The sequence below is a fragment of the Longitalea arenae genome, assembly GCF_016924755.1.
Classification (GTDB): Bacteria; Bacteroidota; Bacteroidia; order Chitinophagales; family Chitinophagaceae; genus Niastella; species Niastella arenae.
In genome coordinates, this window is record NZ_JAFFJX010000001.1 from 922747 (window position 1) to 980417 (window position 57671).

A 57671-nucleotide genomic window follows, 5' to 3' on the forward strand; every position below is an offset into this window, starting at 1 on the left:
AAATCTTTACACAAGCTTTTCCGTACCATGCTTTGTATAGATGGTTAAAGATGAAAATCGTCATGCAAACGCTGTCGGTCGTATTGCTGCTGATGATTGCATTTGATCAAACGGCTTCTGCCCAGCGCACGTTTGCGCACCCTGGTATCAGCCATAAGAAATCTGACCTGGAGCGTATGAAATATATGGTGCAGGCAGGCCGCGATCCCTGGAAAACATCTTTCCAGAACTTGTCACAAAACCCGTACGCCAGTTACAACTATGTAGTACAGGGTAACCCCGGTGTTACCCGGCTCGTAGAACCAGCTGCTGAAGCCGGTTACAATTACGAAAAATTCAAGTACGATGCATTGGCTGCCTATTACAACGCCATCATGTGGTATATTACCGGTGATGAAAGGCATGCATTGAAAAGCGTACAAATTTTCAACGCATGGTCAAACCTCACCCACATTTCATCTGCTGGTACCAAGGCTTTGGACGCCGGCCGGGTGATCTGGAAAATGCTGGAAGGCGCCGAGATCATTAAAAGCACCTACAACGGCTGGTCGCAGGGCGACATCAACAAATTCAAGGCGATGCTGGTGTATCCCGGTTATTCTACCACTGTAGAACCAACAGCCGCGATCAATGCAGAAGATGCCACCTTTTACTGGTATATGTATAACGGCGATCCCGGTCGCCATGGCAACCAGGGTATTTTTGCCATGCGCGGCATTATGGCCATGGGTATTTTTTTGGATAACGAGATCATGTATGACCGCGCACTCCGCTACATGATGGGGTTGCCGCATCGTCCCGATGATCTGCCTTATCCTTCAGGGCCGCGCTCAACCTCAGCGAACCCCTCGGCTACTTACGACTACTACGATGAGTATACATTAAGTTCAACCGTTGGCACTACGCCCGATTATGGCTATAATGAACCTATCGCCAATTATATTTGGGAGAACGGTCAGTGCCAGGAGGCATCCAGGGATCAGTCACATACCATCAGTGGCGTGTCTATCATAAACACCATGTGTGAAATAGCCTGGAACCAGGGCGATGATATGTACAGTTTCCTCGATTACCGTCCGTTACTGGGTATAGAATTTGGCATGCGTTACAATGCATCGCTGAACTATTCTTTCCCCGATCAGCCAACACCGTGGGAACCCACTGTAGAAAATGGCCAGTTCATTCAACGGCGCGATCGCACCGGCCGCTGGTTCTCCAAGAAAATAAATCCATACTCAGAAAAGGAGTTTACCAAACTGCTGCGCGGAACCAACTTCAAATTCAGTGAATATCCTTTCCATGAAATGGCGCTCGCGCACTACCGTGACCGCGTTGGGCTGAACCCCGACCGATATAAATGGTTGCAACGGGTGTTCGACATTTCAACCCGGGAAACTGGTTTGGAAGGACAGGGATTCCAGGTTGATTTTCCCGGCTGGGGTGGTTTAACCTTCCGCAGGCCTGCTAATTGTCCTGGCGACCCGGTTGAGTTCGTAAACGGCAAACCCGTGTACAAAATGAATGTGGTGCCCGGTAAGATCGAAGCGGAAAATTTTGACCACTTTGTACTTGCTGGACAAGGCAAAACATACAATGATAAAACCGCTGCCAATACAGGCGGTCAGTACAGAACTGCAGAAGCAGTGGATATTGAGACCTGTTCAGAAGGTGGTTATGATGTAACCAGCCTCGAGAATGGCGAATGGATCAACTACACCGTGGCTGTGCCTGCCGCAGGTACCTATAAATTAAAAATGCGGTATGCAGCCGTTGCTGCGAATGGCGCGCTTAAAGTGGAGTTTGATGGAATTGACAGAACCGGCCAGTTCAATGTGCCTTTCGGAACGGTTTATTCCAACGGCGCACAGGATTGGCGCGAGATCACAGTAGGCTCTGCCTTCACCCTGCAGGCCGGTGTACAAAGCATGCGCGTTCTTATCACAGGGGCCAGCAATGCTTTTTCTATCAATAGCTTCTCCCTGAGTTTTGTAGGAAGCCTGGAAAATCAAACGATCAGTTTCGGTACCCTGCCTACCAAAAAATTAGGCGATGCCGATTTTGATGCAGGTGCTGCAGCCAGCTCAGGATTACCTGTTACTTATACCAGTTCCAATCCGAATGTGGCTACGATCGTTGATAATAAAATTCGCATCGTAGGTTCAGGGGTGGTTACCATTACCGCTTCCCAGGAAGGTAACGATGCGTATGCAGCAGCCGCCAACGTTTCACAAACACTTACCATTACAGGCATTGCGGCCGGTGATTATGTATCATCGGGTAACATGAACTGGAATGGCGGCACCTGGAGAATTGCCGATGGAAATGGGGGCTACAGCAGCACTACCACCACAGCGCCCACGAGCAATACGAATGTTCATATCCTCGAAGGGCACACGGTCACCCTGGCCGGTGCGGCCGGCAATGCAAAAAATTGCACAGTATACAATGGAGGCACCCTGTTACAGCAGGTTGCCCTTACTGTTTCAAGCCTGTATGTAATTGATGGTACCCATACCATGTCAAATACGCTTACGGTGAATGAATTTTCAATCACCGGTACCGGGGTGCTGGCAGCTACAACAGCACCAGCAGGAAGCGTGTTCAGTCTTGTTACCAATAAAGCTACCACGCTTTCTATCAATGGCCGCCTTGGTGCGCCCGCAGGTTCTGCGGTTACTGCTATCGGTTCGGGCATCCGCGTGTTTGTGGCCGGTACAGGAACAACTACCTTCACCGGAAATGGCGTTATGAACATTGCCCGTTTCTCACCCAATGGCAACCAGAGCTCCAATCAGAATATTGTGATCGATATCGATATGGAAGTGCGTAACTACGCAGGTACTACGGTAAGCAGCCTTACCTTACAGAATGGTAATAATGGCTCGGGCGCCAAAACACTTACTATCAATGCCGGTAAAACGGTGAAGATAAATGGTGATGGGGAGCGCGGTTCATTCCATGGCTGGTACAGTTCTGGTTATGGGCTGGCTGGTTATACAAATACCGGTGGTGTCATGACCTATAATATCAATGGTACGCTCGATTGTTCTGCAGCCCAGTTCAACCTGGCAACCAATCAGAACAGTTCTAACAACGAGGTGATCGTAAACGTAAACGGAAAATTAAAGCTGGGCGCTACCGTCCGCCTGTTCCGTTTTATGCCAACCCAAAAGATCAGCGTTCATGTAGGCGACACCGGTATTATCGATGGTTCATCCGATGCCCTGAACCTGAACACAGCCAGCGCCGGACAAAGTATCAACACCAGTGATTTCAGCGGTACTGCCGCTGTGGCAACCGGTCTGGGTGGTGTAACCTTTAACGGTAATAACCCGGTACCAGGCACCTATGCGTTTGCAGGGAACGGTGGTGCTGGTTATGCAACGGCTCCGGCTGTCGTTTTCACCGGCGGTACATTGTCGAATAATCTGGCGCCCACTTATGCCGTGGCAAACCTTACCAACGGTGTGGTTACCAGCATTACCATCATTTCAACCGGTTCTTATAGTGCAAAACCAACCGGCATTAAATTCGTAGGCGGTGGTGCACCCACACAATGGTTTGCCTTCAAAGGCGAGAACCAAAGCGGCAGGCTGATCCAAAAGGTGAATGCCAATGTGGCTACGCCGTTATGGATCGGAACCGCGAGCAGCTACAACCCCGTAACCCTGAAACCGGCAACTACTGCGGTATTCACTGCGAATGTAAAAGAAGGTGAACTGGAAGTTGGGCAGCAATATGCAAACAATGCCATCAACAGAAGCTGGAGCATTCAACCGGCCAGCGCCACTGCCACCGATCTTACGTTCGGTTACAATACGGCCGATGCCAATGCACAATGTGATGCCGCCGCTGCCATGCGTTTGGCTTCAGCAGGCACTGTGCTCGATACCCTGAGCATTCCACAGGCTGCCGCAGATAACAACTGGCAGGTAAGCTATATTGGTGTTAATAATTTCCCTGTGTTTAATTTGTTGAACGCCGGAACCCAAACCATCCATTTCGATGCCATGGAACCGGTAATGATAGATGCCGCTGACTTTGAAGCAGGCGCTACCAGCAGTTCACAGTTACCCGTACAATATACCAGTTCCGATACCACCATTGCTAAAATTGTAGATGGTAAAATACAGGTTGTATCAGCCGGTATCGTTACTATCAGTGCCACTGCAGCTGGTGATGTGTATTACCTGAATGCCGATACCGTTTCTCAACAACTGACCATCAACAAAGCGTTCTATACCGATGCAGACGCTGATGGTGCCGGCGCCGGCGCTGCCGTATTATTTGCACAGAACGAGACACCTGCAGGTTATTCAACCAGCAACAGCGACTGTAACGACAATGATGCAGCTGTTCAGCATCCTTTATTGTATTACATTGATGCCGACCACGATGGTTTTGGTGCTGCTGCTACAGCCATGCTGTGTACTTCCACCGCTCCTGTTGGTTATGCAACGAACAATACAGACTGCGATGACGCTAAACTGATGTATGCCGATACCGATGGCGATGGCCTGGGTAGTACTACCCTCGTTGCCTGCGGTGTAGCAAACAGTTCAGATTGCGATGATACCAACCCGGTACAGTTAACAGCCACTATTCCCGATGTATATGCGGTGAGCGGAACAGGTGTTGAAAAGAATACCATTTATATTGGGTATGGACCTACATCACTGACCCTCACAGCTAAACCTGTTGGCGGTTCTGCGCCATATACCTATACATGGAGCAATAACCAAACAGGTGCATCCACTACTGTTTCCAATGCCGGTACCTATACTGTACAGATCACTGATGCCAAAGGGTGCCAGACAACTGCGTCTATCAGCATCAAAAAAGTAAATGTACAATGTGGTAACCGCGACGATAAAGTGGTGATCTGTCACAACGGCAAAAGCGACTGTATTTCAGCTTCAGCAGTAGCCGTGCATTTAAAACATGGTGACAAGCTGGGCTATTGCAATGACGGTGATGCCATCGAAGATGTGGTTGCTTATCCCAACCCCGTACTGGGCGACCGTTTCTATGTAAAAACCCCTGATTACCTGATCGGCAAAGACATCCAGGTTACGCTTACCGACCTGTTCGGCAGAGTAGTATATCAGAACACGTTATCTAATAATAACGGTACTATTCAGGTTCAGCTCGACAGGAAAGTAAAACCCGGAATTTATGTGCTGAAAATAAATGGCATTTATATTACCAAACTGATCGTGTTGTAATAAAATGTTGTGCTAACATTAAAAGTGCCATTCGCTCCCGGCGGATGGCACTTTTTTTTTTATTTAAGCGCGCATCGGTAATAATAAAGCCAGCAGCCTCGACGTTGTGCGGCAGATGAATCAGTATTATCTCCATCATAATCTTTTTACAGCGTTACCTATTATTAGTTTTTGTATTACTTTTACGCGCCTAAGTAGAAGTCCTTATTGGAAGCAGTAGTAATACATACGGATGAACTATTACTCTCGCAGGTAGCCGATGGAGACAAAGATGCATTCACCTTGCTCTATCGCCGTTACTGGCAGTCACTATTTACAACTGCTGCAAAAGCGCTTCGTTCAAAAACAGATGCTGCCGACCTGGTTCAGGATATTTTCTTATCGATCTGGAATCGCCGTCACGACCTCAGGATAACCGGCTCCCTGGCCGCTTACCTGCAAACCAGTGTTAAATACAGTGTCATCAAGTATATTGAAAAGAATATTACCCGGCGTGATTACCTGGTACTGATAACTGAGATGCTTGTCCATTATCAACCTCCCGATGCAGAATCACAATTACAAATAAAAGAGCTGCAATCCCTCATTCAGTCGGCCGTTGAACAAATGCCGCAAAAAATGCGGGAGGTATACCAGCTCAGCCGTAAGCATCATCTCAGCCATAAAGAAATTGCCGAGCGCCTCGGCATTTCGGATGAAACCGTTAAAAAGCATATTCAGCATGCTTTACAAATTATTAAAACAGCAATAAGCCATAATGCTACTACCCTGGCAGTGCTGCTGATACAATGGTTGAGGTAAGGGGCGCGGCCTGAAGATCGTTGAATTATATTTCACATTTTATATATGTGAGTGAACGAATTGTTTGTTTGTTACCTGATGTAGGTAAGGGTATACCTGTATCCGGAAACCGAAAAAAGATCCCGGGAAAAAAAATTTAGATTTTTATACCCCCTCGGAGATCTTCACCGGACAGTATATACGTTGCCTGAATTTTTTAATGCTCGCTTATGAATGAACAACTGGCAACAGATCTTTTGAGAAGATACAGCAGCGGAGAAAGTTCCGAAGCTGAAAAGCAGCTTATTGATGCCTGGTATCAGGAGTTGATCAGCACCGGAGATCTGTCATGGTCGGAAGAAGAGAAGGAATATGTGCAGAAGAATATGGAAGCAAACCTGCTCCAAAGCATCGAAGCTGGGGAAGCAATGTCGCATGCGCCTGTACGGCGATTGCGTGGCAGAACCTGGTGGACGGCAGCCGCCGTACTGATCATTGTATCGGGAACCGGCTATTATTTAATAAATAAGCAACGGGCTGCATCAAAAATTGCAAAGACAGATGTACTGGTAAATGATGTGGCGCCGGGAACCAATAAAGCGGTGCTTACCCTGGCAGATGGCACAAGCATTGATCTTGATGATGCTGCAAACGGGATGATAGCAAAACAGGATAATGCAGAAGTGCTGAAGCCAGAAGAAGGGCAACTGGTGTATACGCCAAATGATAGCAGGAACGGCGAAGGACCATTGTCCTGGAACACACTGGCCACACCGCGTAGCGGACAATACCAACTGGCTTTGCCCGATGGTACCAAAGTGTGGCTGAATGCCGAATCTTCCATTCATTATCCCATTACTTTCCGGGGAAATGAAAGGAAAGTGCAAATTACCGGCGAGGTCTATTTTGAAGTAGCGCATAATAAGAAAATGCCCTTTATTGTAGACATCCTCCCCACTAAAGGGGGGGCTGCAGGAGGCCGGGTAGAAGTGTTAGGAACGCATTTTAATGTAAATGCATACAATGACGAAAGCGCCATTAAAACAACTTTGCTGGAAGGAAAAGTGAAGGTGATGAATGGAAGGCCGGTCAGGAAAGAGTCGGCAGAAAATGACCAGGCCGCCATATTACAACCGGGAGAACAGGCAGTGATACCAGCAGGATCAGAAAAAACGAAACCATCCCGAAACAACCGGATCCAGGTTCGTAAAACAGATGTTGACGATGTGGTTGCTTGGAAAAACGGATTATTTCACTTTGAGAATGCCGATGTAAGTACGGTTATGCGCCAGTTGGCCAGATGGTATGATGTAGAGGTAGTGTACCAGGGCGCCTCAGTGAAAAACGATCCGCTCTTTGTTGAAATTTCAAGGAACACCAGGTTATCAGACGTGTTAAAGATCCTGGAGGAGTCAGGCAGTGCGAAATTCAACATCCAGGGAAAAAAGGTCATTGTAAAATAACCCCATTTATATGCATATCCTATTTGAGGCCATCCCTGTTAGCCAGAACAGGGACTGTACATCTAAACCAAAAAGGCTCTATTATTACCATGGAGCAGGTACCCGTTCACTGGGTACATCATTCAAACGACTTTACTCATGCCAGGCTGCAACCATTTCAATTCTTTTGCAGCCACAGAACGATCCATATAGAAAATATTGAACGCTGAAGGCAGCATGCTGAATGCTGAATGCTAAAAGCGCAAGGCAGCTTTGATCTAAACTCTGCGTTTATAAAACTGATGATTGTTAGCAACAGATCAGTGGGGGCATACCATGTGTGCACGTAAAAGCGCAACGCATACTTATGACGCTGGCCTTATGCCTTATGCAATGAGCCTTAAGCGTAAACAGCCTGAATAAAAAAAACCGCCCCGAAGGCGATCGGTGCGGTTCTGTTGAATTCAGGTTAAGGCAATAGAAGATGCTGATATCCTTATTGTTTAACCCCAACACCCTGACCGCAAGGTCAGGGGTAAATCCAAATTTATGTATTTAATTCATTGCCTCCACCGCTATTTGCGGAAAATTAAGGTGGGGCGAAAAGAACTGATCCTGATGAATTACCTAACCATTTTTCTATTAGCCACCTGTTTGCATCTCACGGCAGGCGTGTATGCCCAAAAGGTTACCATGTCGGGTGAGAACATTTCATTAAAGCAGGTTTTTAAAGAGATCAAAAAGCAAACGGGTTACACCTTTGTTTACCGGGAAGTATTATTACAAAAGGCCGGCAAGGTGAATATAAACGTAAAGAACGCATCGGTTCAGCAGGTGCTGGATCATTGCTTCAGAAACCAGCCGCTGTCATACACCATTATCAATAACAACATAGTGGTGGTAAAAGAAACAGTGGTTGTTCGCCCGCCGGCCCCCACAGTAACCGTTGAGAAACCGGTGCGGCTGAATTTTCCGCCCATTAAGATCACGGGGCGGGTATTATCAGAAACCGGTCAGCCGCTGGCCAATGCCAACGTAGGCGAAAAAGGAAAAGGCAATGCAGTAATGACCAAAGCCGATGGAAGTTTTACCATGCTGGTAGAAGGTCCCGGTTCCATCCTGGTAGTATCCTATGTAGGTTGCGATGATAAACTGGTACCTGTTGGTAACCAGACCGAGCTTGTAATAAAATTAACGACTACACAGGCCCCCATGGAAGAGCAGGTAGTAGTAGGTTATGGTACTTCAAAGAAAGCAACGGTTACCGGTGCGCTGGAACCCGTGAACAACCGGATCTTTGACAGCAGAGCGGTAACCAATCCGGCGCTGGCCCTGCAGGGTAGCACGCCAGGCCTGGTGATCACCAGAACATCTTCCCGCCCGGGCAATGAAGAGTTGAATATGCAGATCCGTGGCGTTACTTCTGTGAACGGCGGTTCTCCCCTGATCGTTATCGATGGAATACCTGTTGCCGACAACAATATGTTCTATACCATGAACCCCGATGATATTGAATCGGTGAACCTGTTGAAAGATGGTATGGCCGCTATCTTCGGTAGCCGTGCTGCAAATGGTGTTATCCTGGTAACAACCAAACGGGGTAAGGGCAAGATCAGGATCGACTATAATTACAATGCCCGCATCAATACTTTAGGTATTAAAACCCCTACTGCAAACATGCAGGAGTATGCAACCATGTGGATAGAAGCCCTGCGTGCAGAGCCAAAGCCCGATTACTGGGGATGGCAGTCGATGGATAACCTGAAGAAAATGCAGGAAGGGTACGAAGGCATTTATTCAACTTCTATGTGGGGCGATATTTTCATTGGTAATGCCAACCGGTACGATGAGCTGTTTGCTACGCGCCTGTCGCAGCAGCATAGCCTGAGCATTTCCGGCTCAAGCGACAAAACCGCCTATCGCTTGTCGGCTGCTTATGCCGATAACCGGGCACCCCTGGCAACGGCTTACGATGGCCGTAAACAATACAACCTGCGCCTGAACTACGATTATAAACTGGCGGAAAAAGTAAAGCTGCAAACAGGTGTTACTTATCAGAAAGATATCACCTCTGCTCCATCGAGCAGTATGCGTTTCGAGCTGATCGCATGGGACCCTGCTTTATTCCCCGCCAAAAATCCATTCGGCCAGTGGTATGCAAACTTTGGTTCAGCAGGTGACAGGAACTCTACCGCAGCTACCATGGATGGCGGAAGGGATATCCGTGGCAACGACCTTGTACGCGCCGATATCAAAGGTACCGCCGAGCTGTTGAAAGGACTTGAGCTGGAAGGTACCGCTTCTTTCCAGGTGAACCAGTATCGCATGGATAACTACCGCCTTACCGTTCCCCTCTACCAATGGGATGGAACACTCGCGGAGAAAAAGATCAATCCTGAATCAGACATCAGGGCACAATCAGACAATACCTTATATCAGAACTATACAGGATTATTGCGTTACACCCGGTCATTTGGTGGTCATCGCATCGTAGCTATGGCCGGCATAAATGCAGAGAAGAACGATTATAAGAGTTTGTATGCATACCGTACCAACATCATGAATAATGGTGTGTACGACCTGAATGTTGCCCCCACCGATTATGTAGAAGGCAGAGGCGGCCGCAATCAATGGGGATTGTATTCCTATATCAGCCGGATAAACTATTCTTTCAGGGGTAAATACCTGGTGGAGTTGCTGGGACGCCGCGATGGTTCTTCGCGTTTTGCACCTGGTAATAAATGGTCAAATTTTTATGATGTGTCAGCAGGCTGGGTGGTGACCAATGAGAACTTCATCAAAGACCTCGACATCCCCGAACTGAACTACCTGAAGATCCGTGGTGGCTATGGTGTAATGGGTAACAACGTTAACATTGGCGACTACGATTATATTTCCGACATTCTCATGGGTACTACCATCTTCGGCAGCCTGGCGCAAAATCAAACAGCCGCCCGCTTAAGCCGCAATGGTCTTACCAGCAACGACCGTACCTGGGAGCGCGTGAATATGGCCAACGTTGGTATCGACCTTATTATGTATGGCAACAAGCTGACCGGCCGCTTCGATGTATACAAGAAAAGGAATGATGGCATGTTGATCAATATCGTTTATCCTTCCATCCTGGGTGGACAAGCACCTCAGACCAATAATGGTGTGCTCGACGTAAAAGGTTGGGAAGCCATGCTGGGCTGGCGCGACAAGATCGGCGATTTCAGCTATAATGTTTCTGTAAACGTATCTGACAGCCGCAATAAACTGGTAGCCCTGGATGGTGCAGTCGCTGCAAATCCGGGGTTGGTAACGGCCGTTGAAGGCCGCCCGCTCAATTCCTGGTTCATGTATTCTACCAGGGGCTTTTTAACCGATCAGAAAATGGTTGATCTCTATTACAACAGGTATACAGCCGTTGCACAGGGTGAAATTCCGGCAACAGCTGATGAAGAAAGACTTCGCCCCGGTGATACCAGGAAACGCGATCTGAACGGCGACCAGATCATCGACCAGAAAGACGTGGAATATAAAGGCGATGCGGCCCCACACTATACCTTCGGCATTACGCTCGGAGCTAACTGGAGAAATATTGATTTTTCTGCCTTTCTGCAAGGCGTGGGTGAACAATATGTGCAGCGCAGCGGCGCACTCGCTTATCCGTTCTGGGATGGATATACGAACCTGAACGTGTCATTCCTTGGCAACACCTGGACGCCCGAAAATACCGGCGCGAAATACCCCAGGCTGACGACCAATAAAGTACGGTCAAGATGGAATTACCTGAACAACGATTTCATGTTGCAGAACAACCGCTATGTGCGTTTGAAGTCTTTGATCATAGGTTATACCCTGCCACAATCAATAATTGCAAGAGTGAAACTGGAAAGAGTACGGGTTTATTTTTCAGGTAACGACCTGTTTGAATTGACATCTATTAAAGACGGATTCGATCCGGAGCAGGGCAGGGATTCCCAATTGAATGGTTATCCGTTCATGAGAACCTGGTCCTTTGGCGTTAACCTTGGTTTATAATCCTAATATCTGATGCGCGTAAAAATTCTACAAATGAAAAACTTTATAGTTCCTGCAGTTATCGGCGGTATGATCTTAGGCGCCGCTGCCTGCACGAAAAACTTTCTCGATCTGAAGCCCCTCGACAGGTTGAATGAAGCAAGCTATTTTACCACTCCCGATCAGTTTAAATTTGCTACCAACGATTTTTATGAAAAAATGATCAGCTGGGAGCCGATCGATGGTAGCAGTATCTATGATTTCATGGATTTTGGTTCCGACATCTCGGGCTATGTAGGCCAGGATGGCCAGGGTAAATATGGCCGTGGCGCCATCAATGTACCGCTCGATGATAAATACTGGAACAATCCTTATGCATATATCAGAAGTATTAATATCGTTCTTAAAAAAGCGGAATCCTATCCCGGTAAAAAGGACGAAATAAAACAGTATGTAGCCGCTGCCAAATTCTTCCGGGCATGGCAATATTTCTTCCTGTTAAAACGCTTCGGCGGTGTGCCGGTCATTACAACAGTACCCGATGTGGGTGGCGCTGAATTGATGGCGCCCCGCAACAGCCGCTATGAAGTGGTTGACCAGATCCTGGCCGACCTAACAGATGCCATTGCTGGTCTTCCTACCGAGCAGGCAATTCCTGCCAGTGAAAAAGGCCATGTAAGCAAATGGGCAGCCGAAGCATTTAAAGCACGGGTATTATTATACGAAGCTACCTGGCGCAAATACACCGGCACCAGCACAGATTTTGAAGGTTCTGCCGGTCCGGCCACTGACCAGGTGAACAGCTTTTTAACCGAAGCGGTTAGCCTGGCAAAAGATGTAATGCTGAATGGCGGTTATAAGTTATGGAACTATAACGCTAATAATTCCATGGCCAATCGCAGCAACTATTACCTCTTCAATATCGATGGTACAGGCGGAAACCCCGCCGGCCTGGATAAAACCACCAACACAGAGTTTATCCTTAAAAGCATGTACGACCTTAACCTGCGCCCGGGAAGTATTAACCTGTCGCATACCGTGCAAACACGTATGCTGCCCAACCGCAAGATGATGGATATGTACCTGTGCACAGACGGATTACCGGTGAGCAAATCAGCCAGGTTTATGGGCTATCACAATGTGGCCGACGAATACGCGAACCGCGACTACCGCATGCTGAGTTATGCATTGGGAAGCGGAAGCGTTCCCGGCGAAGGCGATATTAAACTGGACGGTAGGCTCGGCTATACCAATTACAAATTTTCAGCTTACCGATATCCTACTTACCGGGCCATGAACCAGGAATCACAGGATTACCCACAGATCCGCCTGGCCGAAGTATACCTGATCTATGCAGAAGCATTGATGGAAAAGAACGGCGCCATCAGCGATGCAGAACTGAACAGCTCCATCAATCTCTTAAGAGCAAGGGCAGGCATTGCGCCACTGACCAATGCACTGGTGAATGACAATGGACTGAACATGCTGGATGAGATCAGAAGAGAAAGAACCGTTGAATTATATGGAGAATGCTTCCGTTATGATGATCTGAAACGCTGGGGCATTGCAGAGCGCCAGTTGAACCAGGATGTTTGTGGAATGATCGTGGGCGGTGCTTCTTATGAAACAGATTTCAAGGTGAGTTCGAAGGTCAACCCCGGGGTCGATAGCACCACAAGCCTGTATATTCAAAAGAATTACGAAAACGGTGGCGTGGCTGAAACCAGTGTGCCTACAAAATTTGGCGATCTGAAAGCAATATTACTGGATGCAGGCTCTAATCGCAACTTTAAAAGAATGCATTATTTGTATCCGATACCATTGCGGCAGATCCAGTTAAATCCAAACCTCGTTCAAAATAATGAATATTAAAGCAGTTGACAATAGGCAGTTGACATACAGAGAGGAGCAAAAAACAATTTGTTGCTCCTATCCAATCGGGAGATAGCAAATTGATGTCGATTGCCTATTGCCAACCGGCTGTTTTGAAAAACTGTTTTAATTCCTTACAATATGAAATCGTTTATAAGAAATTGGAAGTTCGTGCCTGCGGTTTTAGCGGCAGCAGCTATCTATGCAGGCTGTACGAAAGGACCAGAGATCAAATCCTATACATATCCTGCCCCGGAACCAACAGGCATGTTCCCGGAAAGAGGTTACGCAAATTTTGCGGAAGTGACGATCGACGGCTCCAGTTTTGGGGATTATAAAAATGCGGTAAAGGTTTTTTTCAATGGTATTCCGGCAGATACGGTAAGATCCTGTGCAGACGGCAGAATTGTGGTAAAAGTGCCTGCTAACGCTATTAGTGGTAAAGTAAGTTTACAGGTATGGAATCACACCGTTGACTCTGTAGGTGCATTCACGGTAGTTCCATATCCCGTCGTAAAAACAGCCAGCAGGGATATTGGCTTACCCGGTGAAATAGTTGAAATAACAGGAACTGGTTTTGGAACAGACCTGGCAAAAGTAAAAGTTGATTTTAACGGTACCACCGGTACGATCACTGAGATCAGCGATACCTTGTTGAAGGTGGCTCTACCCGTAGGATTTTCATCAGGCAATATTAAGGTGGCCGTTAATGACTATCCGGTTGCCGGACCCGTAGTAAGAGCCGTTGCTACAGTGCCTGATCCCATTTACTGGCTTTCATTCGAAGGCGACCTGAAGGACAATATGGGCGGCGCCTCCGCAACATATACCTATTCCGCAACAGACGGTACCGCCAAACCCATAGCCTGGGCCGCTGGTAAAAAGGGACAAGCCGTAAAACTGGCTGGTAGCGGTAACAGAAAAGCGACCAATAGCCAGTTCATCGCATGTCCGCCACAGATCAGTAAGTATCCAGAGCTTACGGTAACCGCCTGGGTAAACTGGGGTTCCAAAGATCATCCTGACTCCAGCTGGTTCCAGGAGCCTATTTTTGATTTTGGCCAGGCGCGGGGTCTTCGTACCGCTTTAATGACCAGGATGCAGGCAAACCAGGGCCCGAATATGGTTGGCCGCCTGATCTTTGAAAAGATTCCTGAGTTCACTGCCTTCAAAGCTTTCGATGCAAAGGCCGACAAAGAACTCAAGAAGAATGACTGGAGCCACGTGGCCATGACAATATCTACTGCAGATCATGTATTGAAAGTTTATATAAACGGCACACTAACAGGTAGCATCGTATTGGATAACGCGGCCAGTCCAACGCTGTTCAATCATAATAAAGTCTATATCGGCGCACCCACCAATGGGGTGTTGAACGAACCGGCATTCGGCGGACTGATTGATGAGTTTGAGATCTTCAACCAGGCATTGAATGCAGACCAGGTATTCGCCAATTATTATAAGAACAGATAGTACCAACAATCATCAATTTTGAAAAAGTTCCAACATACTATGAAACGACTTCCTGTTATCTCTGTACTTGCGCTGCTGTTGAGTGTATCGATGGTAGATTGCTCTAAAAAAGGCGGCGAAGAATACGACGAATTATACGACACCACGAACATTGTGGGTTCTGTAAAATACATTGATACATTACCGCCCGGCACTCCGCTGGTGCATCCGGGTGGATTAAATGTGACCGAAGACTTTGCGCGCATCGATGCAGCCATAAAAGCAAAAAATGAAACAATACTGGCCGGCCTGGCAAAACTGGAGGCCAATTCGCATGCAGATTCAAATTATAATCCCAACCCGGTTGCCAAACTGATCCGTGGTGGAAAGAGCCGCGAAGAACCGGAGCCGGATAACTATTCACGCGCTTTTAATGATGTAGCGGCCGCCTATCAATTGGCGCTCCGCTGGAAGATCAGCGGAAGGGATGGTTATGCGAGGAAATCGATCCAGATCCTCAATGCATGGGCAGCTACCTGCAAGCAATTAAGCGGTGACCCGAACGTGTTCCTTGCAGCCGGTTTCTATGGTTATCAATTCGCCCTGGCGGGTGAACTGATGCGCGATTATCAAAACTGGGATCCCAAAGATTTTAAAGCCTACCAGGATTGGATGCTGACCGTGTTCTATCCCAGGAACCACGATTTCCTCGTGAACCACAACGGTTCCTGCATCGACCACTACTGGGCCAACTGGGACCTGGGCAACATTGCTTCTGTGATGGCCATCGGTATTCTCACCGACAGGCGCGAATTGTACAATGAAGCAGTGAATTATTTACAGCGCGGCGCCGGGAATGGCAATATCAGAAAGGCGATCTATTATGTGCACAAGGAACAGGGGCTGGCGCAGTTGCAGGAAAGCGGCCGTGACCAGGGGCATGCAACACTGGTCATTGCGATGTTGGCTACCATTTGTGAAATAGCCTGGCACCAGGGCGATGATTTCTATGGCTTCAATGACAATATGTTCCTGAAAGCATCGGAATATAATGCCAAATACAATATAGCTATGGAAGATGTTCCGTGGAAGCCATATGACTACAAGGATTGTGATACAACAATCGTGCATAGCCAGATCAGCGAGGCGGAAAGAGGCGAGGTGCGCCCGATATATACCATGATCTACAACCACTATGTAAAACGCAAGGGATTAACAGCGCCTTACACCCTTATTGGTGTCAACAGAACTTATCCTGAAGGCGGTGGTGGTGATTACGGTCCAAACAGCGGTGGTTTCGACCAGCTTGGTTTTGGCACCTTGTTATATACAAGACCCTGATTCGTATTTAATATCTCATCAAGATAGAAGATCCAACATCCTAGTATTCCTACATTTTTTTCTGCGCCCATTGGAAGTCAGGAGACATGGGAACAGAAACTTAAAAGGCCCCGGTAGATCGCCGGGGTTTTTTATTATAGTCGTTTTAGCATTTAGCGCGAATTAGAAAGGTATTAGAATTGATTTAATATTGTTGATAATACATTAATAAAGTGCTGGAAAACAAATTATTTGCAGCAGGCTGCAACCGTTTCAATAAATATTTAATCCTTTAAGAGGGAAATATTCTTTCTGCCTTAGTAATTTTGCGGGGCAGTTAATCTGGAAAAATCCTGATCTGTGAATAACAAGTATTTATTTCAATGTATTGTTTATATACTGTTAGGGACCATCGCAGTGGCTGGCACCGGCAGGCAGAAGCAGTCGCAACCATGCGATCCTGTTGCTAATGCCATTAGCGTGTCGGTAGAAGCACAGGCTATTGGTCAGCAAGATCAGGCTGATTATATCAGCAATCATCCTGCTAAAAAACAGTCAAAGATCAGGACCAGGTTCCGGGCAGCCTCTTACCTAAGGATCAGTCCGGTTGAAACCACCGCACCGGTTGAAGTGTATTGTCCATTAAAGGAAACAACCCTTTCAAACCGGCGTACAGCGCATTTGCCTCCCTTTTATTATCTCTTTCTCTTCAGGCTTACACCCTTCTGAATTTTATACAGATATATGCCGCCTGCCTGCTTATGACATAAGTATGGCAAACGTGTGCTTATTGATCCCTCATTAAATTGTTTGGGCCCGGGCCCTTCCATTCATATACTTAAACTATTGTATGAGCATGAAAGCTTTTGCAGCAATTAATTTTTTGTGCATGATCTGGTTAGCAGGTTGTGGTGTTAAAGGAAATACGGAAAAAGAAGTAGAAGATATTGAATTACCTGTTTTTACATTGAAGAGCAAGGATACTACCCTGCACCGGTCCTATGTGGCCAGCATCAATGCTTATCAACACGTTGAACTGCGCGCCAAGGTATCAGGGTTCCTCGAGAATATCCTGGTTGATGAAGGCCAGCTGGTAAAAAAAGGGCAGGTAATGTTCACCCTGAATGATGCGGAATTTAAAGTGCAGCTGTCTGAAGCAAAAGCTTCATTGTCCAGCGCACAGGCCGAAGTAAAAAGTGCAGAAGTAGAGCTGCGCCGGGTTCAGTCGCTGGTTGACAAAAAGATCGTTACGGCGAGCGACCTGGAACTGGCCAATGCCAAGCTGGCCGCTGCAAAAGCGAAAGTAGATGAAGCCCTGGCCAAAGAAGAAAAAGCCAGGATCAGTCTTTCCTATACAACCGTACGGGCGCCCTTCGATGGCATCATCGACCGCATTTTGCAAAAGCGCGGAAGCCTTATCTCTGAAGGTACCCTGTTGACCAGCGTGTCAGACATTCATGCCATGCACGTGTACTTCAAGGTGTCTGAAAAAGAATACCTCAGTTATGTAAAAACGAAACAGGAAGGTGGCCGCCCGCAATCTGCAGCTGAATTGCAGCTGGCAGACGGTTCTGTTTATAAATATCCCGGGAAAATTGAGACGATGGAAGGGGAGTTTGATACAGAAACAGGCTCTATCGCATTCCGGGCGGTGTTCCCCAATCCCACCAAGATGCTGAAACATGGGGCCAGCGGTAATATCCTGCTTACCACCAATGTTAAAAATGCATTGATGATACCCCAACGCTCAGTGCTGGAGATCCAGGATCGCAACTATGTATTTGTATTAGGGAATGATCTGAAAGTGCGGATGAAAGGTTTTGAACCTGAATCGAGGATCGATGATTTTGTGCTCGTTAAGTCGGGACTCGACGAGGGCGACCGCATCATCTATGAAGGTGTACAGAACATCAGGGAAGGAAGTACGATCAAACCGCGGATGATAGCTGCCGACAGCCTTGCTGTGAATTGATCGTTGCCAAAACGATCAACCGTACTTACACCACATTCTAAAAAGTAGAAAAACCAGCAAGCATGTTTGAGCTATTTATCAGGCGGCCTATATTGTCGCTTGTAATTTCCATTGTCATATTATTACTGGGTGTGCTCGCCTTATTTTCGCTGCCGGTGACCCAGTTCCCCGATATCGTACCACCATCGGTAGTGGTAACTGCCACTTATAATGGCGCCAATGCCGACGTGTGTACCAAAGCAGTAGCAGTACCGCTCGAACGGGCCATCAACGGTGTACCCGGTATGACCTATATGAGCTCCGTGAGCAGTAATAACGGAGTAACGCTGATCCAGGTATTTTTTGAAGTAGGCACCGATCCCGATCAGGCGGCGGTAAATGTGCAGAACCGGGTAATAACGGTATTGGATGAGCTGCCCGAAGAAGTAATCAAAGCCGGTGTTACCTCAGAAAAAGAAGTGAACTCGATGCTGCTGTACCTGAACATCATGAGCGATGACAGTACGGCCGATGAAGAATTCATTTACAATTTCACCGACATTAACGTATTGCAGGAGTTAAAACGGATCAACGGGGTGGGCCTTGTTGATATCATGGGCGCCCGCGACTATTCCATGCGCGTATGGTTAAAGCCTGATAAATTATTAGCCTATAATATCTCAACCGACGAGATCATTGGCGCATTGCGCCAGCAGAATATCGAAGCGGCGCCCGGTTCAACCGGTGAAAACTCCGGCAAGGACAAACAGGCGAAACAATATATCTTAAAGTATACCGGTAAATTCAATACGCCCGACCAGTATAAGAATGTGATCTTACGGGCCAACGACGATGGTTCGCTGTTGCGGTTAAAAGATATTGCCGATGTGGAGTTCGGTACGGTGAGTTACGACATGGTGTCAAAAACAGATGGCCGGCCTTCGGCATCTATTCTCATTAAACAAAGACCGGGATCCAATGCGCGGGAAGTGATCCAGACGATCAAAGCCAAGATGGAAGAATTGAAAGAAACCTCTTTCCCGCCCGGCATGACCTATAACTATGCCTACGATGTATCGCGTTTCCTGGATGCCAGTATCCACGAAGTATTGCGCACTTTGATGGAAGCGTTCATCCTGGTGTTCATCGTAGTGTTCATCTTCCTGCAGGACTTCCGTTCCACCCTGATCCCCGCACTGGCGGTGCCGGTGGCGCTCATCGGTACCCTGGCATTCATGCAGATGCTGGGTTTCTCCATCAATATGTTAACGCTGTTTGCGTTGGTGCTGGCCATCGGTATCGTGGTAGATAACGCGATCGTGGTGGTGGAGGCGGTGCACGTAAAAATGACGGAGGAGCATTTGCCGCCAACCGAGGCCACCATTGCGGCCATGAAAGAAATTGGCGGCGCCATCGTTGCCATCACCGGCGTAATGTCGGCGGTGTTCGTACCGGTTGCTTTCCTGTCGGGTCCCGTGGGAGTGTTCTACCGGCAATTCTCACTTACGCTGGCGATGTCGATCGTGATCTCCGGTATCAACGCGTTAACGCTTACCCCCGCCTTATGCGCTTTGATGTTAAAGCACAATACGGCAAAAAGACGGAAGAAGAACCTGTTGGATAAATTCTTTGCCGGCTTTAACCGGGTGTACAATAGAACGGAAACATCCTATGGCCGCATGGTGCAAAAAATGGTGAAACGCAGGGTCATCACCATTGGTATGCTGGCCTTATTCTGCCTGGCTACCTGGGGCATTTCAAAGTTCCTGCCTTCCGGTTTTATTCCTGCCGAGGACCAGAGTATGGTGTACGTGAACGTTACTACGCCGCCCGGTTCAACCGTTGAACGTACGGAGGAAGTGCTTGACCTGGTGCAAAAGGCCATAGCCAATGAAAAGAGTATCGACAACGTGAGCACCCTGGCCGGTTATAGTTTGATGAGTGACGTTACCGGCGCTTCCTATGGCATGGCCATGATCAACCTGAAGACCTGGGAAGACAGAGATGAAACGGTGCATGAGATCATCAAACTGTTAAAGACCCGTACCAGTCATATCTCCGATGCAGTGATCGAATTCTTCGAACCGCCTACCGTGCCGGGTTTTGGTAATGCCGGTGGGTTTGAGTTCCGCTTATTGAACAAGAACCGCAATTCGAGTTTGCAGGAAATGGCCGAGGTATCCGATAAATTCCTCACCAGCCTGAAACAGCATCCTGCGATTGCAGGCGCCAATACCAGCTTCGATCCCAATTTCCCGCAATACCTGATCCATGTTGACCAGGAAATGGCCGCCAAACAGGGGGTAAGTGTCGAGAATGCGATGAACACCCTGCAAACATTGCTGGGTAGTTATTATGCCACCAACTTTATCCGTTTCGAACAGATGTATAAAGTGATGCTGCAGGCACTGCCATCTTACCGCGCCAACCCCGAAGACGTATTGAAGCTCTACGTCAAAAACGACAAGGGCGAAATGGTGCCTTATTCCAATTTTATCAGAATGGAAAAGGTGTACGGTCCGGAACAGATAACCCGCTATAATATGTACACGGCGGCCATGATCAATGGAGATGCGAAGCCGGGGTACTCGAGCGGACAGGCCATCAATGCCATTCAGGAAGTTGCGCAAAACGTGTTGCCCAAAGGGTATACTTATGAATGGAGTGGTATGACGCGGGAGCAGATCATTTCGGGTGACCAGGCCATTTATATTTTTATCGTTTGTCTGGTGTTTGTATACCTCCTGCTGGCCGCACAATATGAAAGTTTCACCTTACCGCTGGCGGTAATCCTCTCACTGCCGGCCGGTGTGGCCGGCGCTTTTGCCTTGCTGTGGGCAATGGGCCTGGAAAATAATATCTATGCGCAGGTAGCGCTGATCATGTTGATCGGTTTGCTGGCCAAGAACGCCATCCTGATCGTGGAAGTGGCTGTGCAAAGGCGGCGCGCCGGTGCTTCCGTCGTAGAAGCTGCCAAACAGGGGGCTGTATCGAGGTTGCGTCCGATCCTGATGACCTCATTCGCTTTTATTGCCGGTTTAATACCCTTGTGTATTGCCAATGGCGCCGGCGCTATGGGTAACCGTTCGATCGGGAATGCCGCTGCGGGTGGTATGCTGGTGGGTACCCTTGCTGGTATTTTCCTCATCCCCGGCCTCTATGGCCTGTTCATGCTCAGCCGCAAAAGAAGATTGAAGAAGCATGCGAAGATCGCCGACGGTGAGCCATTGACAGAGCAAATGGTGAATGAGGAAGGATAGGCAATGTGCTGATGTGCTAATGTGCTGATTTGCTGATGTGCTAATGTGCTGATGTGCTGATGAAATACAGAAAGCAATGTGCTGATTAGCTGATGTGCTGATTTGCTGATGTGCTAATGAAATACAGAAAGCAATGTGCTGATGTACTGATTTGCTGATGTGCTAATGAAATACAGGGGCGATGCGCCGGTAGTTTAAAATATCGCGAGCTATTGGCCATTGGCCATTCACCATTGACCATTGACCATTCACCATTCAAGTTTCATGTAACGCATAATGTAATTAACGAATGAAACATATATTTTCACGGATCCTCATAGTTTTAGTTGTGGGCGCGGCAGCGGGTTGCAAAGTGATGCAACCTGCACCCTTGCCCCGGGTGAACCCATTGCCGGAGCGGTATAGTGACTCAACTGCCTCAACGGATTCAACCCGCCTGGTGTTCCGGGAGATCTTTCCCGATACCCGGCTGCATAGTTTTATAGCATCGGCATTGAAAGACAATACCGATCTGAACATGGCCCTGCAACGTATAACCATGGCGCATGCCCGCCTGGCCGAACGCAAAGGCGCTTTTCTACCGGCTGTCAATGGCGTTGTAAGCGCAGCGGCCGACAGGTATGGCGATTACACCCTGAATGGAGTGGGTAATTTCGATACGAACCTGTCACCGAATATCGGCAAAGACCAAAAGATCCCCGTGAGCCCCACCACGGATATGTTCATTGGTTTAACCAGTTCCTGGGAAATTGATCTCTGGGGCAAGCTGCGGCACCAGAAAAAAGCGGCGCAGGCCGAACTGCTGGCTACAGAGAAAGGAAGGCAATTGATCATTACGTCACTGGTAGCAACACTCGCAGAAGGTTATTATAATTTACTGGGGCTGGATACGGAGCTTGGCATTGTAAGAAAGAACATAGCACTGCAGCAGCAGGCACTCGAGATCGTGGAAGCGCAAAAAGCCGGCGGTCGCGCCAATGAACTGGCGGTACAACAATTCAGGGCCCAGCTACTAAATACCAGGGGCATTGAATTTCGTATCCTGCAGGACCGCACCCGTATTGAAAATGAGCTGAATGCCCTTGCCGGTAAATACCCCGGACAGATCATTCGCGATACTGCATTGCCCGAATCGATCGCTGTTTCTTTGGAAACCGGTTTACCCGCCAGCCTCTTATCGGCCCGGCCCGATGTACAGCAGGCAGAATATGAAATGCGGGCTAACAACGAAATGGTGCAGGCAGCCCGCGCGGCTTTCCTGCCTTCATTAACACTTAATCCGTATGTGGCGCTCAATGCATTTACGCCTTCATTATTATTTAATGCAGGCAGTGCCGCCTATGGCGTAGCCGGTGCGCTTACCGCCCCGCTGTTTCAGCAACGCCGGTTGAAAGCGCAGTTTGTTATGGCCAATGCTGCCAGCAAAGCATCGGTATATAACTACCAGCAAAAACTGCTGAATGCCTATAGTGAAGTAGTCACCAATATGAGTGCGGTGGAAAATCTTAAAAAAGAATATGCCCTCAAATTACAGGAGGTGCAGGAATTACAGCGCGCCGTGGCATCGGCCCGCGAGTTATACCTTACGGGTTATGCTACTTACCTGGAAGTGATCACGGCACAAAAGAATGTGCTGGAAGCGGAGCTCCGGTTACAGGAACAGAAAAGGAATATTTACATATCGCTGATCCAGCTCTACCGTTCCCTGGGCGGAGGCTGGGAATGATGGGTCGCAAAGAATAATCCAGGGAAGCGAAAAGGTGGGCAGCGGTATTTACCGTTGCCCTTTTTAATGGCAGTAATGGCTCTTTTTCCACTCTTTATACATCTGAATAAAAATTAAACCAGATGCCACAATTATTGAACCTGCATGTAGCCGTTCCGAAATAGGTTTGTAAGATCAGTAAAGTGTAATAATTTTCAGCTTACATATGAAAAAAACGATCTGCCGGCTGTTTCCCGTATTATTACAGGGCTGTTTGGTCCTGCTCCTGGTCTTCCCGCTTAACGCACAACAAGAAAAACCTGAGCCCATGCGGCTTTGGTATGATAAACCAGCCGCAAATTGGAATGAAGCTTTGCCCATTGGGAATGGACGCCTCGCAGCCATGGTGTTCGGGGACATAGCCAATGAACGCCTGCAGCTGAACGAAGAAACCATCTGGGCCGGTGAACCCGGCAATAATATCATTCCTGATGTATACGATTCCATTCTGCGCATAAGGAAGCTGCTGTTCGAAGGCAGGAACAGGGAAGCGCAGGACCTTTCGAACAAAACATTTCCACGCAATGCGCCGGCCGGTAGCAACTATGGAATGCCCTACCAAACAGCCGGCAGTTTAATGATCCGGTTCAACGATCACGATAACATCGCTGCATATGAGCGCGACCTCGATATCAGCAAGGCCGTGGCCAGCGTTTCTTATGAGCTACATGGCATCAGATATAAGCGCGAATATATAGCGCCGGTTACCGATAACATTATTATGGTGCGTTTCACGGCCAGCAGGCCTGGCAGTATTTCCTGTATGCTGGGTATGCAAACGCCTTATAAGTCCTGCACCGCCCAAAGCTTGCAGGGAAAATTATTGTTGAAAGGCCAAACGTCTTCGAAAGCCAATAAAACAGGCCGCGTGCGCTATGAGGTACAGGTACTGCCAAAGACGGAAGGCGGCAGTATTTCGTTTACAGATACCAGTATTGTTATAAACAAGGCCAATGCCCTTACCTTGTATATTGCTATCGGGACTAATTTTATCAGTTATAAAGATGTCAGCGGGGATGAAGCGGCAAAAGCCACCCATTCATTACAGACCGCAACGGCTAAGCCCTATGAGGCTATAAAAACGACCCATATAACGGCCTATCAGAAATTTTTCAACCGCGTTCAACTTGACCTCGGCACTACCGCTTCCATCAGGAAACCAACGAATATTCGCATTGCTGAATTCGGCAATGGGAATGATCCTGCCCTGGTGCCCCTGTATTTTCAATTTGGCCGCTACCTGTTGATCACCAGTTCCTGGCCCGGCAGTCAGCCCGCCAACCTGCAGGGGAAATGGAATGATAAGCTCAGTCCGCCCTGGGATAGCAAATACACGGTGAACATCAATACCGAAATGAATTACTGGCCGGCAGAAGTAACTGCATTGTCCGAAATGCATCAACCCCTGTTCGCTATGCTGAAAGAATTAGCCGTAACAGGGCAGGAGAGTGCGCAGCAAATGTATCATGCCCGCGGCTGGAACCTGCATCACAATACCGATCTGTGGCGGATCACCGGACCCGTAGATGGTGGCTTTTATGGCATGTGGCCCATGGGTGGCGCCTGGTTGAGCCAGCATCTCTGGCAGCATTACCTGTACACCGGTGATAAGGTTTTCCTGAAAGAGATGTACCCGGTATTAAAAGGCGCTGCATTGTTCTATGTAGATGTATTGCAACCGGAACCATCGCATAACTGGCTGGTGGTGGCGCCTTCCATGTCGCCGGAGAATACCTATATGAACGGGGTGGGCGTCAGCGCGGGCACTACTATGGACAATCAACTTGTATTTGATGTGTTCTCCAATGCCATTCGTTCAGCCGCTATTCTTGGTGTAGACAAGCGTTTCAGCGATACCTTACAAACGATGATCAAACGTTTGCCGCCCATGCAGGTAGGCCGGTACGGGCAGTTGCAGGAATGGCTGCAGGATCTTGACAACCCGGATGACCGGCACCGTCATGTATCGCATTTATATGGATTGTTTCCAGGCAACCAGATCTCGCCGGTGAATAGTCCGGATTTATTCGAAGCAGCCCGGAATTCGCTGGTGATGCGCGGCGATAAGTCAACCGGCTGGTCAATGGGCTGGAAAGTGAATTTATGGGCCCGCCTGCTCGATGGCAACAGGGCCTACAAACTGATAACCGATCAGCTTACACCGGCGCCCCTGGAGCAACAAGGCCAGAACGGGGGTACCTATCCGAATTTGTTTGATGCGCATCCGCCATTCCAGATAGATGGTAATTTCGGTTGTACTTCAGGGATCGCTGAAATGCTCCTGCAGTCACACGACGGTGCAATACATCTCTTACCGGCCATACCTGATCAATGGAAAGCCGGCAGTGTAAAAGGGCTGGTGGCCCGGGGTGGTTTTATTATAGACCTGAAATGGGCAGCAGGCAGGATCACTTATTTAAAGATACGATCCAGGCTGGGCGGCAACTGCCGCTTACGGATCGCCGGCACATTGATGTCGCGTGGGAAGCAAATATTAAAGCCGGGCAGCGGCCCTAATCCCAATCCTTATTATACTGTGGCGGCCATCAGCAAACCTATAATAGCTGAAAAAGCAACACTGAAGGGTGTTGCTCTAGATCTGGGTAATTTATATGATTTTAATACGGTGGCTGGTATGTCGTATGAGTTTATGGGCCCTGGCCTGTGAGGTCAGTATAATCAATTTGTAGGGCCGCTTAGGTTAAACCCGGCAGGTCATTCTCCTTTCACCCGTACATATTTTTCAATATTCAGCCGGTCGATATTCGTACCGGCTATTTTTTCTGTTCCCCGTTGGATCAGCGTATCGTTATGAATGGTAACCGTAAAATGAAATTCATTGTTCTCCCACGCACGGTCGCTGCAATATTGCAGATGTTCGGTATAGGTACTGTCTTTTAATGTATAGGTGCCGCCACCCGCAGAGAAAAAAGCATTGGCGGAATCTTTTCCCTGTTTAAGGTCATGACCCAAAAAAGTAAAATGGGAATCATTGATGACCTTGATGAATTTTTTGTCCCGGGTATAATCCGTAACGGTTGTGTCATTTTTCTCAATAAGGGTTCCGGTAAGTAATTGCCAGGTGCCGGCGATGGGTACCGCAGGTTCCCTGTTGGTATTGCAGGCGGCCAGTAATGCAATCGGAATAAATGCAGCGATCAGTCTCATGTGGTGGTTATTTTTCTAAAGATATTATAATTGAGGTATTCCGGCAGCAAGGGTTTTGCCATAAAAGGGTTTTTTCACGGTATTTTTTGACGGGGGTAATCAGTTAAATTGCAGTAGCTGAACCTGGCATCCTCCTAACGTATCCTACCTGTCTTAGATCCTTGCTAATCTTAAATAACTAACCATGGAATACCCCAATAACGATTTTAACGCATATGTACATCACGTCTATGACGAATACAAATTACAGAAGACCAGCAATTTTTTATTGAAGGTCATTAAGATCCTGCCAGTGCTTATCTGGCGAACCTTAAAAGATGCCTTTATAGAGTTATTATTCCTGGTGCTCTTCTGGGTGGTGCTGGCAAAAATGTCGCAGGGACGCGACCTGGTAGTGAGCCTATTTGAACCGGATGGCATCTATGGCTATAAGAGGATCATCTTTACCACACTGGCTGTTTTAAGTTTGTCGCTCTCCATGTGGATCATTCCGGCCTTCATGTTTCACCAGCGGGAAAAGCGCTCGCTTACATCGGGCAAATTGCAGCATCCTTTTCATAATCATTTGTTCTTCATGCACCGGGTGCTGCCCCTGGTGCCATTCTGGTTAATGGCATCTGTATTGTTCAGCAAATACGGGACGGTGTTTGTACTGGCAAGTATAGCCGAACTGATATTATTGTATTTTTTTAACCGGTGGGTGATCAGTGAACGCAAACGCCGCTGGGCCCTGGTATCGGTTGCGATGTTGTTCTTATTGTCTTCCGTTTATTTCTTCATGATCTTTCATAAGGAGTATACGGCAGCGAAAACAGTGTTGGCCATCAACCTGTATCTCTTATCCATCTTGATGTATTTGATCTATCACGAAGCCGACAGCCGTATTTTGCGGGCCCATGCCAGGGGTGAAGATCATCACCTGTCGTTGATAGCCAAATATCATATTAACAGCATCATTTATTTTTCGTTACTGGCCATTCATATTGCCGCTGTGTTATTGATCTATTATATGCCATTTCATTTTACCATTGCGCCGGAATCTATGTTGTTGTACATGTTTTCCGTCTATGTATTTGCAATTGACCTGTTCTTCTATATAGTAAATGTATCGCGCAAAAGGCAATTAGTCGCTGCGGCCGCCTGTATGTTATTGGCGGTATTCATACTTACACCGAAATGGCAGCTAAATACCAGTCATTACGCAATGGATAAGAATCTCGAGAAGACGATCTTTGAAAAGTTTTCCAGGGATGACTTTGCAAAACGGTATGAGGCGCTCACGGCGGCGATCAGGGATAATAAAAGCAGCCAGCCTTATCCAATAATACTGGTAAGCGGAGAAGGAGGCGGATCGAGGGCCGGTCTCTGGTTCAGCCAGAACCTGATCAATTATGATTTTGATACCAAAGGAACATTCCGCAATCATATTTTTTCCATCTCCACCGTGTCGGGCAGTTCCATCGGATTAAGCACTTATTTTACCTATTTGGAAAACACCCGTAATGTGGATATGATCGATGGCAAGTGGGTGAATTTTCCGGCAGCTGTATATGAGAATAATTTTGTAGGCAGTTCCATAAGAGGTTTATTGCTTACCGATCTGTACAAATCCCTGGTGCCGGGCAACTGGATAAAAGACCGCAACAGTACCCTGCAAAACGAAGAAGCATCTTATACAGAACGCGCCATACTCAAGGTGAATAAAGATGCTGATTGGAATGGAAAGGAAATACCTGATTCAGCCATGACCTTAAAGAAAGATTTCATGTCTTTCTTTTATGAAAAGAATGGCAGCGGATTTGAATACCGGAAAAACACCCCGATCGTATTGATAAATACCTGTAGAAGCAATGATGGCCGAAGAGGCATCTTTTCATCTATCAAGCTCGACGCCATTCATTTCAACGAAGCCATAGATGTAGCCGGCTATTTATATGAGGACTCTATCTGCGATATAAACGGCGTAACCCAATGTTACGGAAGGAAAATGCCCGTTTCCTTAGGGCAGGCTTGTAATACAAGTGAGTTATTTCCCTTGTTCAGCGCGCCGGCTTATGTTAAAAAACTGGGCAGTTTTGTAGATGGCGGGTATCATGAAAATTCAGGTTTGAAATCTACCCTCGACATTTATCAGCAACTGAAATTGAGATTGGAAAAGGATCCTGCCCTGCAGGGAAAATATAAGATCTATATTTTATACCTGAAGAACGGCTCAGGCGACAAGCAGTTGTATAAAGAATTGGAAAGTGAGTCGGTTTTATTACAGCCATTGAATGCCCTCTTCAATCAGCCCTTTGAAGGAAGCGCTTCTTATTTTGAAGAAAGAGCCAGGGTCTTAAGCGCCATTGACGACAATACTGAGTTTATTCCCATTAAATTGAATCCCAAAAAGCTGGTCGATACAAGCCTGCTTGTTGCAACCGGCGCTAACCTGAAAAATACCAGCGAACCCGAAATGCGGCGAAAGCAGTTGGAGCCCGAGATCCTGCCAGACCTTATCAACGATATTGTAACAGATACTACCAGGCGAGACATAGTTACCGGTGAGTTTATTAAAGACACTATCCTTCGGTTCCCACTGGCCCGCTGGCTTTCCAAAACCGTGATCGATCGTATCCAAATGTGCGCCAAACGCGAGCACCGCGGATCGCTGCTGCAACAACTGATCGGGCAGGTGAATGCCGTAAATACCACCTCAACGCCCCCGGCAAAACCGCAGGAGAATTTTTCCATACATAAAGAAATAAAGAAAGAAATGGAGGAGGATACCTCATATAAACGCAAGATCAGGAATGCCTATTTGATCAATTAAGGCTGCTGCGCCTGATGCCACCAGTCACCAGCGTTTTTGCATTAAAGGCAGATTAGAAGCGTATTGTATTTAGATTAATAAAAAAGATCCCTGAAAGTTAACATTCAGGGATCTTTTTTATTGGCAGGCGTAAGTATCCATGGCACAGAATTTTCGATGATACTGCGCTAGATTTTCTCGAGAACTAAAACAGTACACTATGCAATGGTGGGATAAGGTCTTTCTGGGCAATACTTTGTTAAACTGGTTCATTGCTTTAGGCATTATTATTGGTTCCTGGGCTGTTATCCGCATAGGGCGATCGATTTTGTTAAAACGGTTTAAAAGTTTTTCAGCGCATACCCGTACAACGATCGACGATTTTATTGTACAACTGGCAGAAGGGGCGCTGGTGCCCGCTTTGTATCTCGGGGCCTTATATGCAGGTGTTTCCTACCTGACATTAAGTCCTAAAGTTGACAAGCTGCTGCATATTGCCGTCATGGTCGTAGTTACATTTATTATCATAAAAACGATCACCTCTTCATTAAATTACCTCATCAATCATGCATTGGGGCATAGCCGGGAAGACCTGGAAAAGCGAAAGCAGGTGCGGGGCATCATTATCATTGTGAATGTGGTGTTGTGGATCCTGGCCCTGGTTTTCCTGATAAACAATTTAGGCTATAATATAACGTCTGTGATCACTGGCCTCGGTATTGGTGGTGTGGCCATAGCCCTGGCATCGCAGAACATCCTCGGCGACCTGTTCAACTACTTTGTTATTTTCTTCGACAAACCATTTGAAGTAGATGACTTTATCATAGTAGACGATAAAATGGGTTCGGTAGAATATATAGGAGTAAAAAGCACCCGCATCAGAACCCTCAGTGGCGAGCAGCTGATCTGTTCAAACACCAACCTGGTAAATTCCCGCATACATAATTTTAAACGCATGGAAAAGCGGCGGGTACAGTTCAATTTTGGCGTTGTTTACAACACACCGCCTCATAAAATTGAAAAAATACCGGCTATGGTAAAAGATATTATTTTATCGCAGAAGGATACTACCTTCGACCGCGCGCATTTCTCCGCGTTTGGACAATTTAGTCTGACCTTCGAAGTGGTATATTTTATTTTAAGCCCTGATTATAATTTGTATATGGACCGCCAACAGGCTATTTACCTGGCTATATTAAATGCTTTTAAAAAGGAAGGTATCCAGTTCGCATTACCAACACAAACATTGCTCTTCAGTAATGGCTCGGGGCCTTTCGCCAATGGCGGGGTAAACAGCCCTCAGCCCGAAATAAAGAGTTAACAATAAATTAAAGGTGCGGGCAACATTTATCAGCTTGGGGTACGCATACCACGTTAGTAGAAGGATTTCCCCTTTCTGGAATTAATTCAGCAGGCGCCGGTATTCCAGGTAATAAATAGTAAAACTAAGTGCTGTGCAAACGGTTGACAGGATCATCATGATGCGCCCATGCCTGCGGCTCCACTTGTCATACATCTTTACGGTAGTACCGTTCTTCAATGTTTTTTTAGCCTGGTTTACAACCAGTCCGGCCAGAAAGCCGGCGATCGCGAGATAAAAAAAGTAAGAGGCGCCCAGCACACACACCAGGTAACCAAGAATGATCCAGCCCAGTTCCAGTTTTAATGGAACAAATGTTTCTTCGTTTACCGGAGCTATCACCACGCCTTTTGTTCTTTCTGCCAGCAGCGAAGCAGCTACCTGCAGATCATAAGCACTCCAGCCGGCAGGTGATCCAATGATCTCCCGCAGTTCTTCCGTCGAATACGATTGCATCAGATGTTCAAAACCTGGTTTCGCCATATCTGCTTTGGCCTGTTCAGCCAGCAGGGCGTTCACATCACCAAAGCGGTTGGCCGGAATTTGCAAAGCAAACATAGGAGCAATAGCATCGCCGATATACACTTTATCAAGCGGGTTCACCTCATGTTCAAGCGAGTAGGGGATCTTGTGCTCTTGTAATAACACGATCAGGAATTGTGCATCATCAGGCGAATAGAACCTTGTGTAAGTGGCTAACTGTGACATAGGAAAATGGGGAATCGCCACAAGATAAGGTAAAAAATCAAATTGCTTCCTTAACCGCGGTATTCCAACGAAATGCATCCCATGAAAGGCAGCATCTGTCGCCTTTGTTATACAGGCTGCGCAATTGGAATAGTTTTAGCTTTGGAATGGCAAACCCGGTTTATGAAGAAGAAAGCGATCATATTCGACCTTGACAATACTATTTTTCCTGTTCCGCAGATCGGCCATGAACTCTTTGCTCCTTTATTTACACTGATCGAGCAGGATGGAAGCCAGGCGGATAATCTGCCCAAAATAAAAGACGAAGTGATGCGCCGGCCCTTTCAGCTGGTAGCGGAGGATTATGGCTTTAGCGCCGAATTAAAGGACAAGTGTATTGCTCTTTTAAAAGAACTGGCATATCAAGGCAAAATAGATCCCTTCGAAGACTATGCCCTGGTGAAACAGTTACCGGTTGATAAATTCCTGGTCACCACCGGTTTTAAAAAGATGCAGCAAAGCAAGGTTGAGCGGATGGACCTGGAAAAAGATTTTAAGGAAATACATATTATAGATCCCACGGCCACTACCCAGGTGAAAAAAGATGTGTTTGCTGAAATACAACACCGCTATGGCTTTGCCCCCGAAGAGATGCTGGTCGTGGGCGATGATCTGCATTCAGAAATAAAAGCCGCGCAGGAGCTTGGCCTCGACGCCCTTTGGTATGATAAGTATCAGCGATATGAAGAAAAGCCGGGTGTGAAAAAGATCGCCGATTACAACGAATTACTTGCATTTGTAAGATAGCGAAGTGTGCTACACCCTGGAAGTGTGCGATACCTGGTTTTCCACCGGTCAATTGTTAACGGGATGTTTTTGCTGCCCTTAATTGAGAAAAAGTTTCAAAGAATCACTTATTTGCAGCCTGTTGATAAGACAAACCTTTTGGAAACCAGGTATGAAGCTGTTCCTTAGATTTTTGTTGCTATGTATTTCATTATGGACGGGATATGCGCAGGCAGCTCCTGTTCAAACCGGCTGTTTCCCAAAGGATATTATAAATAAGGCCCAAGCCGCCAATGATCTTTCCCTGCATAATCACCGGCTTTGGCAAGGCCAGGCACCTTTCTCTGCAAGTCATAATGCCCATGACGCCATAGCAGATTCGGAAGTCGACGACGATGATGACGACAACGAATCAAGACCAGGCAAAAAGAATTTACCCAACGATCGCTGCTCATTCATCCAATCACCTGCATTTACAGGATTGTATCATTATAATAAGCGCCTGCCATTTTGTGATCATTTCTCCGGGGCGGCTGCCTGTAAATTCATCTTCCACTGTGTCATCAGGATCTGATTAGCTCTGTTAACAGGTGTGCCGCAGCTCCTGTACGTCACGTATAGGTATGGCACACCTACGGATCATTAGTCATTCCCTGAAGTTTACCGCACCGCTGTATAGTTTTCAGCTATAGGGATCGCGTGTGTAATGCAATGCGCAATGAATATTGCCAGGAATCTGAATTAAGACCCCATACATATTATGAAAAGACTTTTCCAACTCACGGGCTTGTGTGCTGTGTTGTGTTATGCAAGCTGTAAATCAACAGAAGAAAAAAAGGAAGAACCTGTCAAATTACTGGTCACCAGCGCCATTAAAATGGATACGACCATAACGAAAGAATACGTATGCCAGATAAGATCGATCCGCAATATTGAAGTAAAAGCCCAGGAAAAGGGCTATCTGGAACGTATATATGTGGACGAAGGCCAGTTTGTAAAAAAAGGACAACTGTTATTCAAGATCATGCCTACCCTTTACCAGGCCGAGCTGGAAAAAGCAGATGCGGAGGCCCAGGCCGCCGAGATTGAAGTGCAGAACACCCAAGCGCTGGCCGACAGAAATGTGGTCTCGAAAAACGAACTGGCCCTGGCCATTGCGAAAGCAAAAAAAGCGAAGGCGGAATTGTCGCTGGCCAAAGCGCACCTGGCCTTTACCGAGATCAGGGCGCCTTTCGACGGGATTGTAGATCAGCTGCATTTGAAACTGGGATCTCTGGTGGAAGAAGGCGAGTTGCTCACCAGCCTCTCAGACAATAGCCAGATGTGGGTCTATTTCAACGTGTCGGAACCCGAATACCTGAACTATCAGGGCAGCATGAAACCAAAAGAAAAAGGAAAAGTACAGCTGCTTATGGCCAACAAAGAAGTGTTCAAACATCCCGGTTATGTAGAGACCATCGAGGCCGAATTCAACAATGAAACAGGCAATATCGCCTTCCGCGCAAGCTTCCCCAACAGGGAAGGATTGTTACGGCATGGTGAAACCGGCAGCATCTTGATGAAAGAGCAGCTGAAAGACGCCATTATCATACCACAGAAAGCCACCATGGAGATCATGGACCGGAAATATGTTTACGTAGTAGATAAGAACAATGTGGTTAAACTAACGCCGGTAACCATTGCTGCTGAAATGCCCGACCTGTATGTGATCAAAGAAGGTGTAAAGGAAAATGATAAAATATTGCTGGAAGGTTTACGCAAGGTGAAGAATGAAGAGAAGATAGCATTCGATTATGAAGAACCTGCTCAGGTGATCGCTCATCTAAAGCTGGCCACTGAATAAATTAACCGGCAGTTTTGAAAAATGAAAATACATGTTTAACATATTTATGAAAAGGCCGGTCTTTGCGATCGTGCTGTCTGTGATGATCATCTTCATGGGCGTACTGGCCATTAAAACACTTCCAACTTCCCAGTTCCCCTCTATTGCGCCGCCGCGCATCGTGGTCAGTGTATCGTATCCCGGCGCCAGTGCCGATGTACTGGTTAACTCCGTACTGATCCCAATGGAAAAAGCGGTAAACGGCGTGCCGGGCATGAAGTATATGACCTCAGATGCTACCAGCGCCGGCGAGGCCAATTTACAGGTAGTATTTGACCTGGGCGTTGATCCCAACCAGGCGGTGGTCAATGTAAAGAACCGCATTGAGCAGGTAACGAACCGCTTACCGGTGCTGGTGCAACGGGAAGGGATCATAGTCAATATTTTACAGCCAAACATGCTGATGTATGTGAATGTATTCAGCAACGATCCCAAAGCCGATGAAAATTTCCTGTACAATTTTACCAATATAAATATCATTCGCGAGTTGAGCCGGGTGAAGGGTATCGGCAGCGCCAAGATCCTGGGCAGCCGGCAATATGCCATGCGCATCTGGCTAAAGCCCGACCGCATGCGGGCTTATAATGTGTCAACCGATGAAGTGATGGAAGCGCTGGCCAGCCAGAGTATCATTGGCTCGCCCGGGCGTTTGGGAAGAAGTGATGGCAAACGTTCAGAAGCGCTGGAATATGTATTAACCTACCAGGGCCGTTATAACCAGCCGCAGCAATACCAAAATGTTATTATCCGTGCGAATGCCAAAGGTGAGCTCCTGTACCTCAAAGATGTAGCCGATGTAGAATTGGGTAGTGAATATTATGACATTTATTCCAACCTCAATAACCATCCCTCAGCGGCCATTGTGTTAAAGCAAACCTATGGCAGCAATGCCAGTGATGTGATCAAAGCGATCAAGGAAAAACTCAATGAGATCAAAGCAGAATCATTTCCGCCGGGTATGGATTATGAGATCAGTTATGACGTGAGCAACTTCCTCGATGCTTCCATTGAAAAAGTCTTGCATACGCTGGGCGAAGCCTTCGTATTGGTGGCCTTTGTGGTGTTCCTGTTCCTGGGCGACTGGCGCTCTACCCTGATCCCTACCCTGGCTGTACCGGTATCGCTGATCGGGTCCTTCTTTTTCATGCAGTTATTTGGATTGAATATCAACCTCATTACATTGTTTGCGTTGGTGCTGGCGATCGGCATTGTAGTGGATAATGCGATTGTGGTCATTGAAGCGGTGCATGCGAAAATGGAAGCGACGCATTTGTCGCCCTACAAAGCAACCAAACAGGTATTGCATGAGATCAGCGGCGCAATTGTCGCCATCACCTTTGTAATGGCGGCGGTATTTATTCCGGTGGCCTTTATGAGCGGACCCGTAGGCATCTTTTACCGGCAGTTCTCCATTACCATGGCTACGGCCATTGTGCTCTCGGGCGTAGTCGCGTTGACCTTAACCCCGGTATTATGCGCAATGTTATTGAAGAATAACCATGGTAAGCCCCGCAGGAAGACACCCATCAATATATTCCTCGATGCTTTTAACCGGGGATTTGAAAAGATCACCGGCCGCTATACGAAGCTGATGGAAAAGATCGTGAGCCGGCAATTGATCACCTTTCTTTTATTAGGCGCATTTGCCTTTGGCATTTTTGGCGTGGGTAAGACCCTGCCGGCTGGTTTTATTCCCAGTGAAGACCAGGGAATGATCTATGCCATTATTCAAACGCCGCCCGGTTCTACACTGGAACGTACCAATGATATGGCGCGGCGTGTACAGGAGATCGCGGAGCATGTAGAAGGCATTCAATCTGTATCGGCACTGGCCGGTTATGAAGTATTGACGGAAGGCCGCGGGTCCAACGCAGGTACCTGTTTGATCAACCTGAAGGGCTGGGACGAGCGGAAGCACTCGGTGAACGAGATCATTCATGAGCTGGAAGAAAAATGCCACGGGATACCCGGCGCTACCATCGAATTTTTCGGTCCGCCCGCAGTGCCGGGTTATGGGGCGGCAGGAGGTTTTGCTTTGCGCCTGCTCGATAAGACAAATAGTGATGATTACAAGAGCATGGAAAAGGTGAACGACGATTTTATGGAAGCGCTGCATCAGCGGAAAGAGCTCACCGGATTGTTCACTTTCTTCAGCGCCAACTATCCGCAGTATGAGTTGGTGATCGATAATAAGGCAGCAATGCAGAAAGGGGTATCTATTGGAAAGGCGATGGATAACCTCTCGGTTCTGATCGGAAGCAGCTATGAGCTGGGTTTTATTCGCTTTGGCAATTTCTTGAAAGTGTTCGTGCAGTCCTCACCCGAATACAGGGCCCTGCCGGAAGACCTGTTGAAGCTATATGTAAAGAACGATAAAGAGGAGATGGTGCCTTATTCAGCCTTTATGTCAATTAAGAAGACGCATGGATTGAATGAGATCACGCGCTACAATATGTACAATTCATCTGCCATCCGCGGGGAACCCGCCCCGGGTTACAGCAGTGGAGAAGCGATCAGGATCATCCAGGAAGTGGCAGCGAAAACTTTGCCGCGCGGTTATGGAATAGATTGGGAAGGTTTATCGAAAGACGAATCCGAACGCGGGAATGAGGCCATCTATATCTTCCTCATCGTGCTGGCCTTTGTGTACCTGATCCTGGCGGCGCAGTATGAAAGCTTTATTCTGCCCTTGTCGGTTATTCTGTCTTTACCTGCCGGGGTATTCGGCTCTTTTTTGATGATCAAGCTGATGGGATTGGCTAATGACATTTACGCCCAGGTAGGATTGATCATGCTGGTAGGATTGCTGGGTAAAAATGCCGTATTGATCGTGGAATTCGCGGCGCAGAAACACCGGGCGGGTATGTCGGTCTTTAAGGCGGCCATGGAAGGCGCGAAAACACGATTCCGTCCTATCCTGATGACCTCCCTTGCGTTTATTGCGGGTTTGATCCCACTGGTATTTGCAACAGGACCAGGGGCTATCGGTAACCGTACGATCGGTTCTTCCTCATTAGGCGGTATGCTGGTAGGCACCTTGGCGGGGGTAATTGTAATACCCGGATTGTATTACATGTTCGGCAAACTGGCAGCCCGGCGGAAACTAATTAAGGACGAAGATGAAAATCCATTAACAGAAGAAATTGATCACCATGTTGAAAACTAAGCTTTGGAAGTTCCTTGTCTTGGCCTGTTTGTGCGGCGCTTATGTCGCCTGTAAAACACCGGCATTAACAGGGAAAACGGAAAACAAAACGGTGCCCGCAAGTTACAATACGGCAACGGATACGGTGAATACAGGGGCTTTACCCTGGAAGAACTGGTTCACCGATCCTTACCTCGTGGCCCTGATCGATACGGCGTTACAAAACAACCAGGAGTTGAACATCACCTTGCAGGAGATTGCCATTACACAAAATGAAATAAAGGCCAGGAAAGGGGAGTACCTGCCGTTTGCAGGAATACGGGCCGGCGCAGGGATAGAGAAAGTGGGGCGGTATACGAGTCAGGGCGCAGGGGACGCCACGACCGATATTAAACCCGGCAAAGCAATGCCTGACCCGCTGCCCGATTTTTTGATAGGCGCGTACGCCACATGGGAAGTAGATATCTGGCATAAGCTGCATAATGCAAAGAAGGCAGCGGTTGCCAGGTATTTATCAACCGTAGAAGGGCGGAACTTTGTGATCACTACGCTGATCGCAGAGATCGCCAATTCATATTATGAATTGCTGGCCCTCGACAACCAGCTGAGTATTGTGAATAATAATATCCGCATTCAGAACGATGCATTGGAAGTGGTAAAATTGCAGAAAGAGGCGGCCCGGGTAACGGAGCTGGCTGTCCGGAAATTTGAAGCAGAGGTGCTGAACACCCGCAGCCTGCAGTATGGCATCCAGCAGCAGATCACGGAAACGGAGAACCGCATTAACTTTTTGTTGGGACGTTTTCCACAGCACATTGAGCGGAATGCGCAAACATTGGATAGTGTATTGCCGGCGGCGGTTCAAACCGGGATACCATCGCAGTTGCTGAGCAACCGGCCCGACATAAAACAAGCCGAGCTGGAACTGGCGGCTGCGAAGCTCGATGTGCAGGTGGCTAAAGCCCGTTTTTATCCATCCCTGGGCATTTCAGCCGGTATTGGTTACAATGCATTTAATCCAGCCTATTTGTTCCGTACGCCGGAGTCGATGCTGTATTCGCTGGCAGGAGAACTGGTAGCGCCGTTGGTGAACCGGAATGCGATCAAGGCAGATTATCTGAATGCGAATGCCAGGCAATTGCAGGCGGTATATAATTATGAGCGAACCATCTTAAATGCGTATATGGAGGTGGCCAATCAGATGGCGAAGATCAGCAACCTGGAGAACAGTTATGCGTTGAAGTCGAAACAGGTAGATGCATTGACCCAATCGATTACCATATCAAATGACCTGTTTAAATCGGCAAGGGCCGATTACATGGAGGTGTTGATGACGCAACGGGATGCGCTGGAATCGAAGTTTGAATTGGTAGAGACAAAGGTGCAGCAGCTGAAGGCAGTGGTGAATATCTATCAGGCATTAGGCGGGGGATGGAGGTAAGACAATTAGCTAATTTGCTGATCCCGACTGAAGTCGGGACAAGTTGTACTGATTCGCTGATCAGGCATTGTTATACAAGTGGCTATTTTTGATTTGAACAAACGGCCCCTGGCGATATGGTCAGGGGCTTTTTACACACTTATTGGCCAAATTAACACGGTTATTGAGTGATGGGTATATAATTGCAGGACGTAAACCTGGAGGCTGTAAACCAGCATGTGATTCTGCGCAGGTAGCAAAATTGACATTGGATGGGAGAGTGAGCGCACGACTGTTAGTTAAGTTATCATATTCTCCGATTGGAAATTCTTTGCTATCTGAATTTAGCTGCAAATTGCCGCTTTAACCAGGAGCTATGCAAAACAAATTTAGACGAAGCTTTATCGTAACGGCTTTCCTTTTAACGGGATTAGTGAGTAAAGCGCAACATGCCGATTCATCATTTTCAGGAATAAGAACAGCCACGCAGCAAAAATATGGATTGAACCCTTCTGTATCATTGTCCGCCCGGGTGATCGCAACACCAAAAGATGTATTGGCCATGTTTCATGAAGCCGGTATGGCGCCCACCGAACATCAGTTAACGGCAGCAGAGCAGCAGAAAGTAGAAACCGCCTTTGCCATGTTACCGCCCTTGCATCAACGGGTATTAAAAGATCGATTGCGCAGCATCAGTTTTTTGGATAATATGCCGAATACTGCCTTAACCTCAACCCTCAATTACGATGAGCGGTATAATGTTTTTCATATAACATTCAGGGCAGCTATTTTGCATGAGACCGTGACGCATTGGCTTACTGAAAAAGAACGGACCTGTTTCGATACGGCGCATTCGCCAGCACGGGTTAATATCAATGGCGGACAGCTCGACGCTTTTGTCTATGTGCTGATACATGAAACCACGCATGTGGTGGATGCCTCGCTCGGCATTACAGACAAACGCCCGGGAAAATTATCAGAGAGCAACCAGGTAGCCGATTTTGCAGCCGGGATCTGGGAAGACCGTACAACCCTTACCCCCACATTGCGGGATTCTGTATTGCAGGGCATTGCATTTCGTTATGGCGGTAAGAAGGTAGCGGTAACACAGGCGCCAGACTTGTATAAGGCATTGCAAAAGACGCCCTTTGTTTCATTGTATGGCAGTTGCGCCCGCAGTGAAGATCTTGCCGAGTATGTAACTGTATACCACATGACCCAACACCTAAAGCAGCCATTTCGAATTGAAGTGAGCAGTAAGGGGAAAAAGTTATTGGCGTATGAACCGATGCAGTCGAAGTTGGTGAGAAGAAGGCTTGGGATGATGCGGTGGTTTTATGTGTAATAGGAGCGGCTGGAACACTCATGTTGTGTATGCCGTCTTTTGACGCCAATTAACTAAAGTTGAATTACATTAGGTGTGATTTGCTGCATATTGAATAAGGTTTGGATGCGGAAGGAGTAATCCTTTTAAATAAAGTTTATGAACTATCCAAGGCAACAGATACTTTAATAGGTTCTGCGCAAATAACCCTGCTTTCTTGAATCAGCAACCGCGAATGACTGGTATCTAACAAAGTAGAAATCTTCTATTAAAGGGCCATGCACAAAAACTCCCCCATTTTCCCTACTTTCGCCCCTGAAATGAATAGCCTTACTACAACTTCTGCGGTTGCTCCATCTTAATACAGTTGCCAACTGTGCCTTTTTCCTGAAAAACGTAAGGTGGATTGTCCATTTCATTAGCACAACATTTATTTCCCGGTTAAACCAACCATATGAGGGCGTACCTTAATCTATTTGATTTCAAACAGAAAGTAAATTATAAATCAGAGATCCTGGCCGGTTTTACCGTGGCCATGACCATGATCCCCGAATCCCTGTCCTTTGCCATTCTGGCGGGATTGTCGCCCCTAACCGGTTTATACGCCGCCTTTATGATGGGATTGATCACTGCCGTTCTGGGCGGACGCCCCGCCATGGTATCAGGCGGCGCCGGCGCCACCGTCGTGGTACTGATCGCACTCATGCAATCTCATGGGGTTGAATACGTCTTTGCTGCAGTCGCCCTGGCTGGTTTGCTGCAAATATTAGTAGGGGTCTTCCGCCTTGCCAAGTTCATCCGCCTCGTGCCGCAGTCCGTCATGTATGGCTTTGTAAACGGCCTCGCCATCATCATATTCATGGCGCAGATCAACCAATTCAAAGTATCCAATGCGCCTGGCTCACCCTGGCTCTCTGGTCCTACTTTGTGGACAATGCTCGGCCTGGTAATATTAACTATACTGATCGTGCTGGTATTTCCAAAAATAACCAAAGCAGTACCTGCTTCTTTGGTCGCCATCATCATTATATTTCTCCTCGTAATGGGCTTCGATATCGAAACAAAGACCGTGAAAGACATTGCTTCCATCAGCGGTACCTTACCTCCTTTTCATATTCCCATGGTGCCATTTACCCTGGAAACCTTGAAAACCATCTTCCCGTATTCACTCGTGATGGCCGGTGTGGGATTGATCGAAAGTTTATTAACCCTCAATATCGTTGATGAAGTAACCGGCACCAGGGGCCGCGGTAATAAAGAATGCGTCGCCCAGGGAACAGCAAACCTGTTCAACGGCTTCTTCACCGGCATGGGCGGCTGCGCTATGATCGCTCAATCCTTTGTGAATCTGTCGGCCGGCTCCCGCGCAAGACTATCGGCTATCGTTGCTGCCATAATGATCCTCATCATCATTTTAGTGGGTGCGCCAATCATCGAACGCGTACCCATGGCGGCCCTGGTAGGCGTCATGATCATGGTGGCTATTGGTACTTTCGAGTGGACCAGCCTGAAAATAATCAACAAAATGCCGCGCCATGACGTAATTGTCGGCATCCTGGTAGCCATTATCACTGTATGGTTGCATAACCTGGCGCTGGCCGTTTTAATTGGCGTCATCATCTCCGCCCTTGTCTTTGCCTGGGAAAGCGCCAAGAGAATACGCGCCCGAAAATATATCGATGAAAAGGGCGTAAAACAATATGAAATGTATGGCCCTCTATTCTTTGGTTCCATAACCACTTTCCTTGAAAAATTTGATGTGGCAAACGATCCTCCGGAAGTCATCATCGATTTCAAAGAAAGCCGCATCACCGATATGAGCGCCATCGAAGCATTGAATAAACTGACCGAACGGTATCATAAAGCGGGTAAGAAATTACTACTGCGCCATTTGAGTCCCGATTGCCGCGCCTTATTAAAAAATGCCGAATCGGTCATCGACGTAAATGTGATCGAAGATCCGGAGTATAAGGTGGCGGCGGATTAAAACGAACTGATAGAACACCGGGAAGCGGTTATGCAATGATGCCTAACCGCTTTTTTTATGGTTATATGAAAACTTTTGATGTATTATAATTCTTACCATTTAATTATCCGTTTTTCACTTGTTCACACTTAGTCAAATATTTCTTCACGTATTATCGCTTGCGCAAAAATGTAATACCCAAACTGCATGAAATGCGGGCACCTACTCAACACCCGGCGGTAATTATCTTGATAGATTTTGTTTAAATTCAGCCAGGTTCAGATACTTATAAACCATAAACTAAAAGTCACATGAGAAAAAAGCTAGCCGTTTTTTTACTGGCAACGCTATGCGCATTCGTCAGTAATTCCCAGGTCCTCACCATCTCCGGCAGGATCACAGATGAACAAGGAGCTCCCATTCCTTTCGTTTCCATTGTCATCAAAGGAAAATCAAGATCAGGTACCACTTCAGATCCCGATGGAAATTTCAGCATCCAGGCCTCCAAAGGCAATGTGCTGGTCGTATCCGCTGTCAACTATGCTCCCCGCGAAATAACCATTGGTGCAGGCAGTTCTTTAGAGATCAAACTGACTGCTGCCAAAGTGGATCTCTCCGAAGTTGTAGTAACAGCCATGGGCATTAAACGTTCGGAACGCGCACTCGGTTATGCGGTATCGAAAGTTGATCCCAATACCATGTTGCAGAAATCCGAACCCAATATCCTGAACACATTGGCCGGTAAAGTACCCGGTGTAGATATCCGCGCTGGTCAGGGCGCACCAGGTGCCGCTTCGCGCGTGCAGATCAGGGGCGTTTCTTCTTTCAGCGGTGGTGAACCCCTCATCGTTGTCGATGGTGTGCCTTATAGCAATCCGCTTATAAATACCTCTAATCCGTTCACCGGGGGTGGAACCTATGGTTCCGGTTTAAATAATATTGATCCGAATGATATAGAGTCTATCAGCGTATTGAAAGGCGCTGCAGCTGCTTCCTTATATGGCTCCAGGGCGGCCAATGGGGTGTTGCTGATCACTACCAAATCAGGCGCTCCCAAAAAAGGCGCCAAACCTTTGAATGTAACTTACCGCGCCGGATACAGTATCGAGAAGATCGCTGATCTGCCCGAGTTCCAGAATCTCTATGGCGCCGGCGCCAACTTCAGAACACAATCTTCCAATGGTTCCTGGGGCGCCAGGTTCGGCAGAGGCGTTATTTATGATGCGGCCGGACAGGTCATTGGCACTTCAGCATCAGGCATAGATTCTATTCCCGCTACCACCTGGGCCACGATGTATGCTTCCTATCCCGAACTTTTTCCCAATGGCAGAATCGCTTATAAGGCAGTGCCTGATAATGTGAAATCCCTTTTCAATACCGGCAACCTCATGGAACACTCCATTGGTCTGAATGGCGGTGAAGGAAGATCGCTTTTTAATGTTACCCTTTCGCATGTGGATCAGAAAGGGTATATCACCAATTCCAGTTATAAGAAAAGTAATGTGAGTGTGGGCGGACAAACAGCTTTTGGTAATCTCACCATCGGCGCCAATGTATCTTATGCCAGGTCGAAACAAATAGGCGGTTTCATTGGTGCGGCCCAAAGCTTTTTATCGCAGTGGGGCCGTACCTATACAATGGCCAGGAACTGGGATATTACCGGCTGGCCTTCTGAAAACAAAGCCGGCCAACAGATCGGCTTTAACGATGGCCAGTACACGAACCCGGTATGGGGTGCTTATCACAATGTGATCACCTCCTTCGATGACCGTATCGTGGCCAACGTCAGGGCTTCTTATAAATTCAATAAATGGATCCGGCTCGACTTCAATGCCGGGGTTAATAACTATGCGCTGTCGAGAGACCAGGTAATTGACAAATCTTCTTATGGTAGTGCCGATAATGCACTGGGTACAATTACTGAAGTGCTCAACCGGCAGCAGGAGATCCAGGGTAAGCTGGTGGCAGTGATCAGTCCGAAAGTATTTAAGAACTGGAGCCTCGACCTTACGCTGGGCAGCGATGTGAACGAACGCAACAGCCGTCACCAGCAGGTCTATGGCGTTGATTTTGTGATCCCGGGTTTATTTACCCTTACCAATACCCGCCGCCAGACCTTCAGCGACGATAACAGAACGAAACGAAGACTGGTCGGTTTCTTCGGCGATGCGTCTATCGGCTACAAGAACTATGCATTTCTCAATCTTACGGGACGAACCGATCTTACCTCAACGCTTCCTTATAAAAATGCACGCTATTTCTATCCCGGCATTTCCGGGTCGCTTGTTTGGTCAGAAGCACTCAATCTGAAGTCCCGTTGGATCGATTATGGCAAGATCCGCGCAGGCTATGCCCGCGTGGGTAATGATGCTGCGCCACACAATGGCGAGCCGATCTTCAATCTGAATGCAGCCGGTTTCCTGGGCCAGCCATTGGCAACAAGAGGCGGCTCGAGCTACGATCCCGAATTGACGCCAGAGTTTACCACCGAGCTTGAATTGGGCTATGATATGCGTTTTTTCAATCAGCGGGCAGGCTTCGAAGTTACCTGGTACGACAAAAGATCTACTGATCTTATCTATGCGATCGCATTGCCCCAAACAACGGGTTACAGTTCTTTCTATACCAACCTGGGCGAGATCCGCAATACCGGCTGGGAGATCGCGGTGGATGTTAGTCCGGTCGTTACCAGCAATTTTCGCTGGGACATGCGTGGTGTTTATACAAAGAATGAAAATACAGTGGAGAAATTGATCGAAGGACTTACCCGCAGTCAGCTGGGCGGTTATAACTGGATCGAAGCCGGTTATCCCTACGGTTATCTGCGCGGTTCTTATTCGGCCCGTTCAGAAGATGGCCAGTTGCTGATCAATCCCATTTCAGGGATGCCTTTCCTCGATCCGAACGACGGCATGGTGGGCGATCCCAATGCCGACTTCAAACTGGGCCTTACCAATACGATTTCTTATAAAGGATTTTTATTGAATGTGCTCTTTGATATGACGAAGGGCGGTGATTTTTATTCCGAGACCATCAGCACCATGTTGGGAAGAGGCGTGACCCGGGATACGGAAGACCGCGAGAAGAACGCCGTTATCACTGGCATATACGGTAATCCTACGCCGGTCACAGGACCCGATGGCCTTAACCACTATACACCGATGATCGTAAATGGGAAAACAGTGCCGAACCAAACGCGTGTTACCACGAATGACCTGTTTTTTACAGCAGGAACCGGCGCCAGCTTCGCTACCAATGGCGCTTTTGAATATATGGTATTTGATGGCACTGTTTACAGGCTGCGGGAGATCAGTTTAGGTTACACGCTGCCGGCGAAATGGGTGAGCGCGCTCAGGCTCAGTACGGTTACTTTATCGGTGAATGGCCGCAACCTCTGGTACCTGGCGCCCAACGTACCTAAGTACACGAATTTCGATCCCGACATGAACTCTGTTATTGGAAGCGGAACACAAGGTGTTGATACCGGTGGTGCTCCCAGTACAAAGCGGTATGGAGTGAACTTAAACATTACTTTCTAATCATAAAGCCATATTCGTTATGAGAAGAAAATACATTATATACGCATTCACAGTCTCAATGGTATTGTTCCTGACCGGTACGGGCTGTAAGAAATTTCTCGATGTAAATAAGAACCTCAATAACCCCACACCTTCATCCGTGAATTTGTCGCTTGTCTTGAGTGCCGCTGAACGCAATATTGCCAACAACATGGCACTGGGTTCTACCCTGGGCAATACCATATCGTTATATACGCATCAGCTCACAGGCCGCATTGCGGCGGACAGGTACAATGCGGGTGCCTCGGGCTGGGATAATTTATACGCTGCTATTTCGAACCTGAATGTGATCATTAAACGGGCGCCGGAGGAGAACCGTTTTGTATATGCAGGAATTGCCAGGATACTGAAAGCTTATACAGTGAGTATGATGGTAGACCTTTGGGGCGATATCCCTTATTCGGAATACGACCGCTTTGATGAAGGCATTTCACAACCGAAATTCGATAAAGGGGCGGAGATCTATCCCAGGTTATTTGCCCTGCTCGATGAAGGTATTGCCGATATCAATAACACGACTGTCAATCCTTCCAAACCCGGCACCGATGATTTTATTTATAAGGGAAACACCACCAATTGGATAAAAGCCGCCAATACCATCAAGTTGAAACTGTATACGCAGATCCGCCTGGTGCAGGATGTGAAGGCCCAGGTAACAGCATTGTTGGCTTCTCCCACTACCCTTATCAATGCCGAGGCAGAAAGTTTTATGATGCCATATGGCCCCATTGGTAATACCGATGACCGGCATCCCGCCTATGGCGACTATACCGCCACGCAAAGGGGCGGGCAGTTGTTCAGTCCCTGGTTGTATGAGATCATGAAGGGCAGAAATCCCGAGATCCTTACCGGGCTGGCAGATCCAAGGGTACCGTATTATATCTATAACCAGAAATCAGCGCCGGGCGGGTTGAACCCAACGCCGGAGAATTGTACGGAGTTCCGCGATGGCGGTTTCATTTCCATTCTATTTGGTTCGAATGGTCCCTGCCGAGATGGGTCTAACAGTCAGACCTATTCCCTGATGGGCATTTACCCGGCGGGCGGCCGGTTTAATGACAGTGCCGCCAGAAGTATCAATGCGATCGGTAACCAGAATGCAGGCACGGGCGCGCGGCCGCATGAGTTTATTACTTATGCCGACAGGTTGTACCTGGAAGCGGAACTGATCCATGCAGGATTGGCGCCCGGGGATGCAAGAGCAACCTTCAGCAAAGCGCTGGATGCAACATTTGCGCATGTAGATAATGTGGTAGCGAATCATGTAAAGCCGGGATCGGCAGGAGCGGCGCAAACAGTGCCGGTAATAGCGACATTGGCGGCGACAAAAACGTATAAAGACGGCGTATTGGCGGCTTATGATGCCGCGAGCGAAGCCAAAAAGCTGGAGTATATCATGACCGAGAAATGGATCAACCGGATCGAAAATCCCCTCGATAATTATACCGATTACCGCAGAACGAAATACCCCGTATTGTTTGCACCGGCGCCCGAGGGAACGGTGACCAGTGTGACCGGGCCCGACGGCCGGGTAACGCCCGTATCGAATGACCGCAAGTATCCATGGAGTTTGCCTTTCAGCACAGGCGAGATCGGACTGAACGCCAATGCACCGCCGCAGAAAGTACCCGAAACCTTCAAAGTATTCTGGCAACCTTAATTGAAGCTAATTATTAAACCAACAATTATGAAACGCTTAATAACTATACTAACAGCCATTGCAGTTACACTCATAGGATGTTCCAAGGATGATGGCGCTATCCCTGTGCGGGTGGGCATTGAAGATGTGCCCGCTATTACCACGAATCTTGAAACGGGTGGTACCACAGGTACTATCTCTTTTAATAACCAAGGCACCTTTGAAGGGAAATTTAAAGTAGCCTTGTATTTTGCCGATGCCAAACCGCCGGCCAAAGTGGATCTTGTGGTGCGGAAGAATGCATCCCTGGCCCATGTAAAATTGTTCAAAGCGGATATTACGACATTACCGGCCAGCTTTACTGTGAAGGCGGCAGACATAGAGGCGCTATTTGGCGCACCCCTTGCGCTGAACGATACCTACGATTTCGCTCCTGATATTTATGTGGGCGATAAAAAATATGAAGCCTGGCCGGCAGTGGGGCAGGGGAATGGACAGGGCGTGCAGGGAATGAGTGCGATCGGCTTTGGGGAGTTTGTACGGTTTTCGGTGAAGTAGGTGATGAAAAAGGCTTCGGACCTGTCGGGGCTTCTCGGTTGTTGGTGGAGCGCCATGGAAACTTGTGAAAGAGTTTGGGGTTGGTGCGCCCTGACAGGTCCTTTTACATTGTTGCTATACATTGCTCTGGTAAGCCACGAGCTCGTCGACGTTTGGAATCGCTGGCCTGAATTGATTTACCAGGGAATCCCAATCTGCTTTGTTATTAAAATGGTATGCATTGATAACATCCAGGGGCTTTTTGCCTTTGTCGTTTTTTTTATGAAGATCCCCACCGTTTTGCACCAGGATCGTCATTATTTCCAGTAATTCGGGGTAGAATTCACTCCGCTGGTTTTGGATCATGCTATCGATGGCATAGGCGCAAACCTTATGTAAAAGCGACCAGCCACCGCCGATATCGACATTGGGATCGGCGCCGGCTTTGATGAATCTTTTTAACAAGACGGGATCATGCTCGAGCAGGGCGAATTCTATGGGGTAGATGGGTACCTGCCATTGGCCAAACAGCTGGCGTTCGTTTATATAGAAAGGGTCAGGTAACATAGGGTTGGTTCGGATTGTTATCGGGTCATAAATATAAAAACTTTAACGAATAAGCACGGCATTTTGGTATTTTTTCAAACCAAAAGATCAAAAACTGCCCAGCATGGCTATATCTTCCCTATTTCTTACCAAATGGTAATTGCCGGCCAGCGCCCCAAAATGACATTTGCGTCAAAAAAGCAATGAACCGTAAAAAAGTGTTGTTAACAGGCGTTACCGGATTTCTGGGATCACATACCACCATTCAATTGTTGGAAAAAGGCTACGAAGTGGTTGGTACTTTACGCGACAAACGCAAAGCAGCAGCCATCAGAAGCGTTATTGGGAAACACACCCAAAATATAGACGGGTTGACACTGGTGGAGGCCGATTTGAATGACAGGGAACGCTGGTATGAACTTACCAGGGATATTGATTATGTGCAGCACATTGCATCGCGATTTCCGAGGGAAATGCCCAGGTTTGAAAATGACCTGATTGTGCCGGCAAAAGAAGGAACGCTGAATATTTTGAACGCGGCTTCGGTCAACAAAGTAGAAAGAGTAGTGATCACTTCTTCGGTGGCGGCCATTGTTTATGGAAAGACAAAAAAGGAATTGCTCACCAGGACCTTTAATGAAACTGACTGGACGGACGAATCGAACCTAAAGGACAGTACACCCTATTTCAGAAGTAAAACCATCGCCGAAAAAGCGGCCTGGGAATTTCATGAAAATGACCAGTCAGGTATGGAATTGACAACTGTTTTGCCGGGAGCAATATTAGGACCTGTACTGGAAGAAGATTTTGGTACTTCCGCCAACATAGTTATCAAAATGCTGAATGGAGCTGCGCCGGCATTGCCCAGGATCGGGTTTGATATAGTAGATGTACGATCCGTTGCGGATCTGTTGATCAAAACGATGGAAATGAAAGAAGCCGCCAATAAGCGCTACATAGCATCAGCAGGATATCTGACCTTTAAAGAGGTAGCGCAGATCCTGAAAGAGCAGTATCGGGATAGAAAGATTCCTGGTGCCGAACTGCCGGATTATTTGGTTCGTTTGTTTTCTTACTTCGATGCCTCATTGAAACCTATTTTGGTAGATCTTGGGGTGAAAAGAAGAATAGACAACACAAAAGCCGTTAAGGAACTTAACTGGCAGCCATTGCCGGCAAGGGAAGCAGTTCTTTCCTGTGCAAAAACTATCTTTGAAACAGGAATCGTGCAATAAATGGAAAAATTACAACAGGCGCTGGCGTTTGGCGGCATACTTTCGAAAGATGACCTCGCCAGGGTCTTATCACATTTCAGGAACAAAAAGCTGAAGGCAGAAGCGCATTTTCATTCCATGCACAGCATTGCGAGGGAAGTTGCGTTTGTAGAGATGGGCATCCTAAGGGTTTATTCGGCTGACCTGCATGGTAATGAGGTTACCAAATTTCTTATCAGGGAGAATCAGTTTGTGGTGGATCTGCAAAGTTATTATACGGCAACGCCGGGCCGGGATGCGATACAGGCTGTGGTGCCATCGGAGATTTATACCATTCAAAAACTGGTGCTTGACCGGTTGATAGAGGAGATCCCGAACCTGTATATTTTTTTAAAAAGTATAACCGAAGCCCATTTGCTGAATAAGATCAGGGATAATGATTTTTTGAATTTCGGCGATGCCAGAACAAAGTATCTTGAGTTTATAAAACGGTATCCGGAAGTCGCGTCCCGGATACCGCAGCAGTATATTGCCTCTTATCTGAAAATAACGCCACAGTCATTAAGCAGGATCAGGAAGGAGTTGGCGGGAAAGTAGAAAATGCATTTGTCATCTTTATCATTGCACGGCATGACACCAAAACAAGAGGAGCGGATCAGAACAAAGATCTCCAACATCAGGAAAGCATTGGCGGCCGAAAAACGCAGGTTTGGCGGTTATGACGACAGCCGCGGATTGCGCTATATGCCGGCCAGTTACTTTATTCAGCTCGCTGACTATAAAGGCGGACTTGCCTATCTGCGTTGGTTCGGGAGGAATTTTCCGGACGATGGTGGTTTTCCCGACTTTTTGTTTGAGTGGACCATCATTCTTTTTCAATGTGGCAAGACGAAGGAAGCCGGCAGGAAAGCATTTGAAACATTTTGTGCCAATGCATACCTGTTTGATAAATTCTTCGACAGGCCCGTTATGCCGATTGACAAATGGCATAGTTCAAATGTAGATATACCGGAATTTACTGACCAGTTGACCTATTCAGCCAAACAGCCGGAATTGGCCGCTTTTAGCGTTTGGCTGAACGATCTTATTGAGACAGCAGATTTCAGAAACCGTTGCGACCAGTACATTGAGATTTACAAGCGGCTCGGGACGGAAGATGACCGCGAGGCACGACGTGCCCTGCTCATGGAGGCCAGACAGCTGATTGAATCAGCGTGACAGACGCCGTTGCTACCAGTAATCTGCATTCTAATTTAAAATTACACCTCCAATTTGTAGCTTGTTCTCCTGGACAGCAGTTACAAGTTTCAGGTTGCAGGTTTCAGGGCTTGCTTGCCCTAGGACTGAGTTGGGGATTTTAAAGGAGTCCTGGTAAATAGCGGCTCGAAGATTGCGTTCCTGGCCAATAAATTGTTTTATGTAGATAATACGCCTTTGCGTTAATGCAATTCATAGTATCGGGCTGAAATGAGCTTAAAAAAAGTGAATGTCAGTTTGCAGCGAGCAATGCTCGATTTAAAGCAAAATCTATATCGATATAGAACCAGAATGCTTACCCGATCTTGCCGAATTCAATACTTTCCTCCATTCCGCATGCTAAATATTTTCTCTAACGCTGTAGCATGTATGATGTCCCACTTAAGCAAAAAAGCATGACACCAAAATAGATCTCAACTGTTTGAATTGCTTGCAATTATCTTCGTTAATATACCAGGATGCTGCTGAGTACAAACTCATCGGTGTTCGGGATTTCTTCGGGTCTTCCCTAGGGCAGTACCGGGTTTTCATTGGGATATCCCGAAGAAATCCCGAAGCCGTCTTAGCGAAGACCCGGCTAATACCGAAAGCGGGCCCTAAAGTCGCTACGGCCTAAGGCAAAGCAATTAGCCATGGGCAATTGAAGCGGAATTGTACGAAAGGGGTAGCCTCATGGTGTGCAATAGTATTGAGATAGCTCTGAAATAGCTCTAAGATTGCTCTAGAGACCCTAGTGCACAAGGCAAGTCCCAGACAAGTCTTAGACAACTCCCTGAACACACTTAGAGCTCTCAACATCAATTCCTGAAGCAGTCTGTACGTACCTGGTACGAAGTCCCAAACCAATTCAACCTGATCCGGTTTGTACTAACAACACATTTGTTTCATGTTAAGTATTCGAATTAGTATGAGCACTTCATAACTGATTGATTTTATCAACATGGGAGTAAGTATGGCTGATGTATGGCTGAAGTACGGCTGATGCTGGCTTAATCTATACTGAGTGTGTACTGAGTGTATGCCGGGTCTGTGCTGATCAGCAAAGAGGGCCGATATATAAAAGGTATTGTTAAAACGAAGGGGAATCAGAAAAATATAGAACGCCTGGTTATGGATTGGTACAGGCAGGAGGCGAAAAGGGTGTTCTGGGAGCGGTTTGAGCGATATAAATATATATTAAAGCGGGAAAAATAGCTGTTAATCAGTTACTCGTTCGCCGTCTGGAAAAACGGTGGGGTAGTTGCACTGAATTGGGAAATGTTGTATTGAACTTGTCGCTTATTCAAGCGCCGGTACAGTGTATAGATTATGTATTAGTGCATGAACTTTGTCACCTGAAACACCTAAATCATGGCCCTAAGTTTTACAGTATGCTAGCGCGTTATATGGAGGATTGGGAAAAGAGTAGGGGCCGGTTACAAAAAGTGAAATTATTCGCTTAATTTACGAAGCTGATTGCCAACTCCTACATGTTCCTGCCTGCTTATTTAAAATACTTGAAATTGATCTGACTCAATAAATTGCAGTCTCGAGGCTATCTCACCTATAATTTTCCAAAGAATTGTTCCAAAAGCTCATAATTAATTATTTTAGTATAGTGTATGGATCGCCGGTAAACGACTGTACGCTTAAAGCACCATCAAGATAACCCCTAACCGATTAATATGAGCATCGATAAAATATCCAAACAACATGTCTTGCAAGCTGTTGATAAAATTGAACGCGAAGGGATTCAATTAGAGCCATCTACAAAGTATGATGTGATTATTAATGGTAATCTTTACCCGCCCAAAGAAGTAATGCGATACGCAAATTTGTTAGCAAATGGAACTAAAGATTGGGAGTTTAGTGGCGGGGAGCCCACAAATAAATTTTTAAGAGCCTTCGGTTTTGACATTATTGATAAGGGAGGAACGGTTCCTGTTATTCCGATAAATAACGCGATCCCTTTGTCATATCGGGTGTGGAAGTTAGGTTGTAATTGGGGTAGGGGTAAACCGAGCTTTTATGATTTAATCAAAGAAAGATCTATTGTTATTGGAGTTAATGATAAATTGTATTCACCGGGTGATTTGATTATAATAACCAAAGGTTATACTGTATATGCATTAGGAAAGGTATTGGAAGAGTGCAAACCTGTTACATCTAATATAGACCTGGAGTCTGAATTTGAGGAGTTTGAAATTGAATATGAAGATTGGGTTGTCTATGCGAAAGTTGAATGGTATGAATTAGAAAGCGAGGAAATATTTACATATCAGTTACAAGTTGGTATCTGTAATGTTAATGACTACAAAACTAAATATAGGGCTATTTCAATTTGGGAGGATCGATTTATTAATTATTGGATTTTTCAATGTAATCCCAATGATTTTGATTTTGAAACGGCTGTTAAAAATAAATTACTTAAGCAGTGGACGGTAGTTGCGCATAAAGACAAGATAAAAATTGGCGATAAAGTAATCCTTTGGCTAACTGGCAAAAGGGCCGGTTGCTATGCCCTTGCCCGGATTACTTCTGAGCCAACATTTTCAGCAACATCACCTGATGATCGTTTGTGGAAGACAACGCCTAAAGAAGCGCTTAAGGCTGGTATAGAGCTCATCCATAACCTTATCGATAAGCCTCTTCTTTGGCAAAACATAAAAGGTATTGAAGGATTAGAAGATCTGAATGTGGGGAATCAAGGCACCAATTTTTCAGCCACTCGAAAACAATACAACTTACTTCTGCAGCTTATGGAAAATAACACCCAAAATAGCACCGGAAAATTCGATGTCTTCATCAATACTATATTGTATGGTCCTCCTGGCACAGGCAAGACTCATCAATTAAATAAGTATAAAGAAAACTACTTTACCGATAAAGGGATTAACCAAGACGCAGAAGAAGCGCTGAAAGACAAGATAGCCGACTATCCGTTATGGCAGGTAGTTGCAGCTGTTTTACAAAAGTACAAGGAACCCACTTCTGTTACAGAACTTTTAAATGATCCTCTTATCAAAGCTAAACTTAATCCATTGGCTAAAGCTCCAAGGCAAGCGATCTGGAGAGTTTTGCAGTCTTATGCTGATGATAGTTCTACAGAGTTGGAAGCTAAATACAGAGGCTCAATTCAGGTATTTCAAAAGGTAAAAAAAGGTAAATGGGGTATCATTGAGGATGAAAGAGCCGAACTACAGGATATCATTGGCCAGGAGCTTATCGATCTTGCTGCTAATCCGGTGTTACCACCCATTGAAAGTACTTCACTGAAGAAGCGATATAACTTCATAACCTTTCACCAAAAGTATAGCTATGAAGATTTTATAGAAGGAATAAAGCCGCTGTTAAAAGATGATGATGTTGTAGAACAAGCTGGTCAGTTGCAATTCGAGTTGAAAAAGGGAATATTTTACAATAGTTGTTTGGAAGCTTTAAAGTTAGCGGGATACGAGTCATTTAAAGAATGTTATAATGATTCTAGAGGTAATCGTACATTAAAGTTTGAAGACGCCAAAGGAAACGCATCAATGCAATTCGCACTATTTATCGACGAAATAAACCGGGCGAATATTTCGGCCGTTTTTGGTGAGTTAATTACTTTATTGGAAGATGACAAAAGAATTGGTGCACCAAACGAAATGTGGATTGAACTGCCGGCTTCTAAGGAAAAATTCTGTGTTCCGCCTAACTTATACGTCATTGGAACAATGAACACTGCCGATCGCTCTATTGCTTTATTAGATATAGCTCTTAGAAGACGATTTGAATTTATATCGCTCTATCCGGAATATATTGAATCTGAATGGTGGTCACCTTTATTAGAAAAGTTAAACCTGGCCATTTATAATTGGAAAAAGAATCCTGACTTTTTCATCGGTCATGCCTTTTTCCTTGACAAGCCAGAAGCAGACCGCACGAAAATCCTAAACACCAGGATCATTCCCTTGTTGTACGAGTATTGCCAAAATAATGTTGGTACGATTACTAAGATATTAAATGAAGCGGATATTAAAATAAAATTGGGTGGTATTAAAGAGAACTTTCAAATTGTTGCCCAGTGAGATTATTTGAATGGAATAGCAAATCCTTTGAAGGAGATAAAAGACAGTTAACTGGATTTATCAATTATCTATCTGGTGTTTGGCAAAATCGAAATCGTTATATTGAATTGAATGAGGAAAATACCGAGGAAGAAGAACAAGAAGTAAAAATTCAAGGCCAACGTTTTTTTGATTTCACCATAGATGGGAAGATTTCAGCGAGAAATTTTGTGGGTGTTGTACAATATGAAGGGATAAGAATTGAAGTATATCCTAAGATATTTGCCAGCGAACAAACGGAAAATGTTAAAAAATGGCAACTCAACTTATTGTATTGGCTTACCTATTGTCGCAAAATTAAATTTCCCTTTTCTTTCGCCGATGTGTCTAAGTTGGAGTTTGACGATTATTTGGAACTCCTTATTTACATTTTTGCAAATTATACAGAGGAAGTGATTGCACGCCAGCCATTTCAGACGTATCATTTAGTTGAAGAAGAAGCTTCTTTTCTAAAGGGGCGTTTGTTATTTGATGAATATACAAAGCAGCATCTATCTACAGGTAACTGGCAAAGCTTTTATTGCGCTCATCAACCGTTTGTTTATGACAATTTATTCAATCGGATCATTAAATATGTTGCAAAAAGGTTGTCGGCAGTTAGCACCAACCATTTGAATATTGAGAAATTGAATGAATTGTTGTTTCTACTTCATGACGTAGCGGATGTAAGCTGTATTGCAGAGGATTGTGAAAAAGTGAAATTGAATCCCTTATTTGAAGATCATAAGCAGGTGTTGGAATTATGTAGATTGTATTTATCCAACCAGGTAATAGATATGGATTCAGAGGATAGTAGAAATTTCTGCTTTCTTATCCCTATGGAGTATATTTTCGAAGAATTCATTTTTGGTTTTATTGATGATAAATGGCCATTGATAAATGCAAAACCCCAAAGTATTGGTTACCTGGCTTTGAATGGCGATAGGCAGGTGTTTCAAATTAGAAATGATATCTACATTAACAAGCGGCTGATTATTGACACAAAGTATAAAATTCGGAAAAATGCAAACGACTTAAAGGCTGGTGTAAGCCAAAATGATTTATACCAGATGGTCAGCTATGCTCTACGAAGAGGCTGCACAAATGTCTTACTGTTGTATCCAGCTTCGAACAATACCACAAATGAACCCACTATTTTTCAAGTGCCTTCTCGAATGTTATCAGATAATATTAACATACAGGTTTCTGATATTGACATAATGTTCGAGAACATTCATCAGGCTGATAACTTAATGGTGAAACGGATAAAAGAATTGAGTCCGATATTTCGATAAAACTTGTATAACAGAATAGTCTTAACTTAAATCGATTTGAACCGAATAAAGCGCCAATTCCGCCGCGACGGTTTTGTCGCTTTACGGCGGGGCCACCTAAATCCCGCCTCACCACCACCCGTTCCCTTACCGCCCCCAATTACCTCCTAACCAGCCGCTAAGTTTCACTGGTGGGGATAAATACAACGAAACCTATCCCACGCAATAAAACATCATACTCAGAAGTGCCGAATTCAAGACCGCTTACAATAACAGCCCAACGTTTCCCCCATATTTCCCGATTTCGTAACCCCAGTACGCGCTGACTGGCACGGTTTTGCGTGTCCCTTCGACCTAACTACTTTTTGAAGAAACTATGAAACGCACTATCTACTCTTTTTTCGTTCTGTTACTTGTTGCAACATCATTGTTTAGTTACGCGACCGACTACTATGTTGATCCTTCTTCCAGCGGTAAAAACCTGGGCACCTACAACGATCCCTGGCACAACATTCGCGACATTCCATGGTCTGTTAACTATTTTCAACCGGGCGATGTCGTTTACTTCCGGCGAGGGCAACAATACTGGGGCACCTTGTCAATCAATAGCAGCGGCAGGGAAGGGGCGCCCATAACGTTCATGCCCTATGGTGAGGGCGCGGCTCCTCTCTTTAAGTACAGCCCCTGGGACTTTACCGAGCCATTGGTCCAAAACCGCGTGTTTATCAGGCTGAATCAATGTAATTACATCGTTATCGATGGTTTTGAACTTACCGATCATTCCATCCGCGATTATGATCGCTACACCTCCGCCAACGTGGGCTATGGTATCTATATTTATAAAGGTCACGGTAATGGCGGCTCGCATAATGTCATTAAAAATTGCACCATCTCGCGATTAGGTGCAGGGGTCAATATCGACGGCGGCAGCTTCAATACCGTCACCAATTGCTCGATCCGCAACCTGCGCATGATCATCAATACTTCCTATCAAATGTGGGACGATTTCGGCGCAGTGGGCATCGTAGTCGGCGGGTCTAACAATTCCATCACACACAATCAGATTCACGACTGTTGGAGCAACAGCTACGATTATAAGCTCGACGGGGGCGCTATTGAAATGTTCGGTGAGGTGTCCAACAACAAAATATTGTACAACACCGCCAGCGACAACATCGGCTTTATGGAATTCGGCAGCGGTTGGGGGGCTCATGCGTTCAATAACCTGGTTGGCTATAACCTGCTTGTGAACAACGGGCATGTATTCTGGATCAACTCCAGCAGCGTCTTTCACCAGGACGTTCGTAACCTGCAGTTTGTCAATAATAATGTCGTTGAAACAAAAGCGCCGCGGCTGCCTGATGTGCATAACCTCATCGGTATTATGTCTACGCCATGGGTACCGAATGTGCTTACCATGAAGAATAATATTTTCTGGATCAACACGTCTTCCAATATCACCGATCCGACGACGAAACCTTTTAACGGCCCGCAGTTGATCCATCAGAGCAATATCTTTCATCTGAATGGCGGCAGCCTTGGCTACGATCCGGATTATTCCGAACAAAAACTTCCCAACGATGTAGAGGTGTTTGCCAATAGTTATTCATCCGATCCGCTTACCTGGAACTATGATCTGCGGCCAACTGCTGCTGCCGTCAACTGGGGTCAATGGACCGGGATAGAAAAAGACTTCTGGGGTAAGCCGGTGCCGCAGAGCGGTGTTCCTGATGCGGGTATTTCCGAGAGCCATTCAAACATCACCCCCGCCCGCGTATCCATCGCTTCAACCGGTCCGGTTATTGTTGAGAACCGCGAGCAGACGGGCGCCCTCACCGTTTCGCCCAACCCCGCACAGGATCATATCTACCTGAAATTGCCGGGCAATAACTTCCTGAACAAGGAGGTATTACTCGTGAATATGGCCGGCGCAGTGCTCCAAAAGCAACGGCTAAACGATG

Annotated in this window: 34 protein-coding genes (1 of these 34 running past the window's edge); 31 read left to right on the plus strand and 3 right to left on the minus strand. The window is 46.7% G+C overall.

Annotated features, from left to right (window positions below):
- Positions 1-50 precede the first annotated feature (50 nt).
- From JT717_RS04010 to JT717_RS04065, 12 genes are all read left to right on the plus strand, one after another.
- Positions 51-5225, plus strand: coding sequence for a carbohydrate-binding protein (locus JT717_RS04010; RefSeq protein ID WP_205508882.1), 5175 nt, complete (start codon positions 51-53; stop codon positions 5223-5225).
- Positions 5226-5432: 207 nt separating this feature from the next.
- Complete coding sequence (locus tag JT717_RS04015; RefSeq protein WP_205508883.1) at positions 5433-6026, plus strand: RNA polymerase sigma factor; 594 nt, start codon at positions 5433-5435, stop codon at positions 6024-6026.
- A 209-nt stretch (positions 6027-6235) separates the two neighbouring features.
- Positions 6236-7468 carry a FecR family protein gene (locus JT717_RS04020; RefSeq protein ID WP_205508884.1) on the plus strand — a complete coding sequence of 411 codons (1233 nt, stop codon included), beginning with the start codon at positions 6236-6238 and terminating at the stop codon, positions 7466-7468.
- 528 nt (positions 7469-7996) lie between these two features.
- Positions 7997-11473 (plus strand): TonB-dependent receptor, encoded by a 3477-nt coding sequence (locus JT717_RS04025; protein ID WP_205508885.1) that lies wholly within the window; start codon positions 7997-7999, stop codon positions 11471-11473.
- A gap of 33 nt (positions 11474-11506) precedes the next feature.
- The gene (locus JT717_RS04030; RefSeq protein ID WP_205508886.1) at positions 11507-13324 is read left to right on the plus strand and encodes a RagB/SusD family nutrient uptake outer membrane protein; all 1818 of its coding nucleotides are present in this window, start codon (positions 11507-11509) and stop codon (positions 13322-13324) included.
- Positions 13325-13465: 141 nt separating this feature from the next.
- Entirely contained in the window at positions 13466-14797 is a 1332-nt protein-coding gene (locus JT717_RS04035; RefSeq protein WP_205508887.1) for a LamG-like jellyroll fold domain-containing protein, read from the plus strand.
- Positions 14798-14836: 39 nt separating this feature from the next.
- Positions 14837-16117, plus strand: coding sequence for an alginate lyase family protein (locus JT717_RS04040; protein WP_205508888.1), 1281 nt, complete (start codon positions 14837-14839; stop codon positions 16115-16117).
- Between the two features lie 339 nt (positions 16118-16456).
- Positions 16457-16825, plus strand: a complete 369-nt coding sequence (locus JT717_RS04045; protein WP_205508889.1) for a hypothetical protein — start codon at positions 16457-16459, stop codon at positions 16823-16825.
- Between the two features lie 160 nt (positions 16826-16985).
- Complete coding sequence (locus JT717_RS04050) at positions 16986-18068, plus strand: efflux RND transporter periplasmic adaptor subunit (RefSeq protein ID WP_240347801.1); 1083 nt, start codon at positions 16986-16988, stop codon at positions 18066-18068.
- Positions 18069-18130: 62 nt separating this feature from the next.
- Complete coding sequence (locus JT717_RS04055; RefSeq protein WP_205508891.1) at positions 18131-21307, plus strand: efflux RND transporter permease subunit; 3177 nt, start codon at positions 18131-18133, stop codon at positions 21305-21307.
- 289 nt (positions 21308-21596) lie between these two features.
- A complete protein-coding gene (locus JT717_RS04060; protein ID WP_205508892.1) occupies positions 21597-23033 on the plus strand; it encodes a TolC family protein in 1437 nt (478 codons plus the stop codon).
- Between the two features lie 205 nt (positions 23034-23238).
- Positions 23239-25740, plus strand: a complete 2502-nt coding sequence (locus JT717_RS04065) for a glycoside hydrolase family 95 protein (RefSeq protein WP_205508893.1) — start codon at positions 23239-23241, stop codon at positions 25738-25740.
- 47 nt (positions 25741-25787) lie between these two features.
- Here JT717_RS04065 and JT717_RS04070 read toward each other — a convergent pair whose 3' ends face one another.
- The gene (locus tag JT717_RS04070) at positions 25788-26240 is read right to left on the minus strand and encodes a lipocalin-like domain-containing protein (RefSeq protein WP_205508894.1); all 453 of its coding nucleotides are present in this window, start codon (positions 26238-26240) and stop codon (positions 25788-25790) included.
- Positions 26241-26424: 184 nt separating this feature from the next.
- Here JT717_RS04070 and JT717_RS04075 point away from each other — a divergent pair, with 184 nt between their 5' ends.
- Complete coding sequence (locus JT717_RS04075; protein ID WP_205508895.1) at positions 26425-29052, plus strand: heme-copper oxidase family protein; 2628 nt, start codon at positions 26425-26427, stop codon at positions 29050-29052.
- Positions 29053-29251: 199 nt separating this feature from the next.
- A complete protein-coding gene (locus JT717_RS04080; protein ID WP_205508896.1) occupies positions 29252-30352 on the plus strand; it encodes a mechanosensitive ion channel family protein in 1101 nt (366 codons plus the stop codon).
- Between the two features lie 81 nt (positions 30353-30433).
- Here JT717_RS04080 and JT717_RS04085 read toward each other — a convergent pair whose 3' ends face one another.
- Entirely contained in the window at positions 30434-31099 is a 666-nt protein-coding gene (locus JT717_RS04085; protein WP_205508897.1) for a hypothetical protein, read from the minus strand.
- Between the two features lie 162 nt (positions 31100-31261).
- Between JT717_RS04085 and JT717_RS04090 the strand changes: the two genes are divergently transcribed.
- From JT717_RS04090 to JT717_RS04135, 10 genes are all read left to right on the plus strand, one after another.
- Complete coding sequence (locus JT717_RS04090; RefSeq protein WP_205508898.1) at positions 31262-31885, plus strand: HAD family hydrolase; 624 nt, start codon at positions 31262-31264, stop codon at positions 31883-31885.
- Between the two features lie 151 nt (positions 31886-32036).
- A complete protein-coding gene (locus tag JT717_RS04095; RefSeq protein ID WP_205508899.1) occupies positions 32037-32438 on the plus strand; it encodes a hypothetical protein in 402 nt (133 codons plus the stop codon).
- A gap of 186 nt (positions 32439-32624) precedes the next feature.
- A complete protein-coding gene (locus JT717_RS04100; RefSeq protein ID WP_205508900.1) occupies positions 32625-33707 on the plus strand; it encodes an efflux RND transporter periplasmic adaptor subunit in 1083 nt (360 codons plus the stop codon).
- A gap of 31 nt (positions 33708-33738) precedes the next feature.
- Entirely contained in the window at positions 33739-36912 is a 3174-nt protein-coding gene (locus tag JT717_RS04105; protein ID WP_205508901.1) for an efflux RND transporter permease subunit, read from the plus strand.
- Entirely contained in the window at positions 36899-38332 is a 1434-nt protein-coding gene (locus JT717_RS04110; RefSeq protein ID WP_205508902.1) for a TolC family protein, read from the plus strand. The genes JT717_RS04105 and JT717_RS04110 overlap by 14 nt, the downstream gene beginning before the upstream one ends.
- 355 nt (positions 38333-38687) lie before the next feature.
- Positions 38688-39656: a hypothetical protein gene (locus JT717_RS04115; protein ID WP_205508903.1), complete on the plus strand. Its 969-nt coding sequence runs from the start codon at positions 38688-38690 to the stop codon at positions 39654-39656.
- A 433-nt stretch (positions 39657-40089) separates the two neighbouring features.
- Positions 40090-41622 carry a SulP family inorganic anion transporter gene (locus tag JT717_RS04120; protein WP_205508904.1) on the plus strand — a complete coding sequence of 511 codons (1533 nt, stop codon included), beginning with the start codon at positions 40090-40092 and terminating at the stop codon, positions 41620-41622.
- A 290-nt stretch (positions 41623-41912) separates the two neighbouring features.
- Complete coding sequence (locus JT717_RS04125) at positions 41913-45140, plus strand: SusC/RagA family TonB-linked outer membrane protein (RefSeq protein WP_205508905.1); 3228 nt, start codon at positions 41913-41915, stop codon at positions 45138-45140.
- A 19-nt stretch (positions 45141-45159) separates the two neighbouring features.
- Entirely contained in the window at positions 45160-46839 is a 1680-nt protein-coding gene (locus JT717_RS04130; protein ID WP_205508906.1) for a SusD/RagB family nutrient-binding outer membrane lipoprotein, read from the plus strand.
- Between the two features lie 27 nt (positions 46840-46866).
- Entirely contained in the window at positions 46867-47376 is a 510-nt protein-coding gene (locus tag JT717_RS04135) for a hypothetical protein (protein WP_205508907.1), read from the plus strand.
- A 114-nt stretch (positions 47377-47490) separates the two neighbouring features.
- Here the strand turns inward: JT717_RS04135 and JT717_RS04140 are convergent, their stop codons facing one another.
- Entirely contained in the window at positions 47491-47922 is a 432-nt protein-coding gene (locus tag JT717_RS04140; RefSeq protein WP_205508908.1) for an ankyrin repeat domain-containing protein, read from the minus strand.
- A gap of 182 nt (positions 47923-48104) precedes the next feature.
- On the opposite strand from JT717_RS04140, the gene JT717_RS04145 reads away from it, so the two are divergent.
- The 7 genes from JT717_RS04145 to JT717_RS04180 form a co-directional block, all read left to right on the plus strand.
- Positions 48105-49136: an SDR family oxidoreductase gene (locus JT717_RS04145; RefSeq protein WP_205508909.1), complete on the plus strand. Its 1032-nt coding sequence runs from the start codon at positions 48105-48107 to the stop codon at positions 49134-49136.
- Positions 49137-49712: a Crp/Fnr family transcriptional regulator gene (locus JT717_RS04150; protein WP_205508910.1), complete on the plus strand. Its 576-nt coding sequence runs from the start codon at positions 49137-49139 to the stop codon at positions 49710-49712.
- A 33-nt stretch (positions 49713-49745) separates the two neighbouring features.
- A complete protein-coding gene (locus tag JT717_RS04155; RefSeq protein WP_205508911.1) occupies positions 49746-50333 on the plus strand; it encodes a hypothetical protein in 588 nt (195 codons plus the stop codon).
- Positions 50334-51562: 1229 nt separating this feature from the next.
- Positions 51563-51814 (plus strand): M48 metallopeptidase family protein, encoded by a 252-nt coding sequence (locus JT717_RS28765; protein WP_369411691.1) that lies wholly within the window; start codon positions 51563-51565, stop codon positions 51812-51814.
- 222 nt (positions 51815-52036) lie between these two features.
- A complete protein-coding gene (locus JT717_RS04170; protein ID WP_205508913.1) occupies positions 52037-54418 on the plus strand; it encodes an AAA family ATPase in 2382 nt (793 codons plus the stop codon).
- A complete protein-coding gene (locus JT717_RS04175) occupies positions 54415-55731 on the plus strand; it encodes an McrC family protein (protein ID WP_205508914.1) in 1317 nt (438 codons plus the stop codon). Before JT717_RS04170 ends, JT717_RS04175 begins: the two co-directional genes overlap by 4 nt.
- Before the next feature lie 355 nt (positions 55732-56086).
- Positions 56087-57671, plus strand: partial view of a T9SS type A sorting domain-containing protein gene (locus JT717_RS04180; protein WP_205508915.1) — the 5' portion only. The gene runs 110 nt beyond the window's last position; 1585 of the gene's 1695 nt are visible here — the first part of the coding sequence; it begins with the start codon at positions 56087-56089; its stop codon lies off the right edge, out of view.

Bases quoted from the DNA above. Each gene is read 5' to 3' on its own strand.
- JT717_RS04010 (WP_205508882.1), top strand. From the start codon at position 51: ATGAAAATCGTCATGCAAACGCTGTCGGTCGTATTGCTGCTGATGATT.
- JT717_RS04020 (WP_205508884.1), top strand. From the start codon at position 6,236: ATGAATGAACAACTGGCAACAGATCTTTTGAGAAGATACAGCAGCGGA.
- JT717_RS04025 (WP_205508885.1), top strand. From the start codon at position 7,997: ATGTATTTAATTCATTGCCTCCACCGCTATTTGCGGAAAATTAAGGTG.
- JT717_RS04030 (WP_205508886.1), top strand. From the start codon at position 11,507: ATGAAAAACTTTATAGTTCCTGCAGTTATCGGCGGTATGATCTTAGGC.
- JT717_RS04035 (WP_205508887.1), top strand. From the start codon at position 13,466: ATGAAATCGTTTATAAGAAATTGGAAGTTCGTGCCTGCGGTTTTAGCG.
- JT717_RS04040 (WP_205508888.1), top strand. From the start codon at position 14,837: ATGAAACGACTTCCTGTTATCTCTGTACTTGCGCTGCTGTTGAGTGTA.
- JT717_RS04050 (WP_240347801.1), top strand. From the start codon at position 16,986: ATGATCTGGTTAGCAGGTTGTGGTGTTAAAGGAAATACGGAAAAAGAA.
- JT717_RS04055 (WP_205508891.1), top strand. From the start codon at position 18,131: ATGTTTGAGCTATTTATCAGGCGGCCTATATTGTCGCTTGTAATTTCC.
- JT717_RS04060 (WP_205508892.1), top strand. From the start codon at position 21,597: ATGAAACATATATTTTCACGGATCCTCATAGTTTTAGTTGTGGGCGCG.
- JT717_RS04065 (WP_205508893.1), top strand. From the start codon at position 23,239: ATGAAAAAAACGATCTGCCGGCTGTTTCCCGTATTATTACAGGGCTGT.
- JT717_RS04070 (WP_205508894.1), bottom strand. From the start codon at position 26,240: ATGAGACTGATCGCTGCATTTATTCCGATTGCATTACTGGCCGCCTGC.
- JT717_RS04075 (WP_205508895.1), top strand. From the start codon at position 26,425: ATGGAATACCCCAATAACGATTTTAACGCATATGTACATCACGTCTAT.
- JT717_RS04080 (WP_205508896.1), top strand. From the start codon at position 29,252: ATGCAATGGTGGGATAAGGTCTTTCTGGGCAATACTTTGTTAAACTGG.
- JT717_RS04085 (WP_205508897.1), bottom strand. From the start codon at position 31,099: ATGTCACAGTTAGCCACTTACACAAGGTTCTATTCGCCTGATGATGCA.
- JT717_RS04090 (WP_205508898.1), top strand. From the start codon at position 31,262: ATGAAGAAGAAAGCGATCATATTCGACCTTGACAATACTATTTTTCCT.
- JT717_RS04095 (WP_205508899.1), top strand. From the start codon at position 32,037: ATGAAGCTGTTCCTTAGATTTTTGTTGCTATGTATTTCATTATGGACG.
- JT717_RS04100 (WP_205508900.1), top strand. From the start codon at position 32,625: ATGAAAAGACTTTTCCAACTCACGGGCTTGTGTGCTGTGTTGTGTTAT.
- JT717_RS04105 (WP_205508901.1), top strand. From the start codon at position 33,739: ATGTTTAACATATTTATGAAAAGGCCGGTCTTTGCGATCGTGCTGTCT.
- JT717_RS04110 (WP_205508902.1), top strand. From the start codon at position 36,899: ATGTTGAAAACTAAGCTTTGGAAGTTCCTTGTCTTGGCCTGTTTGTGC.
- JT717_RS04115 (WP_205508903.1), top strand. From the start codon at position 38,688: ATGCAAAACAAATTTAGACGAAGCTTTATCGTAACGGCTTTCCTTTTA.
- JT717_RS04120 (WP_205508904.1), top strand. From the start codon at position 40,090: ATGAGGGCGTACCTTAATCTATTTGATTTCAAACAGAAAGTAAATTAT.
- JT717_RS04125 (WP_205508905.1), top strand. From the start codon at position 41,913: ATGAGAAAAAAGCTAGCCGTTTTTTTACTGGCAACGCTATGCGCATTC.
- JT717_RS04130 (WP_205508906.1), top strand. From the start codon at position 45,160: ATGAGAAGAAAATACATTATATACGCATTCACAGTCTCAATGGTATTG.
- JT717_RS04135 (WP_205508907.1), top strand. From the start codon at position 46,867: ATGAAACGCTTAATAACTATACTAACAGCCATTGCAGTTACACTCATA.
- JT717_RS04140 (WP_205508908.1), bottom strand. From the start codon at position 47,922: ATGTTACCTGACCCTTTCTATATAAACGAACGCCAGCTGTTTGGCCAA.
- JT717_RS04145 (WP_205508909.1), top strand. From the start codon at position 48,105: ATGAACCGTAAAAAAGTGTTGTTAACAGGCGTTACCGGATTTCTGGGA.
- JT717_RS04150 (WP_205508910.1), top strand. From the start codon at position 49,137: ATGGAAAAATTACAACAGGCGCTGGCGTTTGGCGGCATACTTTCGAAA.
- JT717_RS04155 (WP_205508911.1), top strand. From the start codon at position 49,746: ATGACACCAAAACAAGAGGAGCGGATCAGAACAAAGATCTCCAACATC.
- JT717_RS04170 (WP_205508913.1), top strand. From the start codon at position 52,037: ATGAGCATCGATAAAATATCCAAACAACATGTCTTGCAAGCTGTTGAT.